Source organism: Methanomicrobiales archaeon (genome assembly GCA_030019205.1).
Classification (GTDB): domain Archaea; phylum Halobacteriota; class Methanomicrobia; order Methanomicrobiales; family JACTUA01; genus JASEFH01.
In genome coordinates, this window is sequence record JASEFH010000018.1 from 1 (window position 1) to 53,955 (window position 53,955).

63 protein-coding genes and 2 tRNA genes are annotated in these 53,955 nt (G+C 62.2%); 32 read left to right on the forward strand and 33 right to left on the reverse strand.

The genetic code is table 11. The features are described 5' to 3' along the window. Nucleotides 1-438: 438 nt before the first annotated feature. The 5 genes from QMC96_09730 to QMC96_09750 all read right to left on the reverse strand — a co-directional run bounded on the left by QMC96_09730 (nt 439) and on the right by QMC96_09750 (nt 4,119). Complete coding sequence (locus QMC96_09730) at nt 439-1,227, reverse strand: family 1 encapsulin nanocompartment shell protein (GenBank protein MDI6877036.1); 789 nt, start codon at nt 1,225-1,227, stop codon at nt 439-441. A gap of 10 nt (nt 1,228-1,237) precedes the next feature. Further along, the gene (locus QMC96_09735) at nt 1,238-1,603 is read right to left on the reverse strand and encodes a ferritin family protein (protein ID MDI6877037.1); all 366 of its coding nucleotides are present in this window, start codon (nt 1,601-1,603) and stop codon (nt 1,238-1,240) included. Nucleotides 1,604-1,970: 367 nt separating this feature from the next. Beyond that, nucleotides 1,971-3,050 carry a GHMP kinase gene (locus QMC96_09740; GenBank protein MDI6877038.1) on the reverse strand — a complete coding sequence of 360 codons (1,080 nt, stop codon included), beginning with the start codon at nt 3,048-3,050 and terminating at the stop codon, nt 1,971-1,973. 16 nt (nt 3,051-3,066) lie between these two features. Beyond that, nucleotides 3,067-3,615: a DUF2148 domain-containing protein gene (locus QMC96_09745; protein MDI6877039.1), complete on the reverse strand. Its 549-nt coding sequence runs from the start codon at nt 3,613-3,615 to the stop codon at nt 3,067-3,069. Between the two features lie 219 nt (nt 3,616-3,834). Further along, complete coding sequence (locus QMC96_09750; protein MDI6877040.1) at nt 3,835-4,119, reverse strand: hypothetical protein; 285 nt, start codon at nt 4,117-4,119, stop codon at nt 3,835-3,837. A 612-nt stretch (nt 4,120-4,731) separates the two neighbouring features. Here QMC96_09750 and QMC96_09755 point away from each other — a divergent pair. Continuing rightward, complete coding sequence (locus tag QMC96_09755) at nt 4,732-5,187, forward strand: phosphopantetheine adenylyltransferase (GenBank protein ID MDI6877041.1); 456 nt, start codon at nt 4,732-4,734, stop codon at nt 5,185-5,187. Here the strand turns inward: QMC96_09755 and pyrI are convergent. Together pyrI and pyrB are read right to left on the reverse strand one after the other, a co-directional pair. Continuing rightward, nucleotides 5,180-5,653, reverse strand: coding sequence for an aspartate carbamoyltransferase regulatory subunit (gene pyrI, locus QMC96_09760; protein MDI6877042.1), 474 nt, complete (start codon nt 5,651-5,653; stop codon nt 5,180-5,182). The genes QMC96_09755 and pyrI overlap by 8 nt on opposite strands. Then, nucleotides 5,650-6,546: an aspartate carbamoyltransferase gene (gene pyrB / locus QMC96_09765; protein ID MDI6877043.1), complete on the reverse strand. Its 897-nt coding sequence runs from the start codon at nt 6,544-6,546 to the stop codon at nt 5,650-5,652. Before pyrB ends, pyrI begins: the two co-directional genes overlap by 4 nt. Nucleotides 6,547-7,323: 777 nt before the next feature. On the opposite strand from pyrB, the gene QMC96_09770 reads away from it, so the two are divergent. The 3 genes from QMC96_09770 (at nt 7,324) to QMC96_09780 (ending at nt 9,283) form a co-directional block, all read left to right on the forward strand. Then, nucleotides 7,324-7,491: a hypothetical protein gene (locus QMC96_09770; GenBank protein MDI6877044.1), complete on the forward strand. Its 168-nt coding sequence runs from the start codon at nt 7,324-7,326 to the stop codon at nt 7,489-7,491. A gap of 3 nt (nt 7,492-7,494) precedes the next feature. Continuing rightward, nucleotides 7,495-7,812, forward strand: a complete 318-nt coding sequence (locus tag QMC96_09775; protein ID MDI6877045.1) for a YbjQ family protein — start codon at nt 7,495-7,497, stop codon at nt 7,810-7,812. Nucleotides 7,813-8,986: 1,174 nt separating this feature from the next. Next, the gene (locus tag QMC96_09780) at nt 8,987-9,283 is read left to right on the forward strand and encodes a hypothetical protein (GenBank protein ID MDI6877046.1); all 297 of its coding nucleotides are present in this window, start codon (nt 8,987-8,989) and stop codon (nt 9,281-9,283) included. A 700-nt stretch (nt 9,284-9,983) separates the two neighbouring features. Here QMC96_09780 and QMC96_09785 read toward each other — a convergent pair. The 6 genes from QMC96_09785 to QMC96_09810 form a co-directional block, all read right to left on the reverse strand. Then, nucleotides 9,984-10,268, reverse strand: coding sequence for a hypothetical protein (locus tag QMC96_09785; GenBank protein MDI6877047.1), 285 nt, complete (start codon nt 10,266-10,268; stop codon nt 9,984-9,986). Nucleotides 10,269-10,313: 45 nt separating this feature from the next. After that, nucleotides 10,314-10,559 (reverse strand): hypothetical protein, encoded by a 246-nt coding sequence (locus QMC96_09790; protein ID MDI6877048.1) that lies wholly within the window; start codon nt 10,557-10,559, stop codon nt 10,314-10,316. 233 nt (nt 10,560-10,792) lie between these two features. Continuing rightward, the gene (locus QMC96_09795; protein MDI6877049.1) at nt 10,793-11,518 is read right to left on the reverse strand and encodes an rRNA adenine N-6-methyltransferase family protein; all 726 of its coding nucleotides are present in this window, start codon (nt 11,516-11,518) and stop codon (nt 10,793-10,795) included. Then, nucleotides 11,515-11,856 carry a nascent polypeptide-associated complex protein gene (locus QMC96_09800; GenBank protein MDI6877050.1) on the reverse strand — a complete coding sequence of 114 codons (342 nt, stop codon included), beginning with the start codon at nt 11,854-11,856 and terminating at the stop codon, nt 11,515-11,517. The genes QMC96_09795 and QMC96_09800 overlap by 4 nt, the downstream gene beginning before the upstream one ends. Beyond that, on the reverse strand, nt 11,838-12,308 hold the full coding sequence (locus QMC96_09805) for a pseudouridine synthase (protein ID MDI6877051.1): 471 nt from the start codon (nt 12,306-12,308) through the stop codon (nt 11,838-11,840). The genes QMC96_09800 and QMC96_09805 overlap by 19 nt, the downstream gene beginning before the upstream one ends. Further along, nucleotides 12,280-13,677: a DHH family phosphoesterase gene (locus tag QMC96_09810; protein ID MDI6877052.1), complete on the reverse strand. Its 1,398-nt coding sequence runs from the start codon at nt 13,675-13,677 to the stop codon at nt 12,280-12,282. The genes QMC96_09805 and QMC96_09810 overlap by 29 nt, the downstream gene beginning before the upstream one ends. A 328-nt stretch (nt 13,678-14,005) precedes the next feature. Between QMC96_09810 and QMC96_09815 the strand changes: the two genes are divergently transcribed. The 13 genes from QMC96_09815 to QMC96_09875 all read left to right on the forward strand — a co-directional run bounded on the left by QMC96_09815 (nt 14,006) and on the right by QMC96_09875 (nt 22,651). After that, nucleotides 14,006-15,415, forward strand: a complete 1,410-nt coding sequence (locus tag QMC96_09815; protein ID MDI6877053.1) for an NAD(P)H-hydrate dehydratase — start codon at nt 14,006-14,008, stop codon at nt 15,413-15,415. Further along, nucleotides 15,408-15,875, forward strand: a complete 468-nt coding sequence (gene moaC, locus QMC96_09820) for a cyclic pyranopterin monophosphate synthase MoaC (GenBank protein ID MDI6877054.1) — start codon at nt 15,408-15,410, stop codon at nt 15,873-15,875. The genes QMC96_09815 and moaC overlap by 8 nt, the downstream gene beginning before the upstream one ends. A gap of 1,043 nt (nt 15,876-16,918) precedes the next feature. Further along, nucleotides 16,919-17,509 carry a 50S ribosomal protein L15e gene (locus tag QMC96_09825; GenBank protein ID MDI6877055.1) on the forward strand — a complete coding sequence of 197 codons (591 nt, stop codon included), beginning with the start codon at nt 16,919-16,921 and terminating at the stop codon, nt 17,507-17,509. 25 nt (nt 17,510-17,534) lie between these two features. Continuing rightward, nucleotides 17,535-18,176 carry an RNase P subunit p30 family protein gene (locus tag QMC96_09830; protein ID MDI6877056.1) on the forward strand — a complete coding sequence of 214 codons (642 nt, stop codon included), beginning with the start codon at nt 17,535-17,537 and terminating at the stop codon, nt 18,174-18,176. Beyond that, nucleotides 18,173-18,658 (forward strand): Rpp14/Pop5 family protein, encoded by a 486-nt coding sequence (locus tag QMC96_09835; GenBank protein MDI6877057.1) that lies wholly within the window; start codon nt 18,173-18,175, stop codon nt 18,656-18,658. The genes QMC96_09830 and QMC96_09835 overlap by 4 nt, the downstream gene beginning before the upstream one ends. Continuing rightward, on the forward strand, nt 18,658-19,380 hold the full coding sequence (gene psmA / locus QMC96_09840) for an archaeal proteasome endopeptidase complex subunit alpha (protein MDI6877058.1): 723 nt from the start codon (nt 18,658-18,660) through the stop codon (nt 19,378-19,380). Before QMC96_09835 ends, psmA begins: the two co-directional genes overlap by 1 nt. 12 nt (nt 19,381-19,392) lie before the next feature. After that, nucleotides 19,393-20,097: a ribosome assembly factor SBDS gene (locus QMC96_09845; GenBank protein MDI6877059.1), complete on the forward strand. Its 705-nt coding sequence runs from the start codon at nt 19,393-19,395 to the stop codon at nt 20,095-20,097. Between the two features lie 55 nt (nt 20,098-20,152). Beyond that, nucleotides 20,153-20,443, forward strand: a complete 291-nt coding sequence (locus tag QMC96_09850; protein ID MDI6877060.1) for a 50S ribosomal protein L37ae — start codon at nt 20,153-20,155, stop codon at nt 20,441-20,443. Nucleotides 20,444-20,446: 3 nt separating this feature from the next. Further along, entirely contained in the window at nt 20,447-20,581 is a 135-nt protein-coding gene (locus QMC96_09855; protein ID MDI6877061.1) for a DNA-directed RNA polymerase subunit P, read from the forward strand. A 35-nt stretch (nt 20,582-20,616) separates the two neighbouring features. Next, on the forward strand, nt 20,617-20,979 hold the full coding sequence (locus tag QMC96_09860; protein MDI6877062.1) for a hypothetical protein: 363 nt from the start codon (nt 20,617-20,619) through the stop codon (nt 20,977-20,979). Then, nucleotides 20,976-21,236, forward strand: a complete 261-nt coding sequence (locus QMC96_09865; protein ID MDI6877063.1) for a KEOPS complex subunit Pcc1 — start codon at nt 20,976-20,978, stop codon at nt 21,234-21,236. Before QMC96_09860 ends, QMC96_09865 begins: the two co-directional genes overlap by 4 nt. 469 nt (nt 21,237-21,705) lie before the next feature. Continuing rightward, nucleotides 21,706-22,020, forward strand: a complete 315-nt coding sequence (locus QMC96_09870) for a DUF2769 domain-containing protein (GenBank protein MDI6877064.1) — start codon at nt 21,706-21,708, stop codon at nt 22,018-22,020. Between the two features lie 259 nt (nt 22,021-22,279). Next, nucleotides 22,280-22,651, forward strand: coding sequence for a prefoldin subunit beta (locus tag QMC96_09875; protein ID MDI6877065.1), 372 nt, complete (start codon nt 22,280-22,282; stop codon nt 22,649-22,651). 571 nt (nt 22,652-23,222) lie between these two features. On the opposite strand, the gene QMC96_09880 is transcribed toward QMC96_09875, so the two are convergent. Next, entirely contained in the window at nt 23,223-24,695 is a 1,473-nt protein-coding gene (locus QMC96_09880; GenBank protein MDI6877066.1) for a 2-isopropylmalate synthase, read from the reverse strand. Nucleotides 24,696-24,876: 181 nt separating this feature from the next. Here QMC96_09880 and QMC96_09885 point away from each other — a divergent pair. Together QMC96_09885 and QMC96_09890 are read left to right on the forward strand one after the other, a co-directional pair. Further along, nucleotides 24,877-24,985, forward strand: a tRNA-Tyr gene (locus QMC96_09885). A gap of 10 nt (nt 24,986-24,995) precedes the next feature. Further along, nucleotides 24,996-25,068, forward strand: a tRNA-Asp gene (locus QMC96_09890). A gap of 231 nt (nt 25,069-25,299) precedes the next feature. On the opposite strand, the gene QMC96_09895 is transcribed toward QMC96_09890, so the two are convergent. Then, nucleotides 25,300-25,506 (reverse strand): hypothetical protein, encoded by a 207-nt coding sequence (locus QMC96_09895; protein MDI6877067.1) that lies wholly within the window; start codon nt 25,504-25,506, stop codon nt 25,300-25,302. A 170-nt stretch (nt 25,507-25,676) separates the two neighbouring features. Between QMC96_09895 and QMC96_09900 the strand changes: the two genes are divergently transcribed. Further along, nucleotides 25,677-26,105: a hypothetical protein gene (locus tag QMC96_09900; protein MDI6877068.1), complete on the forward strand. Its 429-nt coding sequence runs from the start codon at nt 25,677-25,679 to the stop codon at nt 26,103-26,105. Between the two features lie 484 nt (nt 26,106-26,589). Here the strand turns inward: QMC96_09900 and QMC96_09905 are convergent, their stop codons facing one another. Together QMC96_09905 and QMC96_09910 are read right to left on the reverse strand one after the other, a co-directional pair. Continuing rightward, the gene (locus QMC96_09905; protein MDI6877069.1) at nt 26,590-26,931 is read right to left on the reverse strand and encodes a hypothetical protein; all 342 of its coding nucleotides are present in this window, start codon (nt 26,929-26,931) and stop codon (nt 26,590-26,592) included. 245 nt (nt 26,932-27,176) lie between these two features. Continuing rightward, nucleotides 27,177-27,383: a hypothetical protein gene (locus tag QMC96_09910; protein ID MDI6877070.1), complete on the reverse strand. Its 207-nt coding sequence runs from the start codon at nt 27,381-27,383 to the stop codon at nt 27,177-27,179. Between the two features lie 377 nt (nt 27,384-27,760). Here QMC96_09910 and QMC96_09915 point away from each other — a divergent pair, with 377 nt between their 5' ends. Further along, entirely contained in the window at nt 27,761-28,381 is a 621-nt protein-coding gene (locus tag QMC96_09915) for a HEAT repeat domain-containing protein (protein MDI6877071.1), read from the forward strand. A gap of 419 nt (nt 28,382-28,800) precedes the next feature. Then, nucleotides 28,801-29,094, forward strand: coding sequence for a hypothetical protein (locus QMC96_09920; GenBank protein MDI6877072.1), 294 nt, complete (start codon nt 28,801-28,803; stop codon nt 29,092-29,094). Nucleotides 29,095-29,146: 52 nt separating this feature from the next. Here QMC96_09920 and QMC96_09925 read toward each other — a convergent pair whose 3' ends face one another. From QMC96_09925 to QMC96_09940, 4 genes are all read right to left on the reverse strand, one after another. After that, complete coding sequence (locus tag QMC96_09925) at nt 29,147-30,082, reverse strand: radical SAM protein (GenBank protein ID MDI6877073.1); 936 nt, start codon at nt 30,080-30,082, stop codon at nt 29,147-29,149. Between the two features lie 115 nt (nt 30,083-30,197). Next, nucleotides 30,198-30,590, reverse strand: a complete 393-nt coding sequence (locus tag QMC96_09930) for a CS domain-containing protein (GenBank protein MDI6877074.1) — start codon at nt 30,588-30,590, stop codon at nt 30,198-30,200. Next, nucleotides 30,580-31,203, reverse strand: a complete 624-nt coding sequence (locus QMC96_09935) for an ArsR family transcriptional regulator (protein ID MDI6877075.1) — start codon at nt 31,201-31,203, stop codon at nt 30,580-30,582. The genes QMC96_09930 and QMC96_09935 overlap by 11 nt, the downstream gene beginning before the upstream one ends. Before the next feature lie 886 nt (nt 31,204-32,089). Then, a complete protein-coding gene (locus QMC96_09940) occupies nt 32,090-32,470 on the reverse strand; it encodes a hypothetical protein (protein MDI6877076.1) in 381 nt (126 codons plus the stop codon). Between the two features lie 416 nt (nt 32,471-32,886). Between QMC96_09940 and QMC96_09945 the strand changes: the two genes are divergently transcribed. After that, nucleotides 32,887-33,114 carry a DUF5654 family protein gene (locus QMC96_09945; protein MDI6877077.1) on the forward strand — a complete coding sequence of 76 codons (228 nt, stop codon included), beginning with the start codon at nt 32,887-32,889 and terminating at the stop codon, nt 33,112-33,114. Nucleotides 33,115-33,171: 57 nt separating this feature from the next. Here the strand turns inward: QMC96_09945 and guaB are convergent, their stop codons facing one another. Continuing rightward, nucleotides 33,172-34,638, reverse strand: coding sequence for an IMP dehydrogenase (gene guaB / locus QMC96_09950; GenBank protein MDI6877078.1), 1,467 nt, complete (start codon nt 34,636-34,638; stop codon nt 33,172-33,174). 3 nt (nt 34,639-34,641) lie between these two features. Further along, complete coding sequence (locus QMC96_09955) at nt 34,642-35,328, reverse strand: (5-formylfuran-3-yl)methyl phosphate synthase (protein ID MDI6877079.1); 687 nt, start codon at nt 35,326-35,328, stop codon at nt 34,642-34,644. 242 nt (nt 35,329-35,570) lie between these two features. Between QMC96_09955 and QMC96_09960 the strand changes: the two genes are divergently transcribed. Both QMC96_09960 and tmk read left to right on the forward strand, forming a co-directional pair. Then, the gene (locus QMC96_09960; GenBank protein MDI6877080.1) at nt 35,571-36,242 is read left to right on the forward strand and encodes a HisA/HisF-related TIM barrel protein; all 672 of its coding nucleotides are present in this window, start codon (nt 35,571-35,573) and stop codon (nt 36,240-36,242) included. Beyond that, nucleotides 36,233-36,838, forward strand: coding sequence for a dTMP kinase (tmk, locus tag QMC96_09965; GenBank protein MDI6877081.1), 606 nt, complete (start codon nt 36,233-36,235; stop codon nt 36,836-36,838). The genes QMC96_09960 and tmk overlap by 10 nt, the downstream gene beginning before the upstream one ends. Nucleotides 36,839-36,884: 46 nt before the next feature. Here tmk and QMC96_09970 read toward each other — a convergent pair whose 3' ends face one another. Both QMC96_09970 and QMC96_09975 read right to left on the reverse strand, forming a co-directional pair. Then, nucleotides 36,885-37,076 carry a hypothetical protein gene (locus QMC96_09970; GenBank protein MDI6877082.1) on the reverse strand — a complete coding sequence of 64 codons (192 nt, stop codon included), beginning with the start codon at nt 37,074-37,076 and terminating at the stop codon, nt 36,885-36,887. Nucleotides 37,077-37,806: 730 nt separating this feature from the next. Beyond that, nucleotides 37,807-40,407: a valine--tRNA ligase gene (locus tag QMC96_09975; protein ID MDI6877083.1), complete on the reverse strand. Its 2,601-nt coding sequence runs from the start codon at nt 40,405-40,407 to the stop codon at nt 37,807-37,809. A 156-nt stretch (nt 40,408-40,563) separates the two neighbouring features. Between QMC96_09975 and QMC96_09980 the strand changes: the two genes are divergently transcribed. Further along, nucleotides 40,564-41,757, forward strand: a complete 1,194-nt coding sequence (locus QMC96_09980; protein MDI6877084.1) for a DUF92 domain-containing protein — start codon at nt 40,564-40,566, stop codon at nt 41,755-41,757. Here QMC96_09980 and QMC96_09985 read toward each other — a convergent pair whose 3' ends face one another. Together QMC96_09985 and QMC96_09990 are read right to left on the reverse strand one after the other, a co-directional pair. After that, on the reverse strand, nt 41,758-42,594 hold the full coding sequence (locus tag QMC96_09985; GenBank protein ID MDI6877085.1) for a hypothetical protein: 837 nt from the start codon (nt 42,592-42,594) through the stop codon (nt 41,758-41,760). Further along, nucleotides 42,591-43,181, reverse strand: a complete 591-nt coding sequence (locus QMC96_09990; protein MDI6877086.1) for a pyruvate kinase alpha/beta domain-containing protein — start codon at nt 43,179-43,181, stop codon at nt 42,591-42,593. The genes QMC96_09985 and QMC96_09990 overlap by 4 nt, the downstream gene beginning before the upstream one ends. Before the next feature lie 104 nt (nt 43,182-43,285). Between QMC96_09990 and QMC96_09995 the strand changes: the two genes are divergently transcribed. Continuing rightward, a complete protein-coding gene (locus QMC96_09995) occupies nt 43,286-44,452 on the forward strand; it encodes a redox-regulated ATPase YchF (protein ID MDI6877087.1) in 1,167 nt (388 codons plus the stop codon). Nucleotides 44,453-45,187: 735 nt separating this feature from the next. Beyond that, the gene (locus QMC96_10000; GenBank protein ID MDI6877088.1) at nt 45,188-45,508 is read left to right on the forward strand and encodes a hypothetical protein; all 321 of its coding nucleotides are present in this window, start codon (nt 45,188-45,190) and stop codon (nt 45,506-45,508) included. 75 nt (nt 45,509-45,583) lie between these two features. Here the strand turns inward: QMC96_10000 and QMC96_10005 are convergent, their stop codons facing one another. The 5 genes from QMC96_10005 to larB all read right to left on the reverse strand — a co-directional run bounded on the left by QMC96_10005 (nt 45,584) and on the right by larB (nt 49,175). Further along, nucleotides 45,584-46,051, reverse strand: coding sequence for a hypothetical protein (locus QMC96_10005; protein ID MDI6877089.1), 468 nt, complete (start codon nt 46,049-46,051; stop codon nt 45,584-45,586). Next, complete coding sequence (locus QMC96_10010; protein ID MDI6877090.1) at nt 46,032-46,460, reverse strand: hypothetical protein; 429 nt, start codon at nt 46,458-46,460, stop codon at nt 46,032-46,034. The genes QMC96_10005 and QMC96_10010 overlap by 20 nt, the downstream gene beginning before the upstream one ends. A 113-nt stretch (nt 46,461-46,573) precedes the next feature. Further along, nucleotides 46,574-47,872 (reverse strand): hypothetical protein, encoded by a 1,299-nt coding sequence (locus QMC96_10015; protein ID MDI6877091.1) that lies wholly within the window; start codon nt 47,870-47,872, stop codon nt 46,574-46,576. Between the two features lie 24 nt (nt 47,873-47,896). Next, nucleotides 47,897-48,403, reverse strand: coding sequence for a nicotinamide-nucleotide adenylyltransferase (locus tag QMC96_10020; protein MDI6877092.1), 507 nt, complete (start codon nt 48,401-48,403; stop codon nt 47,897-47,899). Continuing rightward, the gene (larB, locus tag QMC96_10025; protein ID MDI6877093.1) at nt 48,396-49,175 is read right to left on the reverse strand and encodes a nickel pincer cofactor biosynthesis protein LarB; all 780 of its coding nucleotides are present in this window, start codon (nt 49,173-49,175) and stop codon (nt 48,396-48,398) included. The genes QMC96_10020 and larB overlap by 8 nt, the downstream gene beginning before the upstream one ends. Before the next feature lie 49 nt (nt 49,176-49,224). Between larB and QMC96_10030 the strand changes: the two genes are divergently transcribed. From QMC96_10030 to QMC96_10045, 4 genes are read left to right on the forward strand one after another with little or no spacing between them, the layout of a single operon-like run. Further along, nucleotides 49,225-49,542: an ABC transporter permease gene (locus QMC96_10030; protein MDI6877094.1), complete on the forward strand. Its 318-nt coding sequence runs from the start codon at nt 49,225-49,227 to the stop codon at nt 49,540-49,542. Between the two features lie 26 nt (nt 49,543-49,568). Further along, on the forward strand, nt 49,569-50,801 hold the full coding sequence (gene hisS, locus QMC96_10035) for a histidine--tRNA ligase (GenBank protein MDI6877095.1): 1,233 nt from the start codon (nt 49,569-49,571) through the stop codon (nt 50,799-50,801). Further along, on the forward strand, nt 50,788-52,590 hold the full coding sequence (locus tag QMC96_10040; protein MDI6877096.1) for a DNA topoisomerase VI subunit B: 1,803 nt from the start codon (nt 50,788-50,790) through the stop codon (nt 52,588-52,590). Before hisS ends, QMC96_10040 begins: the two co-directional genes overlap by 14 nt. After that, nucleotides 52,580-53,671: a DNA topoisomerase IV subunit A gene (locus QMC96_10045; GenBank protein MDI6877097.1), complete on the forward strand. Its 1,092-nt coding sequence runs from the start codon at nt 52,580-52,582 to the stop codon at nt 53,669-53,671. Before QMC96_10040 ends, QMC96_10045 begins: the two co-directional genes overlap by 11 nt. Here QMC96_10045 and QMC96_10050 read toward each other — a convergent pair. Continuing rightward, nucleotides 53,664-53,955 (reverse strand): hypothetical protein (locus QMC96_10050; GenBank protein ID MDI6877098.1); only part of this gene is annotated, 292 nt, incomplete at its 5' end. The genes QMC96_10045 and QMC96_10050 overlap by 8 nt on opposite strands.

Genomic DNA, 53,955 nt, shown 5'->3' on the forward strand with positions numbered 1-53,955 from the left:
GGAATGGTCTCGGTCTCCAGGAACCGGTGAATGAGCTGGTTGACCCGCTGCCGCGCCACCGGGAAATACGCTGCGATCGCCCGGATAGGTTTTCCCTTGAGCCATTGCTTGATGAAGCTGGAGTTATCCGGGTTCGAGAGCTTGATCACGGGATGGTCTTGCTGCGTTGGAAAATGATTGTGGGATTTTCCAACCAATCATCATTTTAAGAAAGGTTTAAAAGAGGGCGGGATGGGTGCACCGCGGGGAACGACTCAACCGTGCGGCAGCACACGTCAGCTTGCCCGCTTGCTCGTCCGATGGTCCGGGGCAGCGGTCCCGTGCTGTGTAATGCTGGGGCTGGGCTCGGACGACCGGTCCCGTGAAAAGCCCTGCCTTCGTGCATGCACTCTGCCTCCGAACAGCAGGCATACCGGGGGATACAAACGGGAGAGGGGATCAGCCCTCCAGCACGCAGATCGCCTTCGGCTGAAGTACCAGGGGCGCCAGGCTCTCTGATACGGAGAACTCCAGGTTCTCTCCTGCCGGCCCGATGAAGCCGACGGCCATATCCTGGCCGATCACGATCGTGGCATACTGCCGACCGGAGGCGATCAGCACGCCACCGTCCGAAAGCACAGGTGCTTTGATGATACCTTCGGTTACGATGGTGCGCGCGTGCTCCAGTTCCGTCATCTGGCCCTGTTCGTAGCGTCGGTAAAGCAGGTTGAAACGGGATGGTGCGAGTGCAAGAGCATAGGGGCCGTGGAAACCGGATTCGTCGAGACGGGTCACGCCCCGGATGATATCATCCACGGCATCCCCGACCGTATCCCAGCGGGAGAGCTGGATGGAACTGGAACCCTGCGTGTTCAGCAGTCCGGTCACCCCTCCTCCCCCGTGGAATATCAGGTTATCCTCTCTCCGTGCCACGTCCAGTGCAGCCTGCACGACCGGAGCGGTATCCAGGAGCAGCCTATCCCGTTCGTAGGCGGCGAGATCCCGTTTGCCCAGGGCGAACGTGGCATGGATCTCCGGGAGAGGAACGAAGGAACTCACAATGAGACCTTCCTGGTCCCTCCGGTCCGTCATCGGGATCGCTTTCAGTCCCAGACCGAAAGGACCCTCCAGGTGCAGCAGCCTCCGTCCCGAAAGAATGCTCTTTGCTGCCTCCACCATCGTGGCATCCAGGATATTCCACGTCGCTCCGTCAATGGGGGCATCCCCCCGTGATAGGTATCGGTTCATGCCTCTCCTCCTACTTCGACTCCTTCAAGGATCCGATCGTCGTCCCGGGAGCTTCGGACGGTGACACTTCCTCACGTCCTGCCTCGATTGCCATCTCGTCCACCTCGGCGGCGCCCTGCGCCAGCAGGGCATCCTCGTCGCCGGTGAGGATCTGGAGCAGTCGGGCGAACTCCCCGGCATGCACACGTTCTTCGTCCGCGATATCCTCGAGCACGCGTTTGGCAAGGGGATGGTCCGTCGCCTCGGCATGGGCCATGTAAATGTGGGTTGCCTCGTGCTCGGCAGCCAGATCCAGTCGAATTGCCCGGATCAACTCCTGAAGCGTGAGCTTTCGATCCGGAACCGTTCCGATGAAGGGATTTGTGAATTCAGGCATTTCTTTCCTCCTTACTCTGATGGGCGGGATGAATCCCGCATCGCTGCATGCCGTCGCACGGCGAGCGCATCACCGTGCACTTCTGCAAACAGGCTGGACGTTCCTGTCGCGGGACCTATGCACGCCCTACCTTATAATGGTTCACCCTCTGCCATGGACCGGAATGCGGTTCTGGCTCTCGGGAGAGCCTTCAGCAGGTGGTGCCCACCTGGGGTCCATGCGTCACGTCCATCGATGGGGGCATCTTCAGAAAGCCTGCCCGTGATCCTGAACCCCTGCGTCTTCGTCGTGTTCTGAGTTCGGGGCGGATCGAAGACAGGACGCGAAAAGAGGTGTTCGGGATGAGCGGAGTTGTGGAAAAGAAGTATCAGCAGGGGAGGTGCTCGATCCGAAGCCCCTCGTTGTCTATCCCGGTGGCGACGGCGATTGACAGCCCGAGCTCATCCAGAATCCGCCGAACGGCATCCCGGTCGCGTGCGGTGATGACAGCGATGGCAGGCCCGACCGAGCTCATGCCCACGAACTCGAAACCTGCATCCCGAAGCTGGTTCATGTAGTGGTAGATGCGGAACCCGTGGTGCTCCACCTCCGCGCGCTTCGAGCCCCGGAATTCGATCTCCCAGATCACCTCCCCCATCTTCTCGAGGTTCCCGCTCTCAAGGGCCGGAATGAGGTCCATCATGATCATGTAGGCCTTCAGCTCTCGATCGCGGTAGTCGAGATTTCGGGCCCGGTTCATCAGGAGGTCGAACTCACGCTCCCCGGCCGATGAGATGTCGGAAGGGGGGATGACGATGAAGACGGATTTGTCCTGGCCGAACGGGTGATGGTAGATGCGTGTGAGCTCGTCGCCCGTGATTCCCATCCCCCCGTGGGTGCTGACCACCGGACCGACCCCGGTCTCGAACCCGAAGGCGATCTGCCCGTCTACCGTCTCCTCGACGAAGTTGTTCCCCACCAGAAGCCGCAGCTGATCCTGCGTGAGCGGAGACCCCACTGCAGCGTTCAGCGCATTGGCGACCGCGACCAGGATCGTGCTGGTGGATCCGAGACCCACGTGCTTGTGCTCGTGATCGCGGGCATACACACGGAATCCCCCCCTGTATCCCGTGGTCTTTTTGAAGACCTCCGTGAAGTGGCGGATGATGGGCTCCCGCTCGTAATCGATCTCCAGCCCTTCAGGGATACACTGCGCCTCGGCAGTGCAGTAGAGCTGGACAGCGAATCCGACGCCCCCTCCGCCGGGCCGCCCGGGTGCAAAGCGGTTCATGTCGAGCACGGTCAGGTGGATTCGTGCGGGCGCCCGCACCCGAACCTTTCCTTCGACCGGTTTCAGCGGATACGCCTTCTCCAGGCCGATCGTGTTGATATTTTCGCCTGGAGAGAAAGAACTGAACTCATACTCCACCAGATCGAGATCCCCGCCCCGAATCTTCATCGTCGGCATAAATTGTCAGGAGATCTTATCCTCGATCGAAGAATATGTTTTTCGGTCCAGCCGAAAGCGGAATTCCATAGCCCATGCTGCAGCCTTCCAGCCATCCGAGCCGCAATGCGGCCACACCTGCCGTGTACATGATGCGGTTGTCGAGATTGTGGAGCGATGCGGTCTTTACAGCGGATCCCAGCGCGATGCCCAGGTCCGTCACTCGCACCGCACAGCTGGGCCCCTGGAACGGCATGCCCGGCGCGTGAACGCTGGTCTGGTGCTGCAGCATCTCCTCGCAGGTGGGAAAGCCGCAGGCCCCGCAGTCCAGACCTGCCGTGGTGTGGTACTCGAGACCGATCAGAAGGACGGCATCGCTCACGCGGACGTTGTCGGAATCCCGGATGAAGTGGGGGAGGTTTCGCGCTTCGCCGTGCCGTCGCATCTCGTTTGCGAGCGCTATCAGCGAGTCGCTGTCGACGACACGAATCCGCAGGGCATCGGCGCCCCGCGCTTTGGGTGCGGTCTCCGCCGAGAGCGCCATCATTCTGGCAATCGTCGGGACAATATCTGCATATGCAAACATACATCCTCCCCTATGCCGTGCCCGAATATTTAAATCACCCTTCGGTGGACACATCCCGGCGGGGCCATCGGAATGCAGGGGTGAGAGCGCCAGGAACCTACGAAAAATTAGGGGGTAGTATTGGGGGTTGCGCCTCTTCTTGCGGGCGGAACATGAATAATCGGTTTACCGGCCGTAAATACAGTCCCATCGATGTTCGGAGCGTCCGCATCCGCCCTCTCATTCAAGGATCTCGAACTCCTCGATGGGGATTCCTTCGGTGAGCCCCTCTTCACCCTCCCCTCGGAGTCCCTCGTCCCTCCAGCGGTCCGGAGAGACTTTGGCGACCATCACCTTCATCTTCTCCTCGAATAGTCTCGAAAAACCTTTGTACGCGCAGTCTCGCTCGATCCTCCTGAACCGGTCGGACTGGATCAGCGTGAATCCCACCTCCCGCGTAACCTCCTCTTCCGGCGCGGGCAGGTTGCAGTCTTCCACGGACATCTCTCTGAGTGTCTGTGCCACGCAGGGATAATAATTGTGATTAACAATATTCTCATGTTAAATTTACATTATGTGCATCTGTTCGCAGGGCGCGATTGTGCCGCATCACGCAGCGGATCCAGACCCTCTTCATTCAGGCATCCGCCCCCGAACTCGCTGACGGCGCATATCGCGGAAGGGAGTAGAAATCGCCGATGACACGCGTCCCTTGCACTGCCCGTCCTATGACGGATCGCCATACCATCCCCTGCCCCCCGGGACGAGATCCACAGCGTCCCGAACGCCTTCCCCCTGCTCACCCATGCCACGTTCCAACGCAGTGCGCAGTTCATTTCAAATTTTAGGTTACTGCGGCAGGATACTCATGCTCTGAAGCAGAAGGTGGGATGCACGCGGAAAGTCCCAGCTCCCGATGCGATCCGCCCTGACCCTCTCCCTGTGTGACGGTGACAGTGCGCTCCATGCGTCCCCCCCTCGGAACGGGTCGTGGACCCTTACTCCGTATAACGGGCCGCTTCCGTTGCCATCCGCGGTGAACGGCCCGGTCTTTCCGCAGCGGCGTTCGAGCTGCCAGGGCATGCGCGTCATTTCCGAGCATTAATGATAATACTCTAGGGGTTGAATCGTTCTGAAATGAGAGTGATGCTGGGGGGAACCTTCGATCCGATCCACGACGGGCACAGGAAACTCCTGAAGCGGGCATTCCAGCTGGCCGGACCGGAGGGGCAGGTCACAATCGGTCTCACGACGGACCGCTTCGCCAGCCAGAAGAGCCACCCGGTGCGTCCGTATCCGGAGAGAAGGGAGAACCTCGTGAAGTGCATCGAATCCGGCGGTTTTTCGGCGAAGTGGTCGATCCAGCCGCTGGATGACCGGTATGGCCCGGCCATCTCCGACGATTTCGATGCGCTGGTCGTGAGCGAGGGTACGGCCGGGGCCGGGGCGGAGATCAATCGCCTCCGGCAGGAGCGGGGGCTAAAAAAGGTTGATATTCATCAAGTTGCCTGCGTGCTCGCCGAGGATGGGCGCTGGATATCCAGCACCCGTATCTATCGCGGCGAGATCGACGAGCGCGGAAGGCTCAGATGATGTATCCGGTTATGTCCCGCGACAGGCGGGGAATCCTCCAGTCACAGTACTTGCATCGGAGGACCCGGTCCTCAAGAACATCGAATTTGCTCTCGATCGGCTCGCGGGTGTTCGAGATGCACTCCGGGTTCGGGCACCGCACCACCCCTATCAGAACCTCGGGGATATGGACGCCCTTCTTCTCGAACACCTCGTAGTTGCGGATAATGTTGATCGTCGCATTGGGTGCGATGAGGGCGATCCTGTCCACCTCCTCTTTTCGGAGCTCCCGGTTCTCGATCTTGACGATGTCCTTCTTCCCGTGCCGGCTCGCCACGTTGGTCGCGATGGAGAGGCACTCGGTGGTCGAGCCGGTGATCCCCAGAATGCGGAGCACGTTGATCGCTTCGCCCGCCGTGATATGGTCGATCACCGTCCCATCGCGGATCTTGCTGATCACCAGCCCCCGTTCCGGTGCCTCCTTCACGACATCACCTCCTGCAGAATGGCCATGCGCACCGGTACTCCGTTGCGGGACTGTTCGAAGTATTTTGCGTAGCCGAGCGTATCTACCCGGGGATCGATCTCCGATGCGCGCGGCAGGGGGTGCAGCACGATCAGGTTGCTGCGGACATTGCCAAGAAGTTCGGGGGTGATGCGGTAGCTGTGCGCCACGGCGAGGTACGAGGCGGTGTCCGGGAAGCGCTCGCGCTGGATGCGTGTTACGTAAAGGACATCCAGTTCCGGCAGGACGGCATCCACTCTTGCGTGCTGGTGCACCTCCACGCCATGTTCGCGCAGCTCCTGGAGGATGGACGGCGGCAGTTCCAGCCCCTCCGGGGCGATCGCGTGGAGGGTTACGCGGTAGAGGGAGAGCGCGTAGGCCAGGGAATGCGTCGTACGCCCGTAGCGGAGATCTCCGAGCAGGCCCACGTTGATGTTGTCGAGGGGCATCGACTGGCGTATGGTGTAGAGATCGAGGAGCGTCTGTGAGGGGTGCTGCCCGGCTCCGTCGCCGGCATTGATGATGGGGACGGTCGCGAACTCGCTGGCCAGCCGTGCCGCTCCCTCCTTCGGATGGCGGAGCACGATCGCGTCCGCATAGCCGCTGACGACGCGGATAGTGTCCGCCAGCGTCTCCCCTTTGGCAATGGAACTCCCCTCGATACTGTCCACGACGATGCTCGTCCCCCCCAGGCGCGCCATTGCGGACTCGAACGACATCCGCGTGCGGGTGCTGGGCTCGAAGAAGAGGAGAGCCAGGATCCGTCCTTCGAGGGCATGCCTGTCGTAGAGGCAAGCATCGATGTCCCGCGCCCGATCGAGGAGGGCATCGATCTTATCGCGGGACAACTCCTTTATCGAGATGATGTGGTTCATACGGGCGTGCGGTTCTCCTTGGAGCCCCCAGGACGGTCTGATGCCTTCCCCCGGATCGCAGAGGAAGGGCTGCAGGCAGATCCCGGAGGTATTCCCGTACCGATTTGACCTCACCCCCTAATCAAGTGTGACATCTGGTGATCGGTGATAACTCCGGGAAGGGGAGACGGACCCGGTCCGGCAGCCCACCCAAGAAGGAAGACCCGGTTCCTGGCCGCACTCGTCACGATTCGGCCCTTTCTACAGGGAGGGATCGAACCGTCTGGCTTCGATTCGGATCAGATTCATCGCACGCGGAGATGGGGGGAACGGTGAAATACCGCCCCTTCGCTCCCAAGCAGGAGGGGGTCTCACCCCCTTCTCCCGGCGGAAACGGCGACAAACCTGATCGCGGGAGGCGCAACCTATCATGGAGAGGGCAGGATATCCCCCGATGCATCGCTATCGGACGCGGCTGCTCCCCCACCGTCAGCCATGAGTCGAGTCCGTGCATCTACCCCGGAGTTATCAGGCCATCATCGTACCTGCAGGGAGGAGACAGCGCCTGTGCCCCCGAGGTCCCATGTACGCGGGAGGAAGGAGGCAGCAGAAGGGGGGCACTCCCTCGGTGCGGGAGGTCCCGGAGGGAAAGGGCGGGTGAGGCAGGAGTGTATCCGGAACCGGATGGATGTTCGGTATAGGACCGAACAGGACCTCGTAATAGGCGAAAGCCCAAAATGAAATTGCAGATTCGCGTTGGCAAAACCTATTACCCTCCCCCTCCGATTGTTGTACGGTATGCGAAGCCAGGTGAAGTGGGGCATCATTCTGCTGGTAATCGGGCTCGTGCTTGCGCCCATAGGATTTCCCTATCTCCTCGTCTATGCGGTACCCCTCATCCTGATCGGGCTTGCGCTTATCGCCTTTCGGAGAAGGGAAGAGACCCTGGAAGAGATACGGGAGTGAGCCATGATCGTTACAACGACCGAAACCGTTCCGGGATTCCGGCTGGAGATCCTGGGGATCGTCTACGGGAATACCGTCCGTTCGAAACACCTGGGAAAGGACATCACGGCGGGCTTGAAGAGCATCGTGGGAGGCGAGCTCCAGGAGTACACGGATATGCTGGCAGAGGCGCGCACCGAGGCCGTGAACCGCATGATCAACGCCGCAAAGGGCATGGGCGCGGATGCCATCGTGAACGTGCGGTTCACCACATCCCAGACAATGGCGACGGCGGCGGAGCTGCTCGCATATGGGACCGCCGTGAAACTGATTCCCCTTTGAACAGTCGCAGAATGCGATTGTGATATGCGGGAGGAGACCTTCTCCGAATGGATGGGGCTTCCATCCTTCCGCAATGTTCTTCTGCTCCGAAGAGCCCCTGCCGATCACCATGGCAGTGGCGGCGGGGTGTGCAATCCTTTTCTCTCGGGTAAGCACGCAAGAGATAATCGGCTCTTTCATGGGAATCATCCAATGACGCTTTCCGGTATGCGGAATCGATGGGAGGGCGTCTGTCAGGTCCTGCAAATTCCGGCCGGGTGTAACGGCAACCGGGAGGGGGAGAGTATCTATGCGGACCATGGCCAAACCCGCGCTGCCAGCATGCAGGAGCCCGGGATGGCAAAAACGCACGATCTACACCATGGCAGGGGTTGATCCCGATCCTGCTCGTCTCCGCCATTGCCTCGGGCTTGTCCATCCCGGCAGCGGGTGCCAGAACCGGGACTGTGAAACGTGGAGCCGGGAACGGAACGCCGCGGATAGGCGCACCCATGCCGGATGAGATGCCATCGAAAGGGGATGGGAAACTTGCAGTTTTCGGCATCGAATTTCCGGATTTTTCCGTGATTGGATCCCCACATTTTCATGACGGCGAGGCCGTCGACAGGTATGAGGCGGCACTGGTCGGAGCAGAAGGAATGGGGGAGGCGCATCCCTACGTGAGCCTCGGGAACTACCACCACCGATCGACCCGATGGCCGGCTCGATTGATCCGGTACCGTCTCCGGGTGGTATCGTGGCCGGTACAACGCATCGGACTGCGCACGAGGGGAGCCGAATCGCCACGATGATGCGCTCCTGGAGGAAGTAATCGATGCCCACGACGGATCGGTGGATTTCGGTCAGTTCGACAGCGACAAGGAGGGTGCCATTGACGGCGTGCTGCTGGTATGGGCGCTTCCCGGGGGATAGTATCTCCCCCGATTTCCGGGAAAAGGAATCGCTTATAAGAATGACCATAGAGTCCCCGTCGACGGGAAGATACGCAGGGCACCCTCGTAACGCGCACACCATCGCCATCTGATCTTCCGGTAGAATGGATACGAACGATGGCCCATGAGACCGGTCACCTGCTGGGTTCGCCTGACGGGTTCTTCCTGATCCAGTTCAGAAGACCTTCGGGAAACGACGATGATCCGGACGTGAAATTCCGCCCTCGATCTGGATCTGGCATGTGGATGCCGAATGCAATCCGTTCAGGACGACCATCCGCGCCAACGGGCGGTCTTCCCATCGCCTGCTGAAGCGGGGTCCGGCGGACGGCAGCGAGAAGGCGGTGTCCGACGAGTTCGACCCCGGGGATCTGTTCCTCCCCGGCAAGAAGTTTTCCTGCTGGACCATACCCAACAGCACCAGTTTCGCAGGGATCTATACCGGCGTTTTCGTGGACTCGCTGCTGCACGTCAACGCCGCTGCAGGCGATGCTTCGACGGAGGGCATGCTGGTTCACTGCGTCATCGCACTGCAATAAGAAAGGACGGATGCTGCAATCTTTCACCGTCCTATCTGATTTTGCTCCCGCTTCCGAGAGTGAGCATCCGCCATTCCGAATCGAAACGGGAAGGGTTTTGTCTTAATCTCTTACTCGAGAGAGATCCCTGCAACAGACTTGAACACTGCCTGTTGTCCATGTCATCCCCTGCAGGTTTATCGCCTGACGGCTCGCATGACAGGTTAGAGCGCCGCATACAGGGTCGTGCAGATCGGGTTTCGGGCAGGCGTCCCTTTGCTTTCCGTCTGGGTCGTTCCGCGTGCACGTCTCGATTACCGGAAAAAAGGTGCTCTGTCCTCCCGGCGACTGCCTCTCATGCCTCACATACTGGCAAGTACGACTCCCTTCTCTTGACGTCTTCTCCGGACAGGGCGCTCATCGACGCCACTGGAACGGTGTATCTGTCGGTGTCGGCATTGCCGGTTTCGCATTCACGGCAGGGGCGTCCGGCGGTGCTATGGGGAGATTGTCGAAAGCGACAGCCGTATCGGTGGTGGCGTCTTTGGGAGCATGGAATACTGGGGCAGTCCTGCCGCTCACAATCTCTTCATACGCCACACTAGCGGGGTAATTTCGTTTATCGATACGCTCAGCTGGTTTCCCACGCATTCGATGGTGAGATGATTCCTTTCCGCCGGTCTCAAGGTTATCCGCCCGGAGATATCAAAATCCAGCGGCTTCATGCCCGAATCGTTCGATTTTTTATTTTCGCGTAGAAGCGGTCAAGGATGCCGAACTCATAACGGTTAAAGGATTCATCGATCCGGCATGCGATTATGACAGTGCTGTTAGGATCACCCCGGGGCATCTCGGTATCGATGTCCAATAGGAAATCATCGTAGGTCTGGTTCAGGAGGTACACGGTTCCGTATTCCCCGGACGCATCGGTCAAGATCACCAGGCCATTTTCGTATGCGACGCTCCTGTTCGGTATGCTGTAGGTTTCCAGCCAGGGAGAACCCACCTGCTGAAATTATCCTGGAACAGAGTGATCGATCGCCCTCTGTTCTCAACTATCCACGGGATTGTCGTTATCTCCTGCCCCGGGTGGAGAGATCACCAGATCGTCGAAGACACCAGTTGTGCCGACCTCCCCCATTTCATCCGCCCACACACCGAACACGATAATGCCTTCCAGGATGGGTTCATACTCGTCCTGTAAGGCGGCGGGGTTCAGACGGTCCCCGACACACTCGATCTGGATACGGTTCACGGCGCCCGCATTGATGAGTGCGATGACTCCTATCTGTACCACGATAAGAAAGTCGGATTCTATTCACTCGAATGCCCTCTCCGATTCAGTTCTGAATTCCGTCAATCCGATTCAGGACCGACATTTATTACGCATTCATGCACATGAGGGTGCAGAACGCCGCGAGCCACCGGCTATTGGCTATCAATAATTTTCCATATATCGGTAAAAGTGATAAAAACGATATTTACGGTAAGGTTGCATGTTTTGCCTTATTTCAACAATACGGTTCAGGTTCACCTCCGCGCTATCGTGATATACCCCGAGTGCCCCACGCGGGTCGAGGGGCGGGTGCCCCTGGCCGTTCGGGTCATTTCACGGTCGATGCACTCGTGAGCGTGGACTTCGGGGAACAGCCCCGCTGACACGTCCAGGACGAGGGACATCTGCTCGATGAAGGGCGTGTAACATGCCAGGTAACCGCCCGGACGGAGGTGATGGTAGGCATGCTCGATATGCTCGCGGCGGACGCTCAGATCCAGGTGGATGACGTCGTACTCCCCCCGGGCGGTCAGTACGTCTTCTGCAACCACCCGTACGTTCTCCAGCTTCGCGTCCCGGATGTTCGCCTCTGCGATCGCTGCAAACTCCGTGCGCTGCTCGTAGGTCTCCACGGAGCGGGCGATGCCGCCGAAGTAGATGGCGGCAATGCCGCTTCCCGTCCCGGCGTCCAGGACGGCATCTCTGCGGTTCATGCCGGTCGCGGCGATCACGTATCCGATATCGCGGGGAAGCATGGGCGCTCCGCTTCGGGAGGCATGGGCAAAAAAGTCCGTCGCCCGGGGCGCGCGAAGGGTGAACAGGACACCTCGGTGGCTGGCGATCGTGCTTCCGGGCTCTCTGCCGATCAGCCGGGAGAGGTCGATGGTTCCGAGGTCGGTCTGGAGCGTTCCTTCTCCGGCCCGAACATAGTAGTCCCGCCCCTCCGCCAGGAGCAGCACGCGATCCCCACTCTCGATCATGCCTGGGAGAGGCGCAGGATCGCCTCGGCGATATCGCCCTTCGTCTCACGGAGCGTGGCTCTGACGGTCTCCTCCGCCGCTCCGGTCTGCATCTTCACCAGGTTCACGTCCTCTTCGGGTATCTCCACTTCCGCGGCCTCGAAGTGGGGTTCGCCGCTGATCTGGTAGGTGGTGATCCCCTGCATGGTCATCGCGACCACATCCGCAGAGTCAAAGACGTAGTTGCCCTTGTCCGTGACGATGATGATCTTCTGGACACCTTCGATCGCCTCCATATTCATGCCCATCTGCTTCATCATCTGCTTCATCTTCTTGGGGTTTATTCTTCCTGGAAACATCCTGATTCCCTCCCCTGCCGTACTTTTACCGCTACTCCGTAATTAAATGCCAGCATCTCGGCACCCGAGAGGACCGCCGCACCCGTTCCGAGGAGGCGGTCGGGATCCTGGACCACCAGCACCTCGTCCCCCGCACGGATACCGGGATCGGCCGCCACCACGTGACGGGCAAAGGCGTTCTTGCCCCGCAGGATGAACTCCGCCACGTCGTCGCGGATCACCACGCGGTACGCGGGCGCCGCCAGGCACTCCTGCAGCCGCAGCGCCCCGGCGATGGAGAGCGTGAGGCGCCCGTCATGGGCGCGGAGTGTGGCCAGGCGGACCCCGTCGAGGAGAATCTGCCGCACCCGTCCGCTGCTGGAGAGCTGGAATGCAACCCCGTCCGGGAAGAGCCCCCTCCCGGCGTCCCGGCCGAACTGGTAGTCAGCGATCGTGCGCACGCGTTTGAGCATACTGCTCTCCGATAATGCGGTTGACATGGGAAACGAACACCTCCTCTGCATCCTTCGGTATGAATGCGCCGGCTGCGATGCGGTGGCCTCCCGCCGCACCGGCGCATGCGGCGGACGCCTCGATCAGAGCTGCCTGGAGATCGACGCCACGGGCCACCGCCCATTCGGTGGCCCGCATGGAGACTTTGGTGATGCCCGGATCCTCCGGTAGCTGGCACATGATCAGGATGGGCTTCTTCCAGTTCAGGCGCGACAGTGCCATGCCGGCCCCGATCCCGATGATTGTGTCCGGAAACCGGTCCGCCACATGGATGTGCTGGATATGCTCGAGCTCGTGCACGCCCCGATCGAGGATGAACTCGAGCAGGTCCCGGATGATGGCGCGGTGGTGGGTGAGCATGTACTCCGCGTCGCGGAGCGCCTTTCCCCGATCTCCCTTGCAGATGGTGCTGCCAACCATGGGCTTTGCCCAGCGGCCGCACGCATTGAGAAGGGTAGCGAACTCGGAGGCGTTCCGTAGCGGCGTCCGCTTCACCTCGGTCGGGAAGATGTAAGCCTCGGCAAACAGTCTGGAATGGGGGATGCCATGGGCGATCAGCTGCTGGACCAGCGCGCTCGTAATCGTCCGTTTGTCCTCGAACGAGAGTTCCTCCCAGACCATCCACTGTCCTCCGTCGCTCTTCAGACGGACGCCGAGTTTCTGCAGGAAGTTCAGGGCGCCCTGGGGGTTGTTGGAGATGCCCGGTACGAACGGATCGTCGTTGTACGCCAGGGCGATGTGCACGGGGCGCGTGGAGATGCCGTAGCAGTTCAGGGTCTTACCGAGCACCTGGATGCTGCCGCACTCCACGCCGTCGTTCACCATCTCCCGAGCCGGACCCACAAGCCTGCAGTCCTCACGCGCCATCATGTCGCCCACGTTGCCGACGACCGCCAGCTTTGCGAGATCGACGTTGGCGGAGGAGATGGCCTTGGCCACGAGATAGGCGATACCGGCTGCGGAGAGTTTGGAATGGCCATAAGTGAGGCCGTTCACCTGCCGATACGGCGTGTCGCAGGGCTGGGAGACGTGGTGGTCCAGGATCAGCACATCTTCGAAGTCGAGGCCATGCTCCTGCAGCAGATTCTGCTGGCCGGCTCCGAGATCAGTGAAAATCTTGAGCGTATCGTCCCGGGGGACAGTCCGCATCGTCAGGGGCTCCAGCTGCCGCACGAACAGGGAGCGGACCTCCACGCCCTCTCGGACCAGTGCCTGGGCGAGGATCGCTTCGCCGGTGATGCCGTCCGCGTCGATGTGCGATACGATGGTCACCCTGTCTCTGGAGCAGGCGATATCCGCTGCTCTCGAAATGTCCGCGGAGAGACCCATCTGGATAGCTATTGGGAGTTCTTCGGTATTATGCTTGAGGGCGCATCCGTGGAGGAAAGACCTCCTCCCGAACGGGTATGGTGAACGAAAACGGCGGCTCGCGATTCCGGAACGGCCCGAGTCCCTGCATGGGCGTTGACGGAGTGCGGCGGCGCACGGAGATGGCAGTGCGTATGCCGCGCGGGGGGCGGGATTCCGGCCATCCTTGGAGCAGTTGTGCAATCGGGAAGGGGGTACGGCTGTTCCGCGTTGAGGAACACGCCGCCTTTCGGATTGCACAAGCATTATCTAGCTGGTCTGGAGTAAAATTATTTCAGGAGCGGACTCCGTGGAAAATCTCAAAGAACTCCGGGAATTCGAGGAGCGCGGGCTGATCTCTGCGGAGAGGATGCGTGTGGTGGATCGGAATGCCATCTCGCTCGGCCTCTCATCGCTCCAGATGATGGAGACGGCCGGGCGGGCTCTGGCGGAAAGAATACGGGAGCAGAATCCGGCGCGGATTCTCGTCCTCTGCGGAAAGGGGAACAACGGGGGCGACGGCATGGCGGCCGCCCGGCATCTGCAGAGGAGTGCCGATGTGCACGTCCTCTATCACGCCTCCGGCGTACCGAGCGAAACGGTGCAGACCCAGCTCCGCCTGCTCGCGCGATCTGGCGTCACCTGCATTCCCGTGCAGTGCCGGGAGGAGGTTCTGGCGCAGAAGCATCTCTTCTCCGCCGCGGACCTGATCCTGGATGCGCTGCTCGGCATCGGCGTGCGGGGGCCGCTGCGCGAACCGGTGCAGACCTGCGTGGAGCTGGCGAACGGGAGCGGAAAGCCGATCGTCTCCGCCGATGTCCCGACGCCCGGCATCAACGCCTCCCGCGTTATCGCGTTCCACCGCCCGAAGGTGGAAGGATCCGAGGTGGTGGATATCGGCATCCCCCTCGAGGCGGAATGCTTCGCGGGCCCGGGGGATCTCGCCCTCGTCCTCCCCCGCCCTGCCCATGCCCACAAGGGGGCGGGGGGAAAGGTCGTCGTGATCGGGGGAGGCCCCTACCAGGGGGCGCCCGTCCTGACCGGTCTAGCCGCCATGCGGTCGGGCGCCGACATCGTTCGCATCGTCTCCACCGTGCATCCCCCCTCCCCCGACCTCATCCACGTGCCGCTTCCGGGAGACCACCTGATGGAGGAGCACATCGAACCGATCCTGCAGTGGGTGAAGTGGGCGGACTCCGCGGTGATCGGGCCGGGGCTTGGCGATAAGAGCCATGCCGTTGTTCAGCAGATTGCACCGTACTGCAGGAAGGCGGTCTATGATGCGGATGCGCTCCGCCTTCCCCTTCCCTCCTCCCCCATCGCCGTGTATACCCCGCATGCGGGGGAGTTTGCGCGCATAACGGGTGTGATGCCCCCGCAGGATCTCCGCTCGCGTGCCCGCACCGTGCTGAACTCCGCTCTCCCGGGCGTGGTTCTGCTCAAGGGGGCGGTAGATGTCATCGCGGACAGCACACGGGTGCGCTTCAATCGCACGGGGACGGCGGCCATGGTGGTCGCCGGAACCGGCGACGTCCTGGCTGGCGTCACGGCGGCGCTCCTCTGCCGCCTGCCCCCCTTCGAAGCGGCATGCATCGCAGCCTACGTGAACGGGCTGGCCGGAATGGCGGCATCGGCATCCCGGGGAGACGGAATGCTCGCAAGCGACATGCTGGAGCACATACCGGAGCAACTGTTCAGGAGTGTGATCCCCGATGGTTGAGTTCAGTCATATACAGAGCGATCGTGCGCAGATGGTGGACATCACGGACAAGAGAGAGGTTGCCCGCGAAGCGGTGGCGCGGGGGAGGATTCGCCTCCGCCCCGAGACGATCGCTGCAATACGCGAGGGGAGCGTGGTGAAGGGAAACGTCCTTGCCACGGCCCGCGTGGCAGCGGTGCTGGCCGTGAAGGATACGGCCCGGCTCATCCCCTTCTGCCACCCGATCCCCGTCGGGGGGATCGGCATCGAGTTCGAGATTGGAGACGAGCACGTCGAGGCGACCGTCACGGTCTCATCCCACGGAAAGACCGGTGTCGAGATGGAGGCGCTCACGGGTGTCAGTGTCGCGCTCCTGACCGTCTGGGACATGGTGAAGTCCGCCGAGAAAGATGCCTCCGGCCAGTATCCCGTGACGAGGATCGACGGCATCCATGTGGTGGAGAAGAGGAAGGGGCAGTGAGAGCGTCAGGGCTGTTCTCCCCCGATCGTCCGGCGCATGGATCGGGCATCGTTCGCGGATGGTCCCCGACAACGCATTCCGGCGCGTAAGAGATCGTGAACACGCATCCTTCTTTCAAGACGGGAGAAGCGAGCAGCCCGCTTCGGAACAGCGTGCTCTTCGGGAATGCTCATGCATCTGCAGCGAAAGGATCGGACCGTTTTCGGATCGTCGGCAGGGCAGCGGCAGGGTCGCATGCACCTTTCGGAGAAAAAAGGCCCCGTACGAAGTTCCAGGAGCCTGTTCCTTCCCCGTGTCAGCATGCGGAGCCCGATGCGGGAAGGTCTTCAGATTCCTCAATGACGGCAGGATTGGGGCGACAATGTGCAGGGGAGATCCGGGTTAACAACGCCGGGCTCAGCTTCATTCTCCTCCCTTCCCGGGCATCGCATCCGGCAGGGTCAGGGGCATCTGGATAGTGGGAATGCGATCCCGTCACCCGGCGACATCTCCCGGCTCCGAAACAGGACCTGGCGGGGCTCTCGGGAGCATCGCGGCTGGCGGCGATCAGCGAAGCGGACCGTGGGCGTCAGATGCTGCAACCACCACCCTCTCGCGAAGCGGGGAGGGTCTATTCGCGCCGAGGATGCTATCGCCAGAGTCGGGAGGTGGACAGGGGCCGTACTCCCCGCCCTCGCGCTTCAATCTCCTGTCCCGTCGTGCGATAGGGCGAAGCTCGGATAGACATCCATACCGTGTTTTCTGCATGACTGCCCGATCTTTCTGTTGTTCAGAGGATCGGCCGTGAGGAGCGGGAGTGTGGCTGCCCTCCCCCGGGAGGGGTTCGGCCCTGTCCTGCACGGGGAGAGCTGCGCCGCCCCTTGCGGTCATCCTCGCGATCCGGCGGAACCGGATTGCGGGAGGGACCGTTGTTCCGCGGAATATCCGCCTGCAGGGACGTGAGCGCTATGTTTTAATAACTCGCCCGCATACATATAAAGAACTACGGGATGCGTCCCGGAAAGGAATGTGGCTGGGATCAGCCGAACCTGAAGGTGATACCATTGGCGAAATCGATGTATGCCTACGTACGTGAGGCATGGAAACGGCCGGAGCGGAGTGCGGTGAACGAACTCCTCTGGAGCCGTATGCAGGAATGGCGTCGGGAAGGCTCCGTTGTGCGCATCGCGCGCCCGACACGGATCGACCGTGCGCGGGAGCTCGGCTACAAGGCAAAGCAGGGGATTGCCGTCGCCCGAGTGCGGGTACGCAGGGGCGGGCGGCGGAGATCGCGGTATGTTCGGGGTCGCCGCACAGCCCACATGGGAATGCGGCGAATGACTGCTGCAAAGAGCATCCAGAGAATCGCCGAAGAGCGGGCATCGAGGAAGTTTCCCAACATGGAGGTGCTGAACTCTTACTGGGTGGGACAGGACGGGAAGCAGAAGTGGTACGAGGTGATCCTGGTGGATCCGCATCATCCTGCCATCGCCAGCGATTCGCAGCTTGCCTGGATCGCATCTCCCGTCCACCGCGGGCGTGCGGAACGCGGGAAGACCAGTGCGGGGCTGAAGGGGCGGGGCATGCGCCGCCGCGGTGTGGGTACCGAGAAGACCCGCCCGAGCATCCGTTCCCACGGGAACATCGGCAAATAAAAACCCTCTTTTCTGGCGGGCATCGATGGACCTGACAGACGCCTGCATCTACCCTTACCCTCTCGGGGACTCTTCGGTGTGGAGGATGGCTCTCGAAGCCGGCGAACTTGGATTCGACAGCATCGTAGCCCTCGACAGCGCCTGTCCGTACGAGGGGGGCGTCCGGGTGCTGCGGGGCGCCCTGATTCAGGAGAAGACGGTGAAAGCGGCGATCGGGCAGGTGAGGCGGGTCGGGTCCGGGGCAGAGGTGGTTCTGGTAGAAGGCGGGGATCTCTCCTTCAACCGTGGGGTCCTGTCGATTCGGGGTATCCATATCCTGCGCCAGATCCATCGCACTCCCAGGAACGCCTTTGACCACATCGCCGCACGGATGGCGGCCGAACGGTCGGTGGCAATCGACATCGATCTCCAGCCCCTGGTGCAGGGCCGGGGATCGGTGCGGCAGAGAGCCCTGCAGCGGTATGCGGACATCCTCCGCCTGCAGCGGCACTTCCGGTTCCCGCTGACAGTCTCCAGCAGCGCCCGCTCCATTCTCGATCTCCGCTCACCGCGGGAGTGTGCTGCCCTCTGCTCCCTCTTCGGTATGCAGGAGAGCGAGGTGCGTGCTGCCCTCTCCACGGTGGGACGGCTGCTCTCCCCCCGGGGAGCGGTGCGGGTGGTGGCATGAAACCTCTCCCCCCGACCCTGAGAGAGAAGCGGCGGTACATTCTTGCCAGAATCGTTCCGCGGTGGCGCATACCGGAGGACGCCCGGCTGCTGCACCTGGCCGTGATGGAGGCGGCCACATCCCTCTGGGGGGATGCAGAGGCGGCGCAGATCCAGCCTGCGGTGGTGCTCCTGCAGGGTGACTGCGCCATCGTCCGCTGCCGGAGGGGGACGGAGCGGCAGCTCGCGGTCGCGATGGCGACCATTTGCCGGATCGGGGAGGATGCGGTCGCCGTCCGCACGATCGCCACCTCTGGAACGATCCGCACCCTCAAAGAGCGGATACGAGAGCCGCCCCCTCCCGAGCAGGGGAGAGATGTGGCACTCGCCGAAAAGAACTATGCTACCTACCGTCACGGGCGGCACAAGGTTGATTTAGTTGCGAAAAGTAATAAAAGTCAGAAGTTACTATTCTTCACCCAGAAAGAGATCGAGGAGATTTAATGCAACCGCAATACCAGATGGGATATGATAGGGCGATTACTGTATTCAGCCCCGATGGGCGTCTTTACCAGGTGGAGTATGCGCGGGAGGCCGTTAAGCGGGGTACCACCGCGGTCGGGCTGAAGTGCAGGGGAGCGGTCGCCCTGATCGTCGACAAGAGGGTCTCGACAAAGCTGCTGGAGCCGGCGTCCATCGAGAAGATCTTCAAGATCGACGAACATATCGGTGTGGCCTCCTCCGGGCTTGTGGGAGATGCGCGCTCGCTCGTCGATCGCGCGCGGATCGAGGCCCAGATCAACCGCGTCACCTACGACGAGCCGATCGACGTGGAGACGCTCAGCAAGAAACTCTGCGATCACATGCAGCTCTATACCCAGTTCGGAGGTGCACGCCCGTACGGGACGGCCCTGCTCATCATCGGTGTCAGCCACGGGGAGGCGAAGCTCTTCGAGACCGATCCGAGCGGCACCCTGCTGGAGTACAAGGCGACGGCGATCGGGATCGGTCGACCGGCGGTGATGAAAGTCTTCGAGGAGGAGTATAGGGAGGACATCTCGATGGAGGATGCGGTGCTGCTGGGCCTGAAGGCCCTCAATACCGCAACGGAGGGCAAGTTCGATGTGAGCACGGTCGAGATCGGTCTCATCGAGGTGGATAACCCGCTTTTCCGCCGAATGACCAAGGAAGAGGTCGCGAGGTACGTCGAGAAGATTGGGGAGTGAATCGGGAAAGCCATGATTCCTCTTGAAAGGGCGGTTGTGGCCCGTCTCGAGAGCCATGGAGAGCGTTTTGAAATTCTCGTGGATCCCGAACGGGCAGCACTGGTGCGGCAGGGCAGGGACGTGAACATCGAGGATGTGGTCGCAGCCCTCCACGTCTTCGAGCACGCCTCCCGCGGGACGAAGGCGTCGGAGGAGTCCCTGATGAAGGTATTCCACACGACCGATTTCGACACGGTTGCGCGGCGCATCCTTCAGAAGGGTGAGATTCACCTGACCGCGGAGCAGCGCCGCCAGATGATGGCTGCAAAGAAGCTACAGGTCGTCAACTTCATCGCACGCAACGCGGTGAACCCGCAGACCGGTCTGCCGCACCCGCCGCAGCGGATCGAGATGGCGATGGAGGAGGCGCGCGTCAACATCGATCCCTTCAGGCACCTGGACGAACTCGTAAAGGAGACCGTGAAAGCGATCCGCCCCCTTCTGCCCATCCGCTTCGAGGAGATGCGGATTGCGGTCAGGGTGCCGGCGGAGTACGCAGCGAAGGGGTATGGCGAACTGCAGTCCGCAGCCACCATCGAACGGGATGAGTGGCAGAAGGACGGTTCATGGATCGCGATCGTACGCATCCCGGGCGGCATCCAGAGGGATTTCTACGATCTGGTCAACCGCATCACCCGGGGCGAAGGCGAGGTCAAAATTCTCGAGCACACCACCTGAACAACTATATTAAGAGAAAGAGCCAATATATCAGGACAGAAGGAGTCACAGGAACATGGCCAAAAAGGCGCAGAAAGCCAAAGGCAGAATATCGGGAAGTGCAGGCCGATTCGGGCCAAGATATGGCAGATTTATACGAAAGAGGGTTGCAGAGGTCGAGAGTGTGCAGAAAGCGGTCCATCGCTGCCCCAACTGCGATCAGACGGCCGTGCGCCGTGCGGGGACCGGCATCTGGCTTTGCAGGAAATGCGGATACAAATTTGCCGGTGGCGCCTATGTGCCCCAGACGCCGACACTGCGTATCGCCCTCCGCACGATAGAGAGATCGATGTCCAGAGAGGAGTAGACCGTGGCAGGAGCCTACAAGTGCGCGCGGTGTAAGTACAAGGTGGAGATCGACATCAACGTGCGGTGCCCTTACTGTGGTCACCGCATTCTCTACAAGGAGAGGGGAGCCGGTATCAAGGCCATCAAGGCCCGATGACCCTTGTAACCAGCTCCCGGAAGCCGGTTCCGGAAGTGCGTGCCCTCTGCCGGGACATCGCGTTCGCCCTCGAGGGGCAGTGTCTCACCCGCGGAAAGCGGGATCTCGACGGATTAAAAGCGACGGATCCCACCATCGTGATCGTCTGCAGGCAGCCGAAGGGATACCGCCTCCAGGTGATTCACGGCGGGGAAGTGGTTGCCGATTACCCCATCCCATCCTTCTCTGTCCGACCCCGTTCCTCGCGGAGGGCCCGAAGGGGCCTCTCGGTCTCCAACCGATCCGTTTTCGAGGAGCTCTCGCCGTATCTCAGCGTGGAGTATACGGGCGCGGAGACCTGCACCCTGGAGTTTGACGGCACGCAGGCGCGGCACTACGTTCTGGAGGTGCTGGGATGAAGCGGCATACGGCCTGTTTCCGATTCGAAACCCCCCATGCCGGGAGGCTGTATCGCGTAGTTCTCCCGGAGTCTGGGGGCGGTGAGGGGAGCGGCCGCTCCTCGGCGGCGGTCGCGCTCGAAGGCGGCGCTCTCGTGCTCCGTGTTGAGGCTTCGGACATCTCTGCCCTGCGGGCAGCACTGAACATGTGGCTCCGCCTGATCAGCGTCGCCGAAGAGATGCAGGAGGCGGCGAGGGAGTGCCTCCCTCCGGGGTGAGCACCAGAATGACCATGCGTCACTTTTCACGTACCTGCTCTCGGTTCCCGACAGGAATGCGATTGTAGAACTGCATTGGTGCGGATCTGAAACTATCCGGGAACCTCTCATCGAGGGATCCCATTTCGGGAGCAACGCTTTCCGGCGCAGTCTGCACCTGTCCCGCGGATCGTCCCCCGGGGTCAGGAGCCGCATGGCAGATTCCTCCCGTGCAAGTAGCCTTTCACCGGGATCGTTCGCGGAGGTGGGAGTTCGCCCCGCCTGCGGATATGTTCGCCGTCCCGGCAGGGTCCCGCCTCCGATGCGAATCTCGACAGAGCCATTCTTGCCATTGTATTTTCGCGCCGATTCCGACGCAATCGTTCGTCCATGGAGAAGCCCCTCTTCGCTGGGAATGCTGCTCACTCCGTCGGGCGGAACGTGCGATACATTCAAATACTCAAACTATTCCTTATGGTGTGGTGATCGAATGGACAAATTCGAGCAGATCCTGCTGTCGATGAAGGAGATGTCTCCTGAAGACCTGAAGAAGACGCTGGAAGACCGGAGGAACATGTGCCTCTGCCCGGGATGCCCCACGTATACGCGGTGTGCGAAGGAGGCGGACGAGAAATTCTTCTGCAATACGGGGAAGAGTTTCATGTGCATCGATACGGAAGTAGCCTGTCTCTGCCCGACCTGTCCGGTGTGGACCGATATGGGGCTCAAGTACAAATTCTTCTGCACGAGGAGTTCGGAGAAGGCGCAGAGGTACGAGAACACCATCTGGGGAACGCGGTATTGATCGCACCTCCCTCCTCCTTTCTCGTAGATCCGGGCAAAACGCCCCGTTAGTCCGGTTTGCATCCCGCTGCATTCCGAGAAAAAATCTCGTTCGCGCCGATAACCGCAATGCCATGCACAGGACTTTGCGATGGATCAGCAATACGGGGCCGCCTTTCGTTGCTGGCGGAATCCGGCCCTGCGGGGGTGGCGACCGCAAAGGGATAAAGGTGAAAAGGTTGTAATAGTACTACATCGAGTTCAAGAGGAGGTTTTTTGCGATGCAACAGATACCCCCCAAAGTGCAGAACCAGATCGCCATGCTTCAACAGTTGCAGCAGCAGCTGCAGACGGTCGTCGGGCAGAAGACGCAGTATGAGATAGCGCTCCGCGAGGCGAAGCGTGCCGGCGAGGAGCTGAAAGAGGTCCCGGAGGATGCAGAGATCTTCACCAATATCGGCACCGTGATGATCCAGCAGAAGAAGTCGAAGGTCGAGGCGTCCCTGAACGAACGGATCGAGACGCTGGAGCTCCGCATCAAGTCTCTCGAAAAACAGGAGAAGGCACTCCAGACGCGATTCGAGCAGGTGAGCGCGCAGGTCCGCGGGGCACTGGGCGGAGGCGAGGCCCCTCCCAGCCCGGCCGCCGAATAAATCATTTTTCAGATTCGGTGCCGGTTCGTCTGCCTTGCTGGCAACGCGAACCGGCATTCCCCTCGATCGGTCCCGTGGTTGGGACAGGACGGAATGCCATTTGATGGGGATGCACAGAGTCCCTTCTCCTTCGGGGCTCTCGTCTTGGGGGTGTCAGGACACACAGCAGGGACTCGGGGCAGGGGTGCATGGCGGCCGCATCCGGACTTGCCGCTGTTCAAAATCGCGAGATGTTTTATTCATTTTGCAGAGTGGTATCAACAGGCTGTCAGGATCCGCCATCCGATTGTCGTCCGCGGGAGCCGCAGGCAGGCTAGAGCCGAACAGTCCGTTGGGGCCATCGGAACTGGCGGGGGTGAACCCCTCGGGTGCATTGGGCCCGGGTTGAGGGAGCCAGCGGGATCGCACCGAAGCGCAGCGGTGTGTGGATGGAGGAACCCTCCCGCGGACCCTTCAGCCCAGACCGATAATCCTGTTCTCCACCGGGCACGCCTCCCCGTGCAGGACGATTCGTCCTGCTGCAACCGCGACCGGTGAATGGGGTCGGACGAATAATAAAGGAGGGTTCTGTTCAGGTGCGGTGCAGGAGGTTGATCGCGTTGACCATCGCCTCCACCGAGGCGAGGATGATGTCGTCGCTGGACGCGCTTGCACTGATGATCCGCCCCCCCTCGTCCTCCACGGCGATGGTGACATGCCCGATGGCATCCGTCCCGCCGGAGATCGCCTCGATGTTGAACTCCTTCAGCTGGACGTGGGTCGGCAGGATCCCAAGGACCGCCTTCATGGCCGCATCCACGGGACCGTTCCCGACGCTGCTGAAGACATGGTCGCTGCCGTTCACTTTGGCCTTGATCGTGGCGGTCGGGATCACGTGGTTTCCCGTCATGACCGCGATCCCCTCCAGTTCGAGGATCTTCCGCCCATTGGTCGTCCCCATGACGCTGTCGGCGATCTCGTAGAGGTCGGCATCGGTCACGCGCTTGCCCTTGCCCGCGATGGCCTTGATGCGGAGGACGATCTCATCGAGCTCCGCCTCGGAAGGCGAGATATGGGCATCTTCGAGCATCTGCCGCACCGCATGCCGCCCGACGTGCTTGCCGAGTTTCAGCCTGCGGCGGTGCCCCACCATCTCGGGAGTGAGGATGCCGGGCTCGAAGGTCTCGGAGCAGGCGATGACACCGTGCGAGTGGATCCCGCTCTCGTGCGAGAATGCGTTGTCCCCCACGATCGGCTGGGTGGGCACGAGGCTGATCCCCGAGTATCGGGAGACCAGGCGCGAGGTCTCCACGATCTTCCGGGTCCTGATGCCTGTTGAGATGCCGTAGATGGACTCCAGCGCCATCACGGTCTCGGCGAGATCGGCGTTCCCCGCCCGCTCCCCGAGGCCGTTCACCGTGACCTGCACCTGCGAAGCCCCGCCTTCCACGGCGGCGAGGGTGTTGGCCACGGCGAGGCCGAAGTCGTTGTGGCAGTGCACGTCGATGGGTGCATCCACCTCGCCAGCGATGCGGGTGATCAGCTCCCGCATGGCACCGGGTGTGATCACGCCCACGGTATCGGGGACGTTGACGATCGTCGCCCCGCTCTCGACTGCCGCCTTCAGGACCCGGATCAAGTAGTCCCATTCCGTGCGGGTGGCATCCATCGCCGAGAACATCACCATGCCAAAGTGATCGCGGGCGTACGCAACCGTGCTCCGCGTGATCTCCAGCACCTCTTCGGCGCTCTTCTTGATGGTGTGCTCCCGCTGGACCCGCGAGGTGGGAATGAAGACGTGCACCATATCCACGTCGCAGTCCAGGCAGGTGTCGATATCGGCCTTCAGCATGCGGGCGAGCCCGCAGATGTTCGACTCGAGATCGAGGGCGGCGATCGTCTTGACCGTCTCCCGTTCGCTCTCGGAAGAGGCCGGAAATCCCGCTTCGATCGTGTATACGCCGATATCCGAGAGCTGACGCGCGATATCGATCTTCTGCGAGAGCGTAAACGAGATTCCGGGCGTCTGTTCGCCATCCCGGAGGGTGGTGTCGAAAACAGTCACATTCTTGGGTGCTCGGTTAGGGACAAAGAAGGCAATTCCCCACGTCGGTTGTCCCCGCACTCTCTGCGTTGCGAGTCATACCTGTACTGTTGATCGCTCGCGTATTTAAAAGGAGCATATCGCGACGGGCCGGACAAACGATATGTTTAATATGGCACCTGACCAACGTAATAGAGCAATACCCGCCTTAACTCAGCCTGGTAGAGTGCGCGGCTGTAGTATGGTTTACCGACAACGGAGGTAACTGCGCAGCTACCGCGATGTCCCCGGTTCGAATCCGGGAGGCGGGATATCTGCCGTGCCCAGGTAGTGTAGCGGCCTATCATGTCGGCCTGTCACGCCGACGACTCGGATTCAAATTCCGACCTGGGCGTTCCGTTACACCGTTTTTTCAGATCGGTTCTGCCGGTCCGCGCATCTGTGCCGAGCGAGATCCGAAGGATCGATTCTGCCTGATCCCCGATGCCGTTATCCCCCGCGGAAAGGGCGGATTTTCGATGGGTGCCGATCAAATCCGCCCACAGAGGATCGGGGATCGAGCCTCTCTACGGCGATGGATGCGACCCAGTGTACGACCATAGTCAGAAGGATTCCCGGTGTTGTCTCACCGCTTCGCCGCCGTGAACGCGTCGTACATGCTGTAGAGCCAGATCAGCACGAAGAAGGGGATGCCGATGACGAAGGTCGAGAGCGCGCCGAACACGACCGCTGCAGCGAACAGGAGTGCCGCCTTCAGGAGCTGGCCGGTGTAGAACTGCCCCAGCCCCGGGATGAAGAATGACAGGGCCAGTGCAATGAATGGCGAGGCCATAACCAATAATTGGCTGCCTATTCGGATAAATCCTGTTCTGAGGCTCCGTGGGATAATCCATAAAAATATCCGGTTATGCCTGAAATACGGCCATTGAATGTATTCTGCTGCTCTATCACGCAGAATAAAAATGACGGCTTTCATATAGCCCGGCACAGATGGTACTGCATATGCCTCGGCTGCCTGCGATCCTGATCAGCCTCGGTATCCTCCTGTGCGTTCTCTCTGCGGGCTGCTCCACGGACCGGGGGATCCCGGCTCCGCACACCTCTGCGCCCACGCTGAATGGCGCGCCGCCTCAGGGAATCGCCCCCAAGGAGACGGTCATGGCCGAAGTGCTCGAGCTCAAACGGTTCTATACCCCCGGGGGCGGATGCTACTACGAATCGCGCGTTGAGGTGAGGAACACCGGTGAATCCACACAGCAGAGCCTCGTCCTGCGCCTGAATTTCGTGCATGCCCGCGATGGGAGCGTCATCGATACGCGGAACATCCCCGTAGGGCCCATGAAGGCGGGAGAGAGCAAGATCTTCGGTGAAAAAGAGAGATTCGCGGGTGATTGCAATATCGATTACAGTATCATTCCCTACGTGCTGTAGGGTGCATCCCCCCAAGATCCGGGCGGAGTTCGCCGGCAGGACGCTTTCCGTTTCTGCTGCTGATGAGCTGCCGATCTCCTCCGGAAAATCCGATCCCTGATTCACCCCGTGGGCGACCCCGGGGAGATGTCAGCCGCCCCACGAACCAGAAACGGGGGGGATTCGCGTGAAGATTTTTGCTGCAGCATCTGCGCAGCGGAAACGTCAGGTCTGGCTGCAATTCTTCGGATTTCCCGGACAAGCGAATCCAGCCCTGCCCGCCTCGCTTGAGAGCGGCGCACACGGGTTGAAGTTCAGACTGCCGTCATCGCTGCGGGTTCTCCCTCACCCGCGATCCTTACAGGGGGGCGAAGCGGCGAAACGCTCGGGAACAACCACCGCTCTCCAGCTATTCTCCTTCGCCGCACCCGGACAGATCAGTACCCGGTGGCGACCGTCTGCGCTCTGGCCGGGATCTTGCGGATCCCTGCGGTGGCTGGCACCGTCAGAGGAACTCGATGCTGGGCCCCCCGCTGCTCTCGTCTGCCGGAGGCGGTCGATATTCTGCGCTTTCCCGCACCGAACCGTCGGATGCCATGCAAGGCAGGCCGGAAGCGTACCCAACCGCTTCGTTGCGCTCCTCCCCGATCTGCTTCAGGGAGGTGTATATCCTCCCCCAGCGGATGAGGATGACGAGCGCCAGGATATCCGGTACCCCCAGATGGTGCGCCTGCGAGAGCTCCGAGATCTGTCTGAGGGTGATGCTCTCGGGATCCGGATACCTCCTCTCGATCTCGTTCAGCACCTGCGCAAGAGTGCGAAACTCGTCGATCTCCTTCCTCTCCATACCATCTCTACCGTATGTGCCTGGTCCCCTTCAACCCAGCGATCGGGATCCGGCCTCGCGAATTCCGATTCCGGGTTTCCCGGGCAGGTGCACAGGTTAATCGGCTCAGGAAAGGGATCGGGGGATCGGATGGCGGCGGCGATTCGGTACGTCGTCGGCATCGTCATCCAGCCCGGGCGGGCGCAACCTCGTCCGGAACATCCTCTACGATGGTCCGATCCTGGCAGGCTGGGCATATGCGGACTTCAAACCTCTCCAGCAGGTCCAGCTGGAGGCGGGCTCCGGTCTTCACCGCACGGCTGCCGTTCGCTGACGATCTGGCTGTCGAGAGCGCCGATCACACTGCCCTCGATCATCGTACCCTTCAGCGGCATCGCGAGCAGATCCCTCCGGGCGGTCCTGTGGGGGTTCCCGCGCTCTCCCGTCGAACCCGGGACATGCTGATCCTGCATTCGATCTCCCCGGATCGGGAGGGTCAGCCTACCTTATCGCAATGCCCGCGGCCTGCATCCCGGGGAGAAGCTTCCTCAGGCCCGTGACGGCCGGTGCACGGAACCGCAGGGGGAAACATCCGCGGAGCCCTCGCGGTCGCCGTGGCAGCCGTGGACGAGGCGATGGAGGTCATCCCCCTCGTCCCGGGAACGGTCTGGGGTGCTCGCGGCCGATCTCTCCCTCTGCTCGAACATTGCGGGAGCGGGGATTCATGTCTGCCGTATCCTCGGCCTGCATCGCACCAGCATGCGTCCTCGAGCGGTGAATCGATCCATGATCCGGCATCATCGCGATGGTGCACGTGTGCAGGACTTTTTATCCGCGGGCGCCCCACCAGATGTGGGAGATCCTAATGAACCGCGACACCGAAGCGGACGAAGATCCGCAGACCGGAGAGCGGGATCGCCATGTTGCCGCACTGCTGCAGTCCGCCGACCCTGCCGACAGGATCGCTGCCGCCCGCGTTCTGGGTGCGAGCGGGGATACGGAGGCGATCCCCCACCTCCTGGCCGCGTTTTACGACCCCGTAAAAGAGGTCAGAGCGCATGCATCCGCGGCGGTTGCTATGCTGGGCGCGGCGGCCGTGGGCCCTCTGATCGGCATGCTGCAGGAGCCGAACTGGATGGCGCGCTACCGGGCCGCCGAAGCCCTCTCGCGGATCGGGGACATCTCCGCAGTAGAGCCGCTGCTTCGTGCGCTCGACGATCCCATCGATCACGTGCGGTACATGTCGGCGAAGGCGCTCGGGATCATCGGAGATGCCCGTGCCTTCGAACCGCTCCAGAGAGTTCTCCGGGACGAGAATGAGTTCGTCCGCCGTAGCGCTGCTATCGCCCTCTGGGCGATCGGGGGCGGGAAGGCCCGTCCGGCACTCGCGGAAGCGCTCCGTTGCGAGGAGTGTGAGGAAGTGCGGCAGACGCTTGCAGAAATCCTTGACGTTCGAGGATCGGGGAGATAGCGCTCTCTTTTTGCCCATCCGCCAGTCCGTCCCGTTGCGCTGCACGGCATCCCCCTCCCGGCCGGTCTGCCGCCCCTCTCCTGCAGTCCTCCGTTCGAATCGGCATCCGGACGGTGGGCGTGGGCGGCTGCCTGTTGCGAGACGCGCATCGCACCTCGGTGGATCGTGACACATCAATGACCCCCGCCAGCGGATGGCAGGGTATGTGCTTTGGCAGACGGTGATCGGGGGCATCTACTTTATATTCATCGCATCGATGAATCTGCATGGTCGGAATGAATATCTACGGCAGCGATGAAAATTTCTCTATACGATAATCGAGAGTTCCGGTGCTCCCCCGTGTCCTGTTCGAGAGATCGCACGATGGCAATTCCGCAACCGCATCACCATGGGTCCAGCACACGGATCGGAAGGGTTCCATGGACTCGACGGTAAGCCTGGTTGTGACACTGTCTTTCGTATACGGCTGTACGAGTGGCGGTATCACGGCGATGCTGAACGATATTCGCTGGAAAGCCGCTGATATCCTCTGCCTCGCTGCATTTCTGGTCCTGCTGGACATCCATAACCCCTTCGCGGAGGGTGGCGTGATTCTTCCTCTGTTCGATACCCTCGCCCTGTATCTCTCCAACAGCATCCTGCCGTACCTCCTGGGAGACGCCCTCGTAACTCTTGCGCTCGTGCTTCCCCGGAAGGATGGACGTCCCGGATGAGAGCAGACCCGATCGGCGGGACGACTCCTAGCGGATCGGGGGAGCGGTGTTTTCAGTCAGCAAAACGGTGCAGCCCGTAGCGTCTCGCGCAGTCCATGGCGTACAGGTACTCTGCTGCCGTGATGGGCCGCTGGATCTGCGCCAGGTAGGGATTGCGCCGCAGCTCCTCTTCGGATACCGGGCGGACGACGCGATACTGGGCCATGACGTTCACGTAGGAGTCCCTCGATATCTCCTCGGCGATGAACCGCATCACGAGTTCGCTCCCGGCCAGATTGGCCGGGAGCACCAGGTGGCGGATGATGAGGCCCCGCACTGCCAGTCCGCTCTTGATAACGAGATCCCCCACCTGGCGGTGCATCTCTTTCAGGGCTGACTGCATCCGTTCCGTATAGTCCCGCGCCCGTGAGAGTGCCCATGCCACATCGTCACGACCGTATTTCGCATCCGGCATGTAGATGTCGAAAACACCATCCAGGAGCTTCAGGGTTTCCACGGAATCGTATCCCCCGCTGTTGTAGACCAGGGGCACGGACAGCCCCCTGGATGCGGCGATGTCGATCGCCCGCAGGATCTGTGGCACGTAGTGTGTGGGGGAGACGAAGTTGATGTTGTGGCAGCCCCGGTTCTGGAGATGGAGCATGATATCGGCGAGTTCTTCGCAGGATATCTCGAAACCCCCGCCGCACTGGCTGATCTCGTAGTTCTGGCAGAAAATGCATCGCATGTTGCAGTTCGTCAAAAAGATCGTGCCGGACCCGAATCTTCCCACGAGGGGAGGCTCCTCCCCGAAGTGAGGGCCGTAACTCGAGACCGTGGGACGGGCCCCGCTGCGGCAGAACCCGAGCTGGCCCTCCCTGCGGTTCACGTGGCAGAGCTGAGGGCAGACGGTGCAGTCCCGCAGCATCTCCCAGGCAGCATCGGCACGCTCCTTCAGTTCTCCGCCGGCATGCAGGTCGGCATACCCGGGCATCGTCTCCTCCGGCATCGGCAGACACCTCGTCCCGAAACGGAAATATACTTTCTCATTTCTGGAATAGAAGAGAGCAAACCCCCGCGCAGGATCCGCGAGGGTTCTCCCCGAATGCGGGACCGCCCGCTCCTCACTTTTTACGGCACACAATATCCAGGATTCCACGATGGATATTGTACATGCTCCGGTCAGGATCGATCTCGCAGTCGATATCGATGATCGTCTCTCCGTCCTTCTCCCGAATCGTGATCGACCTCGGTCCTATCTCCACGCAGGCATCTCCGTCGTCGGGATCGATCTCCGTAGTGATGTAGATGCACTCGTCGGTCTCAATCGTCTCGTAGGGAACCTCGCTGTCCTCCCCTTCCTGCGGTGGCTGGAACACACGCGGTGCTTCTCCCGGCCTGGCGATGATCGTATAGTGAACCACGTGGGACGATGCCTGGGCAGGGATGTTTTTGAGGATATCCTCCATCATCCTGGTCAGGTTCCTGAATATCTCGTCGTAAGGATTATCTGGCATGGATACCACGTACGCGATAGTGTGTGCCTCTTCTCTCCACTATGCCCCGGTGGATGAGTCTCTCCAGCGCTTCCTGCAGTTCCGGCGGCGATATTCCGGTGCATGCCAGAAGTTCGTCCTCGGTGAGATCGTACTGGGCAAGGGCGAATATCAGGTCGAGCTCTCTCTCATTCACCAGTACATCGTTACTTGACCTGATGATATCATTAATTTTCAGTTCGATCTCCCGCTCCAGCCTGTCCAGCATGGAGATCATCTCCTCCCGTGCGGCAGACATCCTGCGGAGCGTGGCCAGAGAGCGCATGAATTCGAGTTCCAGCGCCGTCTCCTCCGGCTGCGCTCCCCCATCGCTGCGGCTCTGGAGATTGACCACCACCTCGATATCGGTGAGCAAGTAGTAATACTTCCTCCTTCTGGCATCGGATCGGCAGGAGATGATCCTCTCCTGTTCCATCAGGTGCAGGTGCTCGATGACCGCCTTTGGGCTGAGCGTGAGCTGCTCGCAGATCTCGGTGACAAAACAGGGTTTCTGCCTCAGCAGCTCCAGGATCCGCCGCCTGTTGCGATTCCCCAGGATATCCAGCAGGCGGGACTTTTCCACCCCGTTTAACATCTTTACCTAATGTTAGTGTTTTGTATATAATAGTATTATCCTGATGGGTTCTGGTGCGTCCTAGTGACTTTTGATAGACGCACCGGCGTTAATGCGTGGCGAGACTAAAAAAAATCGGACACAGATTGAGGGAGTTCGGGAAGAGGGGGAATAGGTATCAATCGCCCGTCTCGGCTCAAGCACTTTTTTTTGGGAGGCATTACAGGATAGAATATCGCTCCCCTTGTGCTCACGGAATGTCCCATGCCGTGTTCTTCCCCTTCACCTCTATCAGGATTGGAGAATTGCTACCAGACGATCTTTTCCGCCTTCAATATAGGCCGACACAAGATTATAGCTCTTTTTACAAGGAGAAAAATAGTCTGAAACCCCGATTATGGTGTCTGTGAAGGTAATTCCACTAGATGGTATCAAGGGTCATATGGTCAATGCGTCTGAAGAACGGCTCCGGATAGCGCATTCCCCTCGTAAATACACCCCTTATGGGAATAAAAATTGCGTAGGAACGGCTCTGTCGAACTTCTCAACAGGAGGAGCCTGTGTACGGCTCTCGGGTGTTCTCCGGGGAAGGGCCTCTCTCCTACTGCCCCATCGCGCGACAGAGAGCATCCTGCCCGGTATTCCCCGTCCGATACAGGCCTATCGCACGAGTCCCCCCCCTCGCCGAGGGGAGAGGTGAATGCGGATCATCCATGGGTTATCCGCGGGATGGGTGGAAATTACGCCGGGGAGCGTCTCTCCAGAGCCTCAGGAACTATCATCACATCCCCAGATGTCAGGGATTATGAAAGGAGAAGAGGCCGTTATTTACGTGCTGCCAGTTCAATCATCGTCATCCAGCGGTTCCCCGGGAGGTCAATCGGGATCTGCGCCACCCGTGCCGGTGTCAGACCCCGATCCGCTGATGGGGGCGGATGCAGTTGTAGTAGATCCGCATCCCGGCAGCGAACTCCTGCGCCCTACAGGGTGAATCTAAGCCCCGCACCACATTCGTCCGCTCTTGGAACGTCCCGTTCAGCCGCTCAAGGACATTGTTGTTCGGCTTCGCCTCGAAACCCTTCAGCCGGACGTGCGGGTCCTGGACGAAGGCGGTGTGGTCGCAGAACTCCTGATGGCATCCTTGTTGGCCTGCAGACCATCGGTAACAATCAGATCCAGGCGCTGGTTCGCTGTTGCCTTTGCCTGACGGAGTGCCTTCTTCGCATCCTTCACGAACGCTCTTCGTTACGGGCCAGGCGATGGGGGGATATCGGGTCTTCTCATCCATGACGGTGCGGATCCACGGTCGTACCGCTTCTCCCCCGCCCTCTCGATGAAATGCGGCAGCCCGTCGGGGAATCAGGGGTTCGGGACGGTCCTCGTCTCCTTCTTCGACCACTTTTCCGGAAGGCACGGGATCCTTCGTGATCTGACGGGATCCCTCCGGCACCGGTGCAGGGGTGAGAATCCGCGGGATCGGTCAGGAAATTAATCCGCGACCTGTTATCGATGATGGTTCCATCGAACCTCATCCGCCTTCGGATCTACCCCGAATCCAGCCGTCCAGCGCCTCTCTCCCCCGCCCCATCGGAAGGCTCCCGGGGTGTTCCGCGGTTATCCAGACACGGAAGGGAGCCCCTTTGACCCCAAATTATATATATGCCGCCGGTTCAAATCCCCTCCGATAAATAGGAGATGCATCGGATGGCATTACGGGAAGAGGTCATTGAAAAGATGTCTGCACTCATCACCGCAGCCTTCGGACTGGTGGCGGCTCTCGCCTGGAACGAGGCGATACAGGCGATCTTCACCGAGGTCTTCGGGGAGGCGGGGAACATTCCCGCCCAGCTGGGGTACGCGATTCTCGTCACCATCATCGCAGTCATCGCGACGATCTGGATCGGGAGAGCTGCTGCCAGAGCAAAGGGATGATACGGGAGCGGTTGCCTCAGGGCCGACTGCATCGAAGGCCCGTGCGGCATGTATGCCCTATTGGAAGAGGCGGTAGTTGGGTGCCTCGTCGGTGATCAGAATATTGTGCGGGTGGCTCTCGCTCACCCCTGCACTGGTGACGCGCAGGAATCGGGCCCTGCTGCGGAGTTCCCCGATGGACGAAGAGCCGGTATAGCCCATCGCCGATTTCAACCCGCCGATGAGCTGGTAGACAACATCGGATACGGGGCCGACGTAGGGCGTGATCCCCTCCACGCCCTCGGGAACGAATTTTGTTCTCCCGATCTCCTTTCTCTGGAAGTAGCGATCCCCGCTCACCCCGCCGCTGATGACCCCTAGCGATCCCATGCCGCGGTACTGCTTGTAGCGCCGCCCCTGCATGATCACGAAGCGCCCCGGTGACTCGTCCGTGCCGGCGAACAGGCTGCCGATCATCACGGACTCGGCGCCGGCCGCCAGCGCTTTCGCCACGTCCCCGCTGTAGCGGATGCCGCCATCCGCGATGATCGGCACGTCGAACCCGGCAGCCACATCGGCCACGCAGGCGATCGCCGTTATCTGCGGCACGCCCACCCCAGCCACGATCCGCGTGGTGCAGATCGACCCGGGACCGATTCCCACCTTCAGACCGTCGGACTCCGGCAGCAGCGCCTCCGCCGCCTCCCGGGTGGCGATGTTGCCGGCGATCACGTCGGCCTTCGCACTCTCCTTGATGTCCCGCACCGCCTTCACGACACGCATGTTGTGCCCGTGGGCGCTGTCCACGACGAGCGCGTCGACCCCGGCCTCGTCGAGCGCCATTGCCCGCTGGAAGTCGTGAGGGCCCACCGCTGCGGCAACGCGCAGATTCCCCTTCGAATCGCGGTTTGCCAGCGGGTAGCGCCGAATCTCCAGGATGTCCTGCATGGTGATGATGCCGATGAGCCGTGACTCTCTGTCCACCACAGGCAGCCGCTCGATCTTGTGTGCGTACATTGTCTCGAGAGCGTTCTCCATCGTGATGCTCGGATCTGCCGTGATCGGGTCACGGGTCATCACCTTCCGGATACTCTCGCGCTCCCGTTTCGGCGATATGGGGCGGACGTCCCGTCGGCTGACAATCCCGACGATCTTGCCGTGCTCGATGACGGGCACGCCACTGATTCCGTGCTCGTCCATCAGACGCTGGACGTCGGCAACGGTCGCTTCCGGACCGACGGTGAGCACGTTCTTCTCAATGAGATTCTCGGCCTGCTTGACGTACTTCACCTCCTGTACCTCCCTCTCGGCCGTCATGTTGCGGTGGATCACGCCGATCCCGCCCTGGCGGGCCAGCGCGATTGCCATGGGGGATTCGGTCACGGTGTCCATCGCTGCGCTCACGAGGGGGATGTTGAGCCAGATGTTCCGGGAGAAACGGCTGCGCACGTCCGCCTCGTTCGGCTCCAGATGCGATTCGGCTGGCTGCAGGAGGATGTCGTCGAAGGTGATGGCAACGGGGGCGTTCAATTTTTCTGTAAACATGATTCACCTGATCATTTTCCTGATTTGTTCAACCAGTTCGCCCCGAATCGTGGCATTCCGGTCTCCTCCGCAGACCATGCCCCGCGCACCGACGATATCGGGGCATATGCGATTCAGGGCGGGTATGTTCTCGATCTTGAAACCGCCTGCAAGAGCGGTCTTCAAGCCCAGTTCGCGGTTCTTCTCCACGAAAGCGGTGAAGGTGGCCTCGTCCATGAACTCGAACGCGCTCCTGCCGTCTTTTATGCCGGTATCCGTCATGGCCACGTCGGCTCCGCCCTCCGCGGCGAGCGCGGAGATCTCCATGGGCGAGATGGTCCCAAGCCTGGCGTAATCGGCATAGCCGGCAATAACCACGAGTTTCTCGGGATATTCCTCCTTGACCGCCCGCACCACGGCCTGGATCACCTCGCGGGCCCGGTCCTGCCCGTCGAACATCAGGCCGATCTTGATATAGTCGGCGCCGGCGCATGCGGCTCCGTACGCTGCAAGCGCTGCCCCGCCTGGTTTGTAGTCGAAGTCGCCGATGGCGGCGCTCACCGGTTTCGATGTCAGAGACTTGATGGACCTGATCACCCAGGGAAAGTTGGCACCAAGAGACCCCTCGGAGGGTTTTTTTACGTCGATGATGTCTGCAGAAAGAGATTGGTGCGCTTCTTCGATACTGCGCGGGCTGACCAGCAACTTCATGCATCATGTATGGTTCTTTAGACTGATTAGGATTACGGTATCGGACAATTCACCCTCATTTCTCCATTCTGCCGGAGCATGAGGGATGGTTTGGGAGAATTCCATTCGCCCGAGGCTCTCAATAGGATTCGATGTGGATTCAGGGTCCCACGGCATGCGGGCAACCTGCGGCGGCTGGGGATCCGGATCCATGGGGTCCCGTTTGTGCGGTATTTATCCCTCCGCAGGAGGGATCTGGTACCATGGATCTGATCCTGGCGATGGATCTCATGCAGGGAAAAGTGGTGCATGGGGTGCGGGGCGAACGGTCCAGCTACCTTCCCCTGACCTGGGGTCTGGTCTCCACCGCCGATCCGATCGCCCACGTCCACCATATCGCGCCGCGGTTCCTGTACATCGCCGACCTGGATCGCATCATGGGAACGGGGAGCCACGACAGGGAGATCGAGTCCTGCGTGCGGCTGGTAGAGCGGTGCTTTCTGGATCGAGGAGTTCGCTCGACAGCGGATTGTCTCCAGATGGCAGGTGTGATCAACGTCGTCGGGACCGAGACGGGAGGACGGGATCTCGGTCGGTACACCGGAGGCTACCTGAGCATCGATCACCGGGACGGCAGGGTGATCCCCTGCGGCTGGACACCGGCCGCTGTGCTGGGCCGTGCAGGAGCCTGGGCGTTCGATGGCTGCATCCTCCTGAACATCGGGGCTGTCGGAACGGAGCGCGGCCTGGACCGTGCTGAGCTCGGGGAGCTGCGGTCGGCCTATCGGGGGCGGCTGATTTACGGGGGAGGTGTCAGGGCGGAGCGCGATCTCGATCTGCTGGAGGATCTGGGATTCGATGGGGCGATCGTCGCCACTGCGGTGCACCGCGGCGCGATCCCGCTGGCATCGATCCGGAGAGGAATATGGTCCTGATCACCATCGAAGGCATCGACGGGAGCGGCAAGAGCACGCTTCTCGCATCGCTGCGTCGATCCCTGGCTGACCTCGATCCGGTATTCACCCGCGAACCCGGTGCCACCTGGGTGGGCGATGCGGTGCGGAGGGCCGTCGCCGAGAAGCTGGATCCGATGACCGAGGCGCTTCTCTTCGCCGCCGACCATGCGGCCCACGTGGCGGCAGTCGTGCGACCGGCCCTCCGGGAGAGGAGGGTGATCATCTCCGACCGGTACACCGACAGCCGCTACGCCTACCAGTCCGTCACGCTGGAGGGGGTGATACCGCGGCCCCTCCGATGGCTGCAGAACCTGCACGAGGGCTGGACGATCCCCCCGGACAGGACTTTCCTCCTCGTCCTCCCCGTCGAAGCCGCACTCTCCCGCCTGAAAGATCCCGGGGAGCGGGAGCACTTCGAGATGCGTGAAGTGCTCGAACGTGTCCAGCGTAACTACATCGCGCTCGCCGAAGAGGAGCCGGCACGATTCGTCGTCGTCGATGCCTGCAAGGGGTTGGAGGAGATCCACGATTTCGTAGCAGAGGAGATCCGAAGGATCGCCGTGCGGGGTAAATAGGGCACCCTCGTTGGACGATGGGGGGTCAAACAGGGAGCGCGGGCCGTCAGCCGCTCGTCTCCGCGTCCCAGCAGAGCCCCTGCAGCCGGTCTTCAGCCCGCTTCATGGCGTCGTGGCTCTCTGCAACGAGAGCGATCACCTCCTCGAGGTCGTCGCACCTCTCCTCCACCAGCCGGGCCAGGAGCTCGCTGATCAGTCTGCGGACGTTCTCCGCGCTCTCCCTGTAGAATCGGTTCATGCCGGGAGGCTCCCCGTAATGTAATATAAAAGTATCCGGGTCTCCCGGGGACGGCGGGAGATCTGCGTTCTCTCCCCACCGCAACCGATCGACTGGTTCGGGAGTGGGCGATCCCCGGCACCGGGAGCCCATCTCCCCCGTGTTATGCAATCCGCACCCCCTGGTTGTGCCGACGGTTGCAGGAATCGGAATCCGGTCTGGGCTGCAGGAATGCGAATATCGCGGGAGATAGCAAAGCCTGACGGGGGAGCGATTGCCTTCCTTCGGTTCGGGGATGCGTCGCGGGCATCGCCATCGCCTTCGCGTCGCTGCATCGAAGTCTTCCCTCTTGCGGGGAAAATGTCGTATCGATGGATGCGTTCCCTCCTCGTCGGATCTCCCCTCGGCCACCTAGCGCAGGGACGGGGGCACGGGTTCTCCAGTGGTATGGCATGACGGGCAGTGATCTCTTCCATGCCGTGAGCAGGGCTATACCACCAGCATGTGCCCCAATTGGGGAACAGGATCGGAACAGCGGTCGGAAAGACGCCATTCACCCGGCAGGGGAATGCTATGCTCCGATAACGATTACCACGGGTACGGGTTGCAGGGAATTCGGCCGCACCGAAACTCCCCATCGATCAACCTCACTCTAGAAATGCTGCGGGAATTCTTGCGACGTGAAGCGGAACGGTCCTGGAGTCTTCGCATCCAGCGATACAGCGCTCTTCCGCTCCTCTCCTCCGTGTCTCTACCCCCTCTCCACCGTGACGATGATGCCGTCCAGGGTGAGTACGTCCACGCGCTTCCCCTCCACCTGGTAGGTGAACTCCGGTGCGAAGGCGTCGGGGGGGATCGGCACATCTTCGCCGTCCAGGCTGACTGTCTCGGGCGGACTGAGCAGCTGTTCGGGCGGAAGAGCCCGAATCGCCTGCATGAATGCCGGAGCTTTCTTCCGGAGGGTTTTGCCCACGACCGCCATATTGAACCTGACGTCGCCGACCGTCCGTTCCAGCCGCGGTTCTCCGCTGCGGAACTGCACCTCCGCGTTCAGCGCACGGGAGGCGTCGCCGCCGTCATCGATAACGCCAGGCGCATACACAGTCACTCGCCCGAGCGGGGCGTTCAGTGCCATGCCCCGGTCGTGTTTGAAACGGCGGATCTCCGAGACCACCTTTGCCAGGATCTCCCCGTCGCGGGCGGCATCGTGATCGTCAAAGGAGAGGTTCACCCAGGACTGGGCGTGGACGCTCCCGCTGCCCCCCTCCCGGAGGTGATGGTAGCTCTCCTCGGCGAAGTGGGGCATGAAGGGGGCGAGCATACGGAAGAGGGCGTCAAGCGTGATGTCGAGAGCGCGGCAGGCGCTGTCCCGCCCCCCGCCATCCCCGTAGAGCCGTCCCTTCACGAGCTCGATGTAGTTGTCGGCGAGCACGTTCCAGGCGAAGTCCCTCAGTTCGCGGAGCGCCAGATCGAACTGGTAGGTGTCCATCGCCAGCGTCACGCGGTCCACCGTATTCGAGAGCCGCACAAGCAGCCATCGATCCGCCAGATCAGTCACCCGGGCATCCCGGTTCCACTCCCGCGCCAGCTGCTGCAGCGAGAATCGGGTGATGTTCCAGAGCTTGGTCTGGAAGCGCGAGGCCGCGACCACGTCGTTCCAGTTGAACATGATGTCGGAACCCGTCGCCGCCCCGAGGGCTGACCACTGGCGGAACGCGTCGGCGCCGTACTTCTCCAGGATCTCCTCGGGAGCGATGATGTTCCCGCGGCTCTTGCTCATCTTGAATCCGTCCTCCCCGAGCACCATGCCGTTGACCAGGATGGCATCCCACGGACGGACGCCTGTGAGCGCGACGGAGCGGAGGATGGTGTAGAACGCCCAGGTGCGGATGATGTCGTGCCCCTGCGGGCGGAGCTGGGCGGGGTAGAAGGGCGGGGCGTCGGGACCCCCGTCCCAGCCGGTCACGTTCAGGGCCGAGATGGAGGAGTCCATCCAGGTGTCCAGGACGTCCTCCTCCCCGACGAATTCCCGGGAGCCGCAGTTCGGGCAGGGATCCCGGGGCTGCTCCAGAGTGGGATCGACGGGCAGGCGGTCGTAGCTCGGGACGACCATCGCACTGCAGCGGCGGCAGAACCAGACCGGAATCGGGGTGGCAAAGATGCGCTGCCGCGAGATGCACCAGTCCCACTCCATGGACTTCACCCAGTTCTCCAGGCGGGTCAGCATGTGATCCGGCGTCCAGCAGACCTCCCGCGCCGCCTGCAGGATCTCTTCGGGGCGGATGGCGATGAACCACTGGCGCTCGCTCAGGATCTCGATCGGGGTCTTGCACCGCCAGCAGACCCCCACCCGCTGCTCCAGGGTCTCCTGCCTCTTGAGGATCCCCTTCTCCTTCATATCCCGCAGGATGCTCTCCCGGCACTCCTTCACGCTCATCCCGGCGTACGGTCCCGCGATCTGCGTCATCCTTCCCGCGCGGTCGATCGCCTTGCGGAGCGGGAGGGCGTGCTGTTTCCACCAGTGCACGTCCTGCTTGTCCCCGAAGGTGCAGATCATCACCGCCCCGGAACCGAACGCGGGATCGACCGCCTCGTCCTGCAACACCGGCACCTCATGGCAGAAGAAGGGGACGCGGAGGGTCCTGCCCGCCAGGTCCCGGAAACGCTCGTCCGCGGGGTGAACGGCGACGGCGGTGCAGGCGGCGAGCAGCTCCGGACGCGTGGTGGCGATCTCCACTCCGCCGAAGTCAAAGTAGGTGAGGACCGTGCTCCGCGGAACGTAGGCGACCTCTGCGAAGGCGATCGCGGTCTCGCAGCGGGTGCAGTAGTTCACCGGGTGCTCCGTCTGGTAGATGTAGTTCTTCGCCAGCATCCGCAGGAACGAGGCCTGGGTCTTGCGGTAGTACTCGGGGCGCATGGTGATGTACTCGTGGCTCCAGTCGATGGAGTACCCCAGCCTCCGCAGCGTCTGCCGCATCAGTTCGATGTTCTTCTCCGTCAGATCGCGGCACATCTGGCGGAACCGCTCCCGCGGCACATCGTTCTTCGTGATGCCGTGGATCTCCTCCACCTTCACCTCCGTGGGGAGGCCGTGGCAGTCCCATCCCTGCGGGAACATGACGTTGTAGCCCTGCATCCTGCGGTAGCGGGCGACGAAATCGATGTAGCACCAGTTCAGAGCATTGCCGATATGGAAGTTGCCGGTCGGGTAGGGCGGCGGGGTATCGATGATGAAGCGTGGTGCATCCGAGCGGGGATCGAAAAAGTTGTCCTCGTCCTTCCATGTCTCCTGCCAGCGCCTCTCGACCTCGGCGAAGTCATAGTGCTTGGGAAGTTCCTGTTGCACAACCATTTTTTAGCTCTCTGCTATTAAATATCATATACTGATCGCATCGGATCCGGCCATATCGCGGGATTGCGCGCGAAAATGCATGTATTTCCCCGTACTGCCCTTCACGGCGCACAGGTGAAAAGTTCTTTTCACGGCAGCGCCAATGCTTTATGCACCATGCGGGATCCGGGGATATGGCTGGCGACTCTGCTGACCGCGATCGGCGTCGTTATCGCTCCCGCCATCCAGCCTCCGTGGGTGCTGGCCCTTCTTGTGCTCTTCTTCTCGATGATCCTCTACATGATTCCGGGAACGCGCTACGTCTCCTTCGCCCTGATCGTGATCGCCTTCCTGTACGGCGCGGGGCTCCTGCCGCTGTTCGTCTTTGTCAGCACCCTCGCCATCCTGGTGGTGGGCGAGGTCGCGTTCCGGAGCCTGAAGGACAGGATCAACCCCTACGCCACCTTCCTGGCTGCCGCGTCGGGCAGCCTGCTCCTGGTCTGGCTCCATATCAAGGACGGCACCCCGCTGATCGCGCTGATGGGAATCCTGGTTGCCGTGATGCTGAAGTCCGCCCTGAAAGACCGCGAGGATACCCTGATGATCGAGGGGCTTGCGGTCGCGATGACGATGTACCTCTTCTACGAGATCAACTACCAGGTCACCCTCACCATCCTGCTGGCAGCCGTCCTGATCGCGTTCACATTCGGGTTCTTCTCCTACCGCACCCGGACCGCCGACATGAGCGGCCTCTTCTCCGGTGCGCTGGTGGGCACCATCCTGATCGTCTTCACCCAGGACATCCGCTGGTTCCTGATCATGCTCACCTTCTTTATCCTGGGCTCTGCCGCCACGCGCTACAAGTTCGATTACAAATCCTCCCTGGGCGTCGCAGAGTCCCACCGGGGCGTGCGGGGCTACCACAACGTCTTCGCCAACGGCATGGTCGCGGTCGCCGCCGCCGTTCTCTACGGAATCAGCGGGCATCCCATGTTCATCGCCCTCTTCATGGGGAGCGTGGCCACCGCCGCCGCGGACACGGTGGCCGGCGAGATCGGCATGACCGCCAGCAACCCCGTTCTCATTACCACGCTCGAACGGGTTCCGAAGGGAACGAACGGCGGTGTCACCCTCGTGGGAACCCTGGCAGCACTCGGCGCCTCGGTGATCGTGGTGGCCACGGGGTTCTTGATGGGCGTGATCGACCTTCCCATGATGCTGGTCTGCGGCGCAGCGGGGTTTTTGGGGACGCACGTGGACAGCGTCGTCGGGGCAACCCTGGAAAACAGGGGGGTGATCGGGAACATGGGCACCAACTTCATCGCCACGCTCTCCGGCGGGTTATTCTCGATGCTCTTCTTTGTCTTCTAGTCAGTACTTGTACCATCTCCCTTTCTCGTCGAACTCCCCCTGCATCGGCGGCTGCTCGCCCGCGTGATGCCGGAAGAGGCTGGCCTTGTAGGCGGTGAACAGGGTCACCATCAGGGTGAGGTAGGCGAGGGAGAGCAGTGCGGTGATCCAGATCCCTTCGGGCCCGATGAGAGCGAGGAGCTCCTGCGCCGTGAGGGACTGGGCTTCCGTTGCGCTCATCCCGAGCATCGGCTCCAGCTTCGGCATCAGGAGGAGGGTCCAGAGGAAGAGTACCGGGAACCCCGCCCCGATCAGGATCAGGATGCTGACGACCCAGAAAACGGCCACGGGAACCGCGTTCCGGAGCACGAACTCCACGCTGCGGCGGATGGAGTCGAATACCTTCCTCTCCTCGAATATGGCCGCTGTATCGTAGAAGAACGCGAAGAAGGCGATGGGTATCGTGACGCCCAGGCTGATGTACGAGATCGTTCCCAGTTCAGGGGGAATCCCGATCAGGATCAGTGGGATGAACACCAGGAACATGGTCGCAATGGAGGCAAAGACCACGACAAGCAGGGGCAGGAGGATCCGGAAGTAGTTGCGGGTCCCTTGGCTGAGGAATGTGGAGAGGCGGGCATCGTTCTCACGGATGACACCGTAAGCCCCTCCTATGAGGAGAGGCAGGACGATCAGCTGCAGGACCCAGAGGCGCTCGACGATGAATCTGTCCAGATAGAGCTGGGCCAGGAGATCCCCCGCGATCAGCAGTCCTGCGGCCAGACCGACCAGCCACAGCACCGGCAGTTTCGCGATGGTGCCCAGCGCATCCTTCAGCGGCTCGAGCACGCCGATCACCGGTTCCTGGGCATCGCCACGATCTCCCGCACCTGGAGATCGAAGAACGATGCCGTGTGCGAAGGTCTGATGACGCAGACCGTATCGGCACCGCTCATGGTGCCCCCGGCCGCGATCACCTCGTCCTGAACGCCGATCGCTCCCTGATCCGCCGCGATCAGGACGCACTCCACCGCCACCTTCAGCCCCACCGCGACGGTGCGCCGCAGCACCTCGGCGACGGCTTCGGTGCGGGAGCCCCCTCCGACCCTGGGGGATCGGGAGAAGGCCCGCTCGAGCCCGGAGAGCGCATGCGTTCCGGTCACGATCCGGGCACCCCGTTCACGGAGTTCCTGCTCCGCCTCCCGCGAAAACTCCCAGACGCCCGGTTCGGAGAAGCCCACCGCGTGGGTGACGACGACCAGGTGCAGATCCCTCCCCTGCGTGGCCGCGAGGAAGGCAAGAGCCGTCGCGCCGCTGGTGCTCGCCACGACGATGGTCCTGATACCGAGCTCCCCGGCCCGCTCTACGGCAAACCTGGCCGCATCCTCCGTGTTCGCCGGCCCGGGCCTGTCGAAATAGTAGATATTTTTCGCAACGAAACTCATGTAAACATTTTAATAAACTGCCAGTGAAAAAACTTGTCAAGTCGTCCCGGATCCGGCAGATCCCCCGCCGATGCATCCGGGAAGGAGAATTCGAGGAGACTGCGATGATCACTCTGGCGCTGGCAGGCAAACCCAACAGCGGCAAATCGACCTTCTTCAAGGCCGCGACCCTCGCAGAGGTGGAGATTGCCGACTACCCGTTCACCACCATCGATGCCAACCACGGTGTCGCATACGTGCGGACAGCCTGCCCCTGCAGGGAGCTGAACCTCGCCTGCGGAAACTGCCGTGACGGGGTGCGGTTCATTCCCGTCGGGCTGGTGGACGTGGCCGGGCTGGTGCCGGAAGCGCACAAGGGGCGCGGGCTCGGGAACCAGTTCCTGGATCACCTGCGGGAGGCGGAGGCGATCCTCCACATCGTGGACGCGAGCGGCAGCACGGATGCCGAGGGGAATCCCCTCTCCCCCGGCTCCCATGATCCAAGGAAGGACATCGCCTTTCTGGAGTTCGAGATGACCATGTGGATGTACGGCATCCTGGACAAACACTGGGCGAAACTCCAGAGAATGGCGCAGGCAAAGACATTCTCTCTCAGCAGAGCGATCGCGGAGGTCTTCGCCGGTCTCGGGATCACGCTCGATCACGTGCATGCGGCGGAGGAGGGGCAAAGCGGCGATCTCTCCCGCGCCAGCACCGAGGAGAGGATCGCGTTCTGCCGCCGGCTCCTGGCCGCGAGCAAACCCATGCTCGTTGTGGCAAACAAGGTGGATCAGGCTCCCGAGGAGTTCATCGCGGCGCTCACCGCGGAAGGCGCGATCGCTGCCAGCGCAGCGAGCGAACTCGCCCTCCGCAAGGCGGCGGGCGCAAACCTGATCCACTACATCCCCGGCGACGCGTCGTTCCGGCCACTGCAGGAGGCGGCGCTCACACCCGCCCAGAGGGGCGGGCTCGCGAAGATCGCGGAGGTGATGCGGAGATGGCAGGGCACCGGGGTCCAGCGCGCCCTTGATACTGCGGTCTTCGAGCTGCTGGCCAGGATCGTGGTGTACCCCGTGGAGGACGAGCACCGCTTCTCGGACAGTCAGGGCCGCGTCCTGCCGGACGCGTTCCTCATGAGGCGCGGCTCCACGCCCCGCGACCTGGCGTTCCAGGTACACAGCGATATCGGCGAAGGTTTCCTGTACGCGATCGACGCCAGGAGCCGGATGCGCATCAAGGAGAACCATATCCTGAAGCACGGGGACATCATCAAGATCGTGAGCACGCGCTGACCGCGTCCAGCGGTGCGGGGCAGAGCCGTCAGCCTGGAGAATGCAGGCTCGGGATGCTGCACGGCCCTTCGTTCCCAGCCGCCATCGCGATCGAGACGAGCGTCCGGATCCTGCTTCTCGTCCACGGTCCGGGAATTCGAAAGAGACCGTGGCAGGGGGGGAATAACAATCTTATGCTCGCGGTCCCGCATTGCTCCAGGTAACCCTCTCCCGCGCGGGAGAATTGCCGAAGGTTCCCTTCGGTGTCGGAACGCGTCTCCGCTCGTCTGCAGATCCGGTCGACTCATCAGCCTGCCTGGAATCGTATCGGCCCCGGGATCTGCGGTGACGACCTTTCGGTCTGGTTCCGATCAAGGTGAGATCCCGTCCTGCCCATCGAACGGATGGAAGAGGCTGCATTCTCTCTCATCTCGTTCACTACCGCGAGTGCATCCGATCGGGGATGCCATCCCTCGTCACGCCGTGAGTTCAGGCTGTACTTCCCGCCTCTCCGTCAGCGCTCCTCCCTCTCGCTTTCTCGAGTACCCTGACCTTCCGCCCCGCCGGGCGGGAGGATGCGCCCCTCTCCCCCAACTGCCCCCGCCGTGATACGACTTCCTTCGGATCCGCCGATACCCGAGGAGATTTCCGAAGCTTACCGGTGAGGAGAGGGATTTGCATCCGCAACGACGGAAATCCAATCCGGATCAAAACCAATCGGCATAAATACTGAGAAGAAAAATTACCCATTTACGTATGGGCGGCGAGGTCTTCCAGGCGCAGGTGCTGAAGCACTTCTTCGATACCATCGCGGGTCCGGATCGCAACCTGACCCGGATCACGATGTGCGTGATGGCCCTGGCCAAGCTCCGCATGGAGCCTCCCGAGCGGATGGGTTTCCTGTTGGAGCAGATGCGGAAGAGTCGTGACAAACGGGAACTCTCCGTCGATATCCTGGACTATATGTGCGACGCCGCCATCGCTCTCGATCTCCCGGCGGTGCAGACGGCCTTCGGGGTCAAGCAGGTGCGCGAACTGGCCCAGGACTTCGAGGGGATCAGCCTGGACAGTCTGTGAGATCCTGACCGGCATGGGCTGCCAGGGCGTTTCGGGAGAGACGGCGGTCTCTCTTACGGGGACGATCCCCACCTGTCATTCCAGGAATTTTTTATAGCCCTCGAGGAGCTGGACCGGGAAGTGCTCCTGCTCTTCCAGCGCCTGCTCGTCCCTCTGGGACGCGATCCTGCCCGCCGCGTACAGCAGGACAAGGGCGTTGACCAGGTGGAGATTCGATGCGTCATCGACGTCCGTATCCGCCAGCTGCAGGGGGAGCCGCGACTTCTCTTCGGGCTCGAACCCGGGCAGCGGCGTCGATATCGTGCCGGCTGACTGCAGATCCCCGGCGCGCGTCCGCACGATCTCGAGCGCCCTCGTCAGATCCCGCCACGGCACCTGACCGGCCAGCGCCGACCGGGCCAGGTCGCATCGCCGCACCGTATCGTCGTAGACGCCCATCTTGTAGGTCAGGACGACCATCGCGATCTCGTGCGCTGCATCCCTGTCGAGATCGCGGAGCGAAGCACGGATGCGTGCCATGTAGTCAGCCAGATAGGTCTCCATCTCCATCCTCTTCACCCTCCCCGTCCGCACGTGCAATCTCCTCTCCCGTCTCCACCGCCGATGAGAACTTCCGCTGCATCCGCACGGCCACGACGGCGATGCTGCCGGCGAAGAGCAGCTGCATCAGGAGGCCCTGCGAGAACTCGTTCGGCAGAACGAAGATTATGATCGCGTAGAGGGGTGTCACCAGCGCCACGATGTCCTTCCGGGGTTTCAGGGCCGCAGTACCGGCCAGGAGGAACGTCCCCAGGATACACCCCCCTCTCCCCGGATCTCCAGCCAATGACACCGGCAGGATGCCGGGGACGAGCAGCATATCCAGTGCGATCCCTCCCAGCGATACGAGGATGACCGCAAGCCATCCCCAGCCGAGGAGCCATCCTCTCAGTCGCTCGATCTCTCCAGCCATGCAACATACCAGCGGTACTATTGAATCCTCCGAATAAACAACGTTTCCGTTCAGCGTGCGCGGGAGACGGACCCGCGCTTCGCCAAAAGTCCTTCGTGAGGCGCCGAGGGGCCTCACGAAGGGGCGCAGGCCGCTATCCGTCCGTCGATCTCGATCACGGTCGGACGGTTCGTCCGCCGTGCAACGGCCCGGCAGAGCGTCTTCTCTAGGGCGGTCATCCGCTCGATCAGCCTATCGCCCTCCCCGGAACAGGTCTCGAGGAACCGCACGTCCACCTCTCTGCGCTCCTCGATCTGACGAATCTCCGCCTCGAGAGCCTTCTCCCGCAGGAGAACCGGGTCCGTCTCGATCTGCCGTGCCAGACTGTCGCGCTGCGCGGCGGTCTCCCGGTACTGGTGCAGGATCTCCCCGATCCGCCGGACAAGATGGTCGGGGCGGGCCAGGAGTTCCCTCTCCTCGCGGCTCTTCACCTCGACCGCATGGCTCTCCAGCTTGCGGTGCAGGAGGGGCACGGCTTCCTGCACCGCCGCCATCAGATCGGCCTCCGCTGCCAGGGGGAACCCCTGCAGGGCCTCTATGCAGCTTCCCATCGCCTTCTCGACCGTCTTCTCCCCCTGCCGCGCCGCCACCTTCTGCACCTTCAGGCTGATGCGGGACAGGGTGGCGGAAAGGGCGGAAAACTCTCTCTCGAGAGATTCCAGCTGCCGGGCAGACTCCCGAAGGCGATCCCTGATCGCCTGCACGTCCGCATATTCCGCCTCTCGCCGCAGGCTCTCCAGCCTCTCGCGGGCATCCGACAGCCGCTCCGCGTGGCGTGCCGCACCCTCGACGGCTGCCTTCTGCCGCTCGAGCAGCGATGCATGGGAGATTCGCGCCGAGTTCAGCTCGTCAAGGATCTTCCTGGCCTCGCCGAGGACCGCTTTCTGGCCCCGTACCGCGGCAAACGTCGCCGAGAGGGCGTTCACCTCACGCCCGAACGCATCCAGAGTCGTGCGGATCCCCCGCATCTCTTCGGGGAACGCCGCCCGGAGGTACCTCCCCGGACCGCTCACGCTCTTCAGAGCCCCCCGGAGAATCTCCGCTGCGGCCGCGTAGAAGGCCTCGGCCTCATCCGGCAGGGGCCGGGAGATGCTGGCATTGAGCGCCCGCACGAACAGGGGGAGCGAAGACTGAACGATCTTGCCCAGTCTGGCGTGCACCTCGGCGTCCACCTCGGCCTCCGAGAGTTCGTCGGCGGCCCGCTGCAGGTCACGGATGGCCCGCTCCAAGGGCTGCCGTGCAGCGGAGGTTGCCGATCTGAGTTCTGCGTCCAGAACCTCCTCCTCCGCAGCCAGCCACTCCGGGATCTGCTGGTAGGGGATCGTGAAAGGTCCGCTCTCCGGCTTCAGGAGGTCTTTGATGAACTTGAACATGGCTGCGGACAGCTCCCGTATCCCTCAGTCGTTCTCTGCGATCTGCCGCAGGCGCTCCACGCCGTCGATCTCCCGGATGACATCGACCACGGCTCTGGGAACCAGGTGCTCCCAGGGATCCCCGGCCAGCATTCTCGACCGGATGCTGGTGCCGCTGTGGGTGTCCCGCTCGTACATGGGAAGGGAGCGGACCTCGACGCCGCTCTCCTCAAACAGGCGCATCACCAGGGGGTTGCCGGTGAATACCGCATCGAAGGGGGGCGTCATCGAGCGCACGTGCGCCACCCAGAGCGCATTCCGCTGGATGTCCTGGATGGGGATGACGTAAACCGGGCAGGCGATCGACTCCAGGGCCCGCGTGATCATGAGCACCCGCTCGCCGGCTGTGAAAGGATTGTCCAATTCGTGGGAGAGCTGGGCGCTTCCCACCCCGATCACGATCTCGTCCACCATCCCTGCGATCTGCGTGAGCACCGACTGGTGCCCGTTGTGGTACGGCTGGAACCGCCCGATGTAGAACGCCCTACTCATGCCCTGCCACCAGGTTTGCAATTCTCGCCGCGAATGCACCCGCCGTGAATCCCGCGTCGATGTTCACGACCGCCACCACCGAGCAGGCCTGCAGCATGCTGGCAAGCGCCGCCTCTCCCCTGCCCATGAAGCCGTAGCCGGTGCTGACCGGCACCCCGATGACCGGTCTGTCGACGAGCCCAGCCACGATCGCCGGGAGCGTCCCCTCGCGCCCGGCTACCACGACGAGGGCGTGAGCGTCCACCAGGTCGCGGAGCGCCGGAAAGAGGCGGTGAATCCCGGCCACACCCACGTCGTAGGCGGTCCTGACGGTGCAGCCCATCTCCTCGGCGACCGCCCGCGCCTCCTCTGCCACGGTCAGATCGGACGTACCGGCGGTGATCACCCCGACGATGCCGCCGCCCGGCTGCGGGCGGGGAGTCCGCGAGAGGATGAGAATGCGGGCGGCCTTGCGGTACTCCACGTGGCAGGCGCACGTTTCGGCCATCTCGATGACCGCGCGTGCCTGCTCTTCGGATACCCGCGTCGCGATGCTCCTCCCGCTCGTCTCCACGTGCCGCTGCATGATCCGCGTGAGGGCCTCGACATCCTTCCCCTCGCCGAGCACCACCTCCGGCATGCCGCAGCGCGTCCTCCGCCCGAGATCGAGGCGGGCCAGATCGCCCACGGCCTCGATGCGGAGCCCTCTGATGGCCGTCTCCGCCTCCTCCAGGGTGAGCTCGCCCCGGCAGAACGCCTGCAGCACTTCGCCGACCGATGCATCCGCTCTCATGATCCGATAACAAACTATGAGTGGGAGTATTATAATACCTCCAGTAGCGATGAGTTATCTCACCTATGTTGCGGGCTTCGGTGCGGCGGCCGTCGTCTTCCTCTGGCTGCGGGACGCCCGGATCTTCGCCCGCACAACCCTGACCGGCTACCGTACGGCCGCATACCGGGGGATTTTCTACACGGCTCTTGCCCTGCTCGGACTCTTCTCTGCCATTTTCGGGGACGAGGTGATCGGCCTCATCCTGATCCTGGCAGCCCTCTACCTGCAGGGCAGGGAGACGCGCGAGCGGGTCTGGAACGGGGAATCCGTGCTGGACCGATTTCTCGGGCGGCCGAGCCGCAGGAAAGATAAGGGCCCCCGCTAAAGTACAAGAGGATTGAGGAGTATAGGATGCTGCAGAGACCACGCGGTACACGGGACTTTCTGCCCGAGGAGATGAAGCAGCGGCGGGAGATCGAGGGGATCCTGCGGGAGCGTGTGGAGCGGTTCGGCTACGGCGAGGTCGTCACGCCCACCTTCGAGCACCTCGAACTCTTCACCATGAAGTCCGGCGAGGGGATCGTCCAGGAGCTCTACGCATTCGAGGACAAGGGGGGAAGAGCGCTGGCGCTCCGCCCCGAGGTCACGGCGGCGGTGCTTCGGATGTACGTCAACGAGGCGAGGATGCTGGCAAAACCCCTCCGCTGGTACTATCTCACGAACTGCTTCCGCTACGAGCGTCCGCAGAAGGGGCGATACCGCGAGTTCTGGCAGTTCGGGATCGAGCAGATCGGCGCCGACAGCCCGCTCGCCGATGCCGAGGTGATCGTCGTCGCCGACGACCTCCTGCGGGGGGCGGGCATCTCCTTCGAGCTGCACGTCGGCCACCTGGCCCCGATGAAGCACCTGCTGGGCGCGGTGGACGGCACCGAGCAGCGGCGGGTGATGGCCTGCCTGGACAAGCGGGACTTTGCAGGAGCGAAGGCCTGCCTGGCGGAGCAGGGGCGAGATTCGCTCGCGGAGGATCTGATCGCGCTCGCGGGGTGCCGCAGCCTACCCGAGATCTTCGAGATCAGCGGCCCTATTCCCGAACAGAGCCGCATCGAACAGATGTTCCAGTACCTGAACGCGAGCGGGGTACCGTATGTCGTCAACTTCGGCATCGCCCGCGGTCTGGACTACTACACCGGTATGGTCTTCGAAGGGTTCGCCGAAAATCTGGGCGCCGAGAACCAGGTGATCGGAGGAGGGTCCTACCGCCTCGCCCACCTCTTCGGCGGGGAGGACGTCCCCTCCTGCGGGTTCGCGATCGGGTTCGACCGCGTCATGGTCGCCCGCGGCGGTGTCCCGCTCGAGAAGCCGCTGACCGTCGGGATCGTCTCCCTCGGGCGGGGGCGGCTCCAGGCGTTCAACGCCGCCCGCGCATTTCGCGACGCGGGGATACGGACGGAGGTGGAGCTCGCCGAGAAGGGGATCGGGGCCCAGCTGGCCCACGCTTCCCGCACGGCGGACTTCGTGGCCCTCATCGGGGAGCAGGAGGTGGAGAGGGGTACTGTCACCCTCAAGAACCTCCTCTCCGGGGAGCAGCGGGAGTGCCTCCTCGCCGAAGCCGTTCTCGAGGTGAAGGCGTTTGGTTCTCGCTGACGAGCTGGCCAAGAAGCAGCGGACCATCAGCGTGGCGGAGTTCTTCGAGAAGAACAAGCACCTGCTCGGGTTCGACTCGCCCACGCGGGGGCTGATCACCACCGTAAAAGAGGCGATGGACAACGCGCTCGACGCCTGCGAGGAGGCGGAGGTGCTCCCCGACATCTACGTGGAGATCAGAAAGAGCGGCGATGACGCCCTGCGCGTGGCGGTCGAGGACAACGGACCCGGCATCGTGCCCGAGCAGATCCCCTTCGTCTTCGGCAAACTCCTCTACGGCTCGCGGTTCCACCAGATCAAGCAGAGCCGGGGGCAGCAGGGGATCGGGATCAGCGCTGCGGTGCTCTACGCCCAGCTGACCACCGGAAAGCCCGCCGTTGTCATATCCCGCACCGACGCCGCGAACCCGGCCTACCGCTTCGAGATCGCGATCAAGATCGAGACAAACGAGCCGGACGTGCGGTACCGCAGCGAGACGGAGTGGTACCAGCCGCACGGCACCCGCGTGGAGATCGAGTTCAAGAGTTCGCTCTCGGCGAAGAAACGGCTGCTGGATTACCTGCGGTACACCTCCGTGGTGAACCCCCACGCCCGCATCCGGGCGGAGATCGACGGCGAGTCGTTCCGCTACGAGAGGGTCTCGGAGGAGGCGATCGCCTGCCCCAAGCCGATCCAGCCGCATCCCCACGGAATCGAGCTCGGCACCCTGATGCGGATGGCGGCCGCGAGCGCGGAGACGCTTGAGTCGTTCCTGATCGGGAACTTCAGCCGGGTCGGGAAGAAGGCAGCCGCCGAGATCGTCGGGAAGGCGGGGCTGCGCGGCAGCGCGAAGGCGAAGAAGCTCAAACCCGAAGACCTGAAGAGCCTGCTGGCCGCGATGCAGTCGGTGCGGGTCCCGCCGCCGCCGACCGCGCAGTGCCTCTCCCCGATCGGCGAGGACCTGATCCGCCGCGGGCTCGACAGGGAGTTCGACCTGGATTTCGTGAAGGCCCGCACCCGCCCGAGTTCGGTCTACAGCGGCCACCCCTTCGTGGTGGAGGCGGCGCTCGGCTACGGCGGCAAACTCCCCCCCGACGACCGGGCCCAGATCCTGCGGTTCGCCAACCGCGTCCCCCTTCTCTACCAGCAGGGCGCCTGCGCCATCACGAACGCAATCGCGGAGGTGAACTGGAAGCAGTACGGTCTCGCACAGCAGGGTCTGCCGATGGGGCCGGTGCTGATCCTGGTCCATGTGGCCTCGACGAACGTGCCCTTCACGAGCGAGAGCAAGGACGCGGTCGCCGCGATCCCGGAGATCGAGCGGGAGATCGATCTCGTCCTGAAAGACCTCGGGCGGGAGCTGAAGCAGTTCCTGCGGCAGCGGGAGAGGAAGAAGGTCCAGGAGGACCGTGCCCGCGCCATCTGCTCCATCATCCCGGAGATCGCGGCCAAGGTCGCCGAGATCGTGGAGAAGCCGCCCATCGACACCTCCGCCATCGAGGGGAGGATCATGCACAGGCTGGTCGCCAAGAAGAGGTGCATCGACGGGCAGGTGGAGGTGCAGGTCAACAACTACACCCGCCAGCCCCTCTCGGTCACTGTCTACGACATCTCGGCGGATGCCGCCATCGACGCCAGCATCCCGCCGTCCTACTCGGAGCAGGTCGACGGAGACTACACCAAGGTCTGGAAGTGCGAACTGGCCCCGGGAGGAGCATGGTCCGTGACCTATTCGGGGCGAGGCGGTGGGGCGCTCGATGTCCGCGGCGTGGAGGAGTCGCTGAAGGTGGTGATGGACCTTGACATCTAAACAGGAACTGGACGCCGTGGCGCGTGAGCGTCTGCTCGGCATCGCCGACGCGTGGTACCGGCAGATGGAGGATGGCCAGATCCCCTACGTCCGACTGCCCACCCGCACCAAGCAGAACATCGCATTCGATGACGCGAGCGAGGTGTGGAAGTATGGCGAGCGGGAGAGCACACGCGCTGCCAGCACCGAGAAGAGCGCTGTCCACCTCCTCAAGATGGCCTACGTGATCGGGTTCATCAAGCAGCAGATCGCCGAGGACCGCTCCTCGACCCTGAGAGAGCTCTACTACATCACGGAGGGCTGGAAGCGCGCGAAGTTCGAGTCCCAGGACGAGAGCAACTATCTGGTGGAGGACCTGGAGATCCTGTCCGACCTGCAGCGGGAGGCGTTCCGCCTCCGCCCCGAGGAGGACGGCGCCAGCATGTTCGGGCCGATCCGCCTGAAAGAGAGCACGCGGCGGGGGGAGCGCATCCTCCACTGCCAGGACGACGTGGGGGAGGCGGGCTACTCCATTCCCAACAATATGGAGACGGTGGAGTTCCTGGACCACGACGCGAAGTTCGTGATCGCGATCGAGACCGGCGGTATGTACGCCCGTCTGATTGAGAACGGGTTCGACGAGAGCGAGAAGGCGATCCTGGTGCACCTCAAGGGCCAGCCCGCCCGGTCGACGCGGCGGCTGCTGAACCGCATCAACGGGCAGTTCGGGCTGCCGGTCGTCGTCTTCACCGATGGGGACCCCTGGTCCTACCGCATCTATGCGAGTGTCGCCTACGGGGCGATCAAGAGCGCGCACATGTCCGAGCTGCTGGCCACGCCCTCGGCACAGTTCGTCGGCGTGCAGCCGAGCGACATCCGCGACTACGATCTCCCCGCGGACAGGCTCACCGAGAAGGACGTGGACGCGCTGAAGTCCGAGCTCTCGGATCCCCGGTTCGGCTCGAAGTACTGGAAGTACCAGATCGATCTCCAGCTATCGCTGAAGCTGAAGTCCGAACAGCAGGCCTTTGCGGCGCGGGGCCTGGACTTCGTCACGAAGGAGTATCTCCCCGCGCGGCTCGCCGAGATGGGGATCATCTGAACCGCCCCCACCGGGGTGCCGGAAGGCTCTCTGCTGCCCGCTCCCCCGCCCATCTGCGCATGAACATTCTTGCCGCACGGCAGCGGATGTAGAGCGGCGCGGGGATCCATGCCAGGAGCGTCATCTTCATCTTCCTCCGCCGGAACAGCCTCGTCCGGCAGGCGCGGAGCTGCTGCCGCGCCAGATCGGGACGACCGGCCAGCGTGTTCCGTTCGGCGGTCTCGAGCCTTTTGCGCGCGACGTACTCCTGCAGGCCGTCCCTAAGGGCAGGAGGCACCGCCCCC

Bases quoted from the DNA above. Each gene is read 5' to 3' on its own strand.
- QMC96_09730 (MDI6877036.1), bottom strand. From the start codon at position 1,227: ATGAACCGATACCTATCACGGGGGGATGCCCCCATTGACGGAGCGACG.
- QMC96_09735 (MDI6877037.1), bottom strand. From the start codon at position 1,603: ATGCCTGAATTCACAAATCCCTTCATCGGAACGGTTCCGGATCGAAAG.
- QMC96_09740 (MDI6877038.1), bottom strand. From the start codon at position 3,050: ATGCCGACGATGAAGATTCGGGGCGGGGATCTCGATCTGGTGGAGTAT.
- QMC96_09745 (MDI6877039.1), bottom strand. From the start codon at position 3,615: ATGTTTGCATATGCAGATATTGTCCCGACGATTGCCAGAATGATGGCG.
- QMC96_09755 (MDI6877041.1), top strand. From the start codon at position 4,732: ATGAGAGTGATGCTGGGGGGAACCTTCGATCCGATCCACGACGGGCAC.
- pyrB (MDI6877043.1), bottom strand. From the start codon at position 6,546: ATGAACCACATCATCTCGATAAAGGAGTTGTCCCGCGATAAGATCGAT.
- QMC96_09770 (MDI6877044.1), top strand. From the start codon at position 7,324: ATGCGAAGCCAGGTGAAGTGGGGCATCATTCTGCTGGTAATCGGGCTC.
- QMC96_09775 (MDI6877045.1), top strand. From the start codon at position 7,495: ATGATCGTTACAACGACCGAAACCGTTCCGGGATTCCGGCTGGAGATC.
- QMC96_09795 (MDI6877049.1), bottom strand. From the start codon at position 11,518: ATGATCGAGAGTGGGGATCGCGTGCTGCTCCTGGCGGAGGGGCGGGAC.
- QMC96_09800 (MDI6877050.1), bottom strand. From the start codon at position 11,856: ATGTTTCCAGGAAGAATAAACCCCAAGAAGATGAAGCAGATGATGAAG.
- QMC96_09805 (MDI6877051.1), bottom strand. From the start codon at position 12,308: ATGCTCAAACGCGTGCGCACGATCGCTGACTACCAGTTCGGCCGGGAC.
- QMC96_09810 (MDI6877052.1), bottom strand. From the start codon at position 13,677: ATGGGTCTCTCCGCGGACATTTCGAGAGCAGCGGATATCGCCTGCTCC.
- moaC (MDI6877054.1), top strand. From the start codon at position 15,408: ATGGTTGAGTTCAGTCATATACAGAGCGATCGTGCGCAGATGGTGGAC.
- QMC96_09830 (MDI6877056.1), top strand. From the start codon at position 17,535: ATGGACCTGACAGACGCCTGCATCTACCCTTACCCTCTCGGGGACTCT.
- QMC96_09835 (MDI6877057.1), top strand. From the start codon at position 18,173: ATGAAACCTCTCCCCCCGACCCTGAGAGAGAAGCGGCGGTACATTCTT.
- psmA (MDI6877058.1), top strand. From the start codon at position 18,658: ATGCAACCGCAATACCAGATGGGATATGATAGGGCGATTACTGTATTC.
- QMC96_09845 (MDI6877059.1), top strand. From the start codon at position 19,393: ATGATTCCTCTTGAAAGGGCGGTTGTGGCCCGTCTCGAGAGCCATGGA.
- QMC96_09850 (MDI6877060.1), top strand. From the start codon at position 20,153: ATGGCCAAAAAGGCGCAGAAAGCCAAAGGCAGAATATCGGGAAGTGCA.
- QMC96_09865 (MDI6877063.1), top strand. From the start codon at position 20,976: ATGAAGCGGCATACGGCCTGTTTCCGATTCGAAACCCCCCATGCCGGG.
- QMC96_09870 (MDI6877064.1), top strand. From the start codon at position 21,706: ATGGACAAATTCGAGCAGATCCTGCTGTCGATGAAGGAGATGTCTCCT.
- QMC96_09875 (MDI6877065.1), top strand. From the start codon at position 22,280: ATGCAACAGATACCCCCCAAAGTGCAGAACCAGATCGCCATGCTTCAA.
- QMC96_09895 (MDI6877067.1), bottom strand. From the start codon at position 25,506: ATGGCCTCGCCATTCATTGCACTGGCCCTGTCATTCTTCATCCCGGGG.
- QMC96_09900 (MDI6877068.1), top strand. From the start codon at position 25,677: ATGCCTCGGCTGCCTGCGATCCTGATCAGCCTCGGTATCCTCCTGTGC.
- QMC96_09905 (MDI6877069.1), bottom strand. From the start codon at position 26,931: ATGGAGAGGAAGGAGATCGACGAGTTTCGCACTCTTGCGCAGGTGCTG.
- QMC96_09910 (MDI6877070.1), bottom strand. From the start codon at position 27,383: ATGCAGGATCAGCATGTCCCGGGTTCGACGGGAGAGCGCGGGAACCCC.
- QMC96_09915 (MDI6877071.1), top strand. From the start codon at position 27,761: ATGTGGGAGATCCTAATGAACCGCGACACCGAAGCGGACGAAGATCCG.
- QMC96_09920 (MDI6877072.1), top strand. From the start codon at position 28,801: ATGGACTCGACGGTAAGCCTGGTTGTGACACTGTCTTTCGTATACGGC.
- QMC96_09925 (MDI6877073.1), bottom strand. From the start codon at position 30,082: ATGCCGGAGGAGACGATGCCCGGGTATGCCGACCTGCATGCCGGCGGA.
- QMC96_09930 (MDI6877074.1), bottom strand. From the start codon at position 30,590: ATGCCAGATAATCCTTACGACGAGATATTCAGGAACCTGACCAGGATG.
- QMC96_09935 (MDI6877075.1), bottom strand. From the start codon at position 31,203: ATGTTAAACGGGGTGGAAAAGTCCCGCCTGCTGGATATCCTGGGGAAT.
- QMC96_09940 (MDI6877076.1), bottom strand. From the start codon at position 32,470: ATGGATGAGAAGACCCGATATCCCCCCATCGCCTGGCCCGTAACGAAG.
- QMC96_09945 (MDI6877077.1), top strand. From the start codon at position 32,887: ATGGCATTACGGGAAGAGGTCATTGAAAAGATGTCTGCACTCATCACC.
- guaB (MDI6877078.1), bottom strand. From the start codon at position 34,638: ATGTTTACAGAAAAATTGAACGCCCCCGTTGCCATCACCTTCGACGAC.
- QMC96_09955 (MDI6877079.1), bottom strand. From the start codon at position 35,328: ATGAAGTTGCTGGTCAGCCCGCGCAGTATCGAAGAAGCGCACCAATCT.
- QMC96_09960 (MDI6877080.1), top strand. From the start codon at position 35,571: ATGGATCTGATCCTGGCGATGGATCTCATGCAGGGAAAAGTGGTGCAT.
- tmk (MDI6877081.1), top strand. From the start codon at position 36,233: ATGGTCCTGATCACCATCGAAGGCATCGACGGGAGCGGCAAGAGCACG.
- QMC96_09970 (MDI6877082.1), bottom strand. From the start codon at position 37,076: ATGAACCGATTCTACAGGGAGAGCGCGGAGAACGTCCGCAGACTGATC.
- QMC96_09975 (MDI6877083.1), bottom strand. From the start codon at position 40,407: ATGGTTGTGCAACAGGAACTTCCCAAGCACTATGACTTCGCCGAGGTC.
- QMC96_09980 (MDI6877084.1), top strand. From the start codon at position 40,564: ATGCGGGATCCGGGGATATGGCTGGCGACTCTGCTGACCGCGATCGGC.
- QMC96_09990 (MDI6877086.1), bottom strand. From the start codon at position 43,181: ATGAGTTTCGTTGCGAAAAATATCTACTATTTCGACAGGCCCGGGCCG.
- QMC96_09995 (MDI6877087.1), top strand. From the start codon at position 43,286: ATGATCACTCTGGCGCTGGCAGGCAAACCCAACAGCGGCAAATCGACC.
- QMC96_10000 (MDI6877088.1), top strand. From the start codon at position 45,188: ATGGGCGGCGAGGTCTTCCAGGCGCAGGTGCTGAAGCACTTCTTCGAT.
- QMC96_10005 (MDI6877089.1), bottom strand. From the start codon at position 46,051: ATGGAGACCTATCTGGCTGACTACATGGCACGCATCCGTGCTTCGCTC.
- QMC96_10010 (MDI6877090.1), bottom strand. From the start codon at position 46,460: ATGGCTGGAGAGATCGAGCGACTGAGAGGATGGCTCCTCGGCTGGGGA.
- QMC96_10015 (MDI6877091.1), bottom strand. From the start codon at position 47,872: ATGTTCAAGTTCATCAAAGACCTCCTGAAGCCGGAGAGCGGACCTTTC.
- QMC96_10020 (MDI6877092.1), bottom strand. From the start codon at position 48,403: ATGAGTAGGGCGTTCTACATCGGGCGGTTCCAGCCGTACCACAACGGG.
- larB (MDI6877093.1), bottom strand. From the start codon at position 49,175: ATGAGAGCGGATGCATCGGTCGGCGAAGTGCTGCAGGCGTTCTGCCGG.
- QMC96_10030 (MDI6877094.1), top strand. From the start codon at position 49,225: ATGAGTTATCTCACCTATGTTGCGGGCTTCGGTGCGGCGGCCGTCGTC.
- hisS (MDI6877095.1), top strand. From the start codon at position 49,569: ATGCTGCAGAGACCACGCGGTACACGGGACTTTCTGCCCGAGGAGATG.